Here is a 46,104-nt window from a genome sequence, read left to right as displayed (position 1 = left end):
GCGTTGTTGACCGCCGAGCCGATGCCGGAGGACTCGACCGGGACCGCGCCGAGGACGGCGGCCGTGAGCGGGGCCACCATGATCGAGAGGCCGAGACCGAACAGGATCACGGGGCCGAGGATGTCCCGCCAGTAGTCGAGCGGGGGCGTCTCGAGCGCCATCCAGGCATAGGCAAGCGCGCCAATCGCCGGGCCGAGGGCCATCGGCGCGCGCGGGCCGATGCGGGCGCCGACACGCGCGGCCGTGGGCGAGAGGAAAAGCAGGGAAAGCGTTGCGGGCAGGAGCCCGAGGCCCGCCTCGAACGCGTGCAGCCCCATGCGCTGCTGGAGGTACAGGCCCAAGACGAAGAAGCCCATTCCGAGCGCACCGTACGCCCACAGGGTCGAGACGTTGCCCGCAGCAAAATTGCGCTCCCGGAAGAGCGCGAGCGGGAGCATGGGAAACGCCGTCGTCCGCTGGCGCACAACGAACCCCGCGCCCGCCGCGACCCCGACAACGAGACATACGACGACGAGCGGGTCGTTCCAACCGCGCGCGCCCTGCTCGATGAGCCCCAGCACGAGCCCGCCTAGGCTCACGACGCCGAGCACCGCACCGAGCACGTCGAGCCGCCCCTCGAGAGTCGGGGGCGGAGCCCCTCGACGGAGCGCCCCGAGCGGGCGCCACATGAGCGCGGCCGGGATGACGTTGACGAGGAAGACGAGGCGCCACGTCGCGAGGTCGACGGCGGCCCCGCCTACGAACGGCGCGGCGACGGCGGCCGCGGACGTCCACGCCGTCCAGAGTCCGATCATCCGCGCGCGGATTGTGCCGCCGGCCGAGGCCATGATGAGCGCGAGCGCGCTCGGAGTGACCACCGCAGCGGCGGTCCCCTGGAGCACGCGTGCGACGACGAGGACCCACTCGTTCCAGGCGAGGCCGCACACCACGGACATGACGGTGAACGCGACGACGCCGATCTCGAGGACCCGTGCCCTGCCGTAGCGGTCCGCGACCGATCCCGCCGCGAGAATGAGTGCGCCGAGTGTCAGGAGATAGCCGTCCACGACCCACTGCTGGAACACGAGACCGCCGCCGAGCTCGCGCCCCATCGCCGGCAGCGCGAGGTTCACTGCGCTCGAGTCGAGGATCACGAGACAGCTCGACAGCACGGCCACGAACAGCACCCGTCGCTGCAGCGGAGTCATGTCAGCGGATTCGGCCTCGGGGAGCGTCACACGCCCATCCTGCCCGCTCGGGGCCGTGACGTCGAGCAGCCCGCGCCGCATCGGCCTCCGCTCTGGCGGTTAGCCCACGGTCTGCCGCATCGCGGCCGCGAGCGCCTTGCCCAGGACCTCGGCGCCCGCCCCGTTCGGATGAATCCCGTCCCGGGTCAGCCCCGGCACGTAGCGCGTGCCCTCACGCAGGCCCGCGGTCGCGTCCGTCCACGTCCACCCGTGGGCGAGGACGGCGGCGCGGAGCGCAGCATTGAACGCGACCGTGGCGTCCGGGGCGCCGTTGCGCGGCGGCACCGCGGACACGATCACTCGCGGCGCGCCCACGGTTTCGGCGATCCGCTCGAGGTTCGCGACGGTTTGCTCGAAGGGGACCCCGACCGCGAGATCGTTGGTGCCCGCGAGGATCACGAGAACGTCCGCGGTGACAGGCTTGACGTTCGCCGCCATGTTCGCAGTCTTCGCACCGCCCAGAGCCCAGCCGCCCGCGAACACGAGCGTCGGGGACTTCGCATAGGTGACCCATGAGAGGCCCCCGGTCCACCCTGTCGAGAAGTCAGGGCTGTCCCCCTGCGTGATGGAATCTCCCACCGCGGCGAACCTGATCACGCCGCTGTGCCCCGCCGGGGCATCCTGGTGTGCGGCCGCGGGACCCGCGAGGACCGCGAGCCATCCGAAGATCGCCATCACCAGGAGCGCAACCGCGCCCGAAATCTGCCACCGCAGCCGCCCAGTGCGCACCGCGGCATCACCCCCATAAGTTCACGTAATCCGATAGCACAGTACCGGCTGAGCGGCAGAGGCGCCCGGGCCGAAAGTCCCGTCCGCCAGGGAGGCTTTCGCCCCGGAGCTGGCCAACAGCCTGAATGTCGGGGCAGGGTGAGATGATCCAGCGGTCCGCAAGGACAACGAAACCCGGCTACGAGGAGGAGATTCCCATGTCCGATCAGCGCGAGCCAGAGTCCCAGACGGCGCCCGGGGTGCCGCTCGAGGGATCCAACCGGCCACCGGCCCCCGGCCTCATCTCCCACGGCCCCGCCGACCCTTCCCAGCAGATCGAGGTGACGGTCGTCCTCCGCCGGCGCGCCGCGCTTCCCGCACAGCCCGGCTCCGAGCCGATCACCCGAGAGGACCTCGCCGCGAACTACGGCGCCTCGGAAGCTGATGTGCTCCTCGCCACCGAGACCTTCAAGCGCCTGGGGGCGCAGGTGGTCGAGGCTGACCCAGCGTCGCGTCGTCTCCGCCTTGCCGGAACCGTCGGCCAACTCGGCGGCATCTTCGGCGCGAGCCTTGAGGAGGCAACGAGTACGGGGCCCGACGGTGCTCCCGTCCGGCACAGGCACCGCACGGGAGACCTGCGCATCCCGGCCGACTTGGCGGGAATCGTCACGGCAGTCCTCGGTCTCGACGACCGCCCGCAAGCCCGCGCGCAGTTCCGCGCGATCCCGCTCGCGGCCGCCACCACGAGCTACAGCCCGCCGGACCTCGGGAAGATCTACAGCTTCCCGGCCGGCACCGACGGGACCGGGCAAACCGTGGCTATCCTCGAACTCGGAGGCGGATTCGCCCAGGCGGACCTAGACACCTATTTCGCCGGGCTCGGCCTGAGCACGCCGACGGTCACGGCCGTCGGCATCGACGGCGCCTCCAACCAGCCGGGGCAAGATCCCCAAGGTGCCGACGGCGAAGTGCTCCTCGACATCGAGGTCGTCGGGGCGTTGGCTCCCAAGGCGTCCATCGCGGTCTACTTCGCGCCCAACACCGACGCCGGTTTCCTCGACGCGCTCGTGGGCGCATCGCATGCCTCGCCCACGCCCTCTGCCATCAGCATCAGCTGGGGTCAGAGCGAGGACGCCTGGACCGCCCAGGCCCGGACCGCGCTCGACCAGGCCCTCGCCGATGCCGCAGCCCTCGGGGTCACAGTAACCGCGGCCGCGGGCGATCGAGGCAGCACCGACGGCGCCGCCGACGGCAAGAACCACGCGGACTTCCCGGCCTCGAGCCCGCACGCCCTCGCGTGCGGAGGGACGCGTCTCGAGGCCGATCCGGCCACGGGGTCGATCGCCTCGGAGACCGTTTGGAACGATGGGCCCAACTCCGCCACGGGAGGCGGGTACAGCGACATCTTCCCAGTGCCGGCGTGGCAGAGCGCGCTGCCGCCACATGCCGCACACCCCAGGCCGAAGCCCCCGCATGCCCCGAGCGGGCGCGGCGTCCCGGACGTCAGCGCGGTCGCGGATCCGCAGACCGGGTACAGGGTGCGGGTCGACGGCGCCGACATGGTCATCGGCGGAACGAGTGCGGTCGCACCGCTCTGGGCGGCCCTCATCGCGCGACTCGCGCAGGCGACCCATCGGAGGTTCGGGCTCGCCCAGCCCCTGCTCTACTCCCTGAAGGGCGGATTCCGGGACATCACCACCGGCAACAACGGCGCCTACCACGCCGGGCCCGGCTGGGATCCCTGCACGGGCCTTGGCAGCCCCGAAGGCGCCGCCCTGTTGGGAGCCATCACCTCCGGCCACTGAGCTCCCGAGGTATCTGCTGGGCCACAACGCGTTCAATCACCGCCCAACTTCGAGGCCAGACGCGTTCTGGCAGATAAGACGGACCGAGGGCCTCTTCTCGGCCACAAGCCGTCTCGCCATCACCATCGACCCGGCCAACGGCTACCAGCCCAAAAAAGAACACCCCCGGTCCGAAGACCGGGGGTGTTACCGATGCCGCGACTCATCCGTAAAGGATGTCCCGAGACACCACAATGGTGGAGATGGGGGGAATTGAACCCCCGTCCGATGCGGCTTTGTCAGGGCTTCTCCGGGCGCAGTATGCGTCGGGATTTCTCGGCCCCAGCCATCATGCACACAAGTGGCTGACCCAGGCCCAGTCATCTAAAGTCCCAGCAGCCCCAATGACGAGGACTGCCAGCAGTGGCTATCTAAATGACGCCAGATTCCGGGACGACAGCATTCCCGGGCTGACGGACTTGTCCGCTACTTAGGCAGCGAGAGCGAAGTCAGTGCGCTTAGAGTTGGCACTTATTGGTTTGCAGAGAGCGTTGACGAGATGACTCTGCATCCTCGGCCCGCTTCACCTGTCGCGACCAACATCGTCGAAACCGATCATCCCCTATTCGGTTGTCAAACCGACCGGCATGCCTCGCGGCTTGCCGGAACAACTAGTATAGCGCGTTCGTGGGCCCCGGCATTCCCGTCGCGGCGCCACGGAGACGCCTCGCGACACCGGTCTCAATGCGGCAGCAGCCCCGATTTGCCCTTGGCTTCGAGCACCGCGAGGGCGGCGGCGTCTACCGTCCGCGCGAAGCCGGGATCGCCCTTGGCCCTGTCGACAATCCCCTGCCAGACACGGGGCACAAGGGTCTGGTTTGTGCAGAGCACCATGGTGCCGCCCGCAGCGAGGAAGTCGGCCCCGCGGTGTTCGAGGGCGAAACCCGAGAGCTGCGCGGCGTCGCACACGTCGTCGGAGATGACGATGCCGCGGAACCCGAGGTCACCGCGCAGCATGCCCTGAATGACGGTGGACGAGAACACGGCGTAGTGATTCGGATCGATCGCGGGGTACAGCGCGTTCGAGATCATCGTCCACGACGCGCCCGCACGCACCGCGTCGGCGAAGGGCGCGAGATACGGGTCGCCGCGGTTCGTCGTGGAATCCGTGACGTCGGTCCCGAAATCGGTGTTGGCCGTGACCCGGCCGAGGCCCGGGAAGTGCTTGGGCGTGGTCGCCACGCCCGCGTCCGCCAAGCCGCGCATCACGGCGAGCCCGTGATCCGACACGGACGACGGCGCGAACCCGAACTCGCGCTCATACTTCCCGATCGGCGTGTTCTGGGGCGCAAAGCTCGCAGATGGCACGGTGTCGAGGACCGGGGCGAGATCCAGGTTGACCCCGACCGACGCGAGCTCGCGCCCCCACTGGGCGGCCGCGCCGCGCAGCGCGGCGGGGTCCATGGCACCCTGCGCGAGCGCCGGAGGGATCGCCGAGAAGCCCGGACCAGTGAGGATCTGGATCTGGCCCCCCTCCTGGTCGGTCGAGATGTACTGCCCCACTCCGGCCATCGCGTCCTGCGTCGCGTGCGCCCGCACCGCCTTGACGGCGCTGCCCACGGCGCCCGCACCCGCCGTCGTCCGCCCCTTGAGGAAGACGTTGCCGATGTGAAGCCGCGTCATCGCGTCGGTGGCGGCCTGGTCCGGGCCGGCGACCGGCGAGCTGACCATCATGATCTGGCCGACGCGCTGCTCGAGGCTCATGGCACCGAGGATCTGCTGCGCGCGGCCCTGAGGATCGCTCAACGGAGCAGCGGACGACGGCGCCGACGCACCCTCGGCGGTCGGGCTCACCGCCGCGGGGTCGGCACCGGAGCCGGGGGCCGCCGTCGTCTGCGCGGGTGGCGCGGCTGGTGACGTCGCGGCGCCATCCGACACGGAACTCCCGCTCACCAGTCCGGGCGCAAAGATGAGCACCACGGCGGCGACGAGCAGAACACCCGCCGCCAAGGCGAATCTCAACTTCAGGTTTCCCTGTGGCACGATCCTCTCCCACATGCATTCCGGCCCTGGCGCCGGCGCAAGGCTCGCGCCCTCGGGTCAGCGTCGGTTGCGCGCCCTCATCTCGCGAAGGGCCTCGCGGTTGTCCTGCTTCTCGCGCAGCGCCTGGCGCTTGTCGTAGTCCCTCTTGCCTCGTGCAAGCGCGATCTCGACCTTGGCGCGGCCCTCGTTGAAGTAGACCTGCAAGGGGACCACGGTGAGGCCCTGCTCGTTCACCTTGTTCTCGATCCGCGTGAGCTCCTCGCGATGAAGCAGGAGCTTACGGCGGCGACGGGCCGAATGGTTCGTCCAGCTGCCCTGGGTGTATTCGGGGATATTGACCGCCTCGAGCCACAGCTCGCCGTTGGTGAACGTGCAGAAGCCGTCGGCCAAGGAGATGTGCCCCTCGCGGAGGGACTTCACCTCGGTGCCCATGAGAGCAATCCCAGCCTCCCACGTGTCGAGGATGTGGTAGTCGTGCCGGGCCTTGCGGTTGGTGGCTACCGCCTTCCGGCCGCTTTCCTTAGGCACGGCTCGTGCACTCCTCACTCGGGATGAATCGGGATGGGCGAGGCAGCAAAGTCCCCGGCGAACCCCAAAATTCTACCCTAACGGCTCTAGAGAAGAGTCATGGGGTCAACGGCCTTGCCGTTGAGCCACGTCTCGAAGTGCGCGTGGCACCCGGTCGAGTTACCCGTGCTGCCCGAATACGCGATGAGCTGCCCCTGAGCCACGCTCTGCCCGGCGGAGACGACCACGCTCGAGTTGTGGTAGTACACCGTGGTCAGCGAGTTCCCCTGAATCACGCCGTGCGAGATCATGACGGTCCACCCGCCACCACCCGTGGTCCACCCGCCGACTGTGACCGTGCCCGCGGCGGCGGCGTAGACGGGCGTGCCACACGGCGCGCCGAAGTCGACGCCCGTGTGCATGTAGCCACCGGTCCCGAAGAAGTCGATGGTCCCGGGCGGCGTCGCCCGCCAGCCGAAGCCGGACGTGATCGGGATGTCGTACGAGAACGGGTGCCGGAGGCCGAACGCGGACGGCGAACCGACCTGCGTCGACTGGTTCCGAGCGGCCTGCTCGGCGAGCCACTGCTCACGAAGGCGCCGGTCGCGGTCCGCGATCTGAGCCGCGATGGCGTCCTGCTGAGCCTTGACGTCGGCGATCTGCTTCTCGATCGCGGGCCGCTGGGCCTCGAGCTGCTGATTGAGCCGGTCGGTGTCCGCGACGAGCTTGTCCACGGCGGCCTTCTTCGCCGCGGCGTCGTCTCGGGCGGCCTGCTCGCGCTTGAGGGCCGCGTCCGCCTGGGCCTTGAGGTCCCGAATCTGCGCCTCGATGGCCGCGAGCCGCGCCTGGGCGTTGACGTTGGCAGCGTTCTGCTGGGACAGCCGCTCAAGCTCCGCGTTCTGGCTCCTGAGGGCCTGATCGGCGAGGTCAATGTTGTCCGTGAGACTTCCGCCGTTCGCGGAACCGAAGATGAGGCTGAGGTTGGACGGGACGCCGCCGGACTTGTAGGCCTGGGTCGCGATCTGCCCGATGAGCTTCTTGGTCTCCTCGACCTTGCCCTTGTCGTCCTCAATCTGCTGGGTGATCTTCGCCTTGTCCTGCTGTGCGGCGTCCACGCGCACGGCGAGCGCCTCCGCCTCCTTCGTGGCGGTGGCGACGCGCCCCTGAGCGTCGAGCAAAGCCTGCTGTGCCCCGGGGATCTGTGCCTTGGCGTTCGCGAGATCCGCGGCGGTCTGGGAAATCCGCCCGTCGAGGAACTCCAGCGAGCCCTGGACCTGTTGCGCCTGCTGATCGAGCTGCGACTTCTGGTTGTCCAGATCGTCCGCGCCCGCGGGACCCGACGCCGCGACGCTCAGGGCAAGGGCCAAGGCAACCGCCGCGGCCGGGCCACGGAGGCGCGCCCCGGTGGTCCTGCGGCGAAAGGACGAGCGTTTCACGGGAGCCATGTCAGACCTTCAGATAGCGGCGGAGCGTCAGCATGGACGAGACGCCCGCGAGGACGACGCCCAGCCCGATGAGCAGCGGGGAGAGCATGAGCGCCTGCGCCGGCGAGATGAACGCGGTGTCGGGATACTGCTTCGCCAGGACGTCGCCCAGGAAGAACTTCGCCACGGCCCAAAGAGTCGCCGAGGCGAGGACGGCTCCGACGACGGCGGCGATCACCCCCTCGAGCACGAACGGCAGTTGGATCACGAGTTTCGACGCGCCCACGAGGCGCATGATCCCGGTCTCGCGGCGGCGGCTGAAGGCCGAAAGCCTGATGGTGGTGCCTATCAGGAGAATGGCGCACACGATCATGACTGCAGCGATGACGATCGCCACGAACGACGCACCGTTCATGACCGAGAACAGGCGTTCAAGCAGCTGGCGCTGATCGATCACGGTCTCGACCCCTGGCCGCGACGAGAAGGTCTCACTGATGATCTGGTACTTCTCGGGATCCTTGAGGTTGATCCGGAAGGAGGACGGCAGCTGGTCAGGCGTCACGGAGTCCACGATCGGCGAGTTCGCGAACTGCTCCTTGAAGTGCTGATACGCCTCGGCCTGGGACTCGAAGTGGTAGTCGTTGACGTACTGGGCGACGGCCGGCGAATCGAGCAGCGCCTGGATCGACTTCTGCTGATCCGGCGTCACGGTGCCGCCCGCGCAGCCAGCCGCCGTCGAGCCGGGGCCGCACAGGAAGATCGCGACCTGGACCCGGTCGTACCAGTAGCCCTTCATCTGGCTGATCTGGAGCTGGAGCATGCCCGCGGCGCCCACAAACGTGAGGGACACGAACGTCACGAGGATGACCGAGACGACCATCGCGAGGTTGCGGCGCAGGCCACTCGCGATCTCTCCGAGGATGAAGGCGAGGCGCATCAGATCTCCTCCTCGCCCATGCTTGGCGATGACGCAACCCGCTGCCTGAGCCTCCCTGGCTCCGGCTCTGATTCTCGACCGGCATCTTGGCCCGGCCCCCCGCCGGGCTCCGCGCGCCGAGACGGCCGCACCGCGGGGATCATCGACGTGTAGAGAGCCTTGGCCTCGTCGCGGACGATCCGGCCGGCGCCGAGTTCGATCACGCGCTTGCGCATCGAGTTGACGATGTCGTCGTCGTGGGTGGCCATGACTACGGTGGTCCCGTTCTGGTTGATCTTGTCAAGGACCAGCATGATGCCCTGCGACGTGGTCGGGTCGAGGTTTCCGGTCGGCTCGTCGGCGAGCAGGATTCCGGGGCGATTGACGACCGCGCGGGCGATCGCGACGCGCTGCTGCTCGCCGCCCGAGAGCTCGTGGGGCATGCGGCGACCCATGCCCTCGAGCCCGACGGTCTTGAGGACCTCGGGAACGGTCTCTCGGATCACGCTGCGGTTCTTCCCGATGACCTGCATAGCAAACGCCACGTTAGCGAACACCGTCTTCTGCGGGAGGAGGCGGAAGTCCTGAAAGACCACGCCGATGCCTCGGCGCAGACGGGGAACGCGCCAGCTGGACAGCTTGGCGACGTTCTGGCCCGCGACGAAGACCGTCCCGGTGGTCGCGCGGTCTTCACGGAGCACGAGCCGTAGGAACGTGGACTTGCCGGAGCCCGACGGGCCGACGAGGAACGTGAATTCTCCGCGCTCCACTTCAATGGAGACGGAATCTAGCGCCGGACGGGCCTTTTTGTCATAGACCATCGTGACGTTGTCGAAGCGAATCATGGCACTTCCGGCCCGGCACGACGCGAGGCGTCAGGCACCCGGCGCACGGGCGGGGCTCGGGGACGGAAGGCGCCGGCTGTTTGACTATAGGCATGGGCCTCGGATTCAACCGGGTTCCACGTGCGGCGTGTCGCTTATAAGCCCCGCAAGGCCCGGCTTAGGCCTCGCCGGACTGGCGCTGCGACGCGCGCCAGCGAATCCCTGCGTCGATGAAGTCGTCGATGTCTCCGTCGAGCACCGCGGACGGGTTGCCCACCTCGTGCTCGGTGCGCAGGTCCTTCACCATCTGGTACGGGTTGAGCACATAGGAGCGCATTTGGTCGCCCCACGAGGCCTTCACATCGCCCGCGAGAGCCTTCTTCTCGGCGTCCTCCTGCTCCTTCTTGAGGAGGAGGAGCCTCGACTGGAGGACTCGCATCGCGGCCGCGCGGTTCTGGATCTGCGACTTCTCGTTCTGCATCGACACGACGATGCCGCTCGGAAGGTGCGTCAGGCGGACCGCCGAGTCGGTCGTGTTGACAGACTGGCCGCCCGGTCCCGAAGACCGGAACACGTCGACCCGGATCTCGTTGTCCGGGATCTCGACGGAGTCCGTCTGCTCGATGAGCGGGATGACTTCGACGGCCGCAAACGACGTCTGGCGGCGCCCCTGGTTGTCAAACGGGCTGATGCGCACGAGGCGGTGTGTTCCAGCCTCCACCGAGAGCGTCCCGTAGGCGAACGGGGCGTTCACCTCGAACGTCGCGGACTTGATTCCTGCCTCTTCCGCGTACGACGTGTCCATGACCTTGGTCGAATAGCCCCGGCGCTCGGCCCAGCGGAGGTACATGCGTAGGAGCATCTCGGCGAAATCGGCGGCGTCGACGCCGCCTGCGCCCGAGCGGATCGTCACCACGGCCTCGCGCTCGTCGTAGTCGCCGTTGAGGAGCGTCACCACTTCGAGTTCCTCGAGGGACTTGCGGATCAACGCAAATTCCTTCGATGCCTCGGCGAGCGAGTCGGGATCGCCCTCCTCTTCGGCGAGTTCGACGAGCACCTCGAGATCGTCGATCCGGGTGCCGAGCTTCTCGACGCGCTCGAGGTCCGCCTGACGGTGCGAGAGACGCGAGGTCACCTGCTGCGCCTTGCTGGGATCGTCCCAAAGGTCCGGAGCTCCCGCGGCCTCGCTGAGCTCGGCGATCTCGGCGCGAAGCGCTTCGACGTCGGTTACTTGCTCGATGGAGGTGTGCGTGGCGCGGAGCGCGCGGATTTCTGCGGGAAAGTCGATCTCAGCCATAACCATCCAAGGTTACGCCATCGGCTAGCGCGCAAGCCTCGCGCGCCCCGTGGAGGTCGCCTCGATCGGCACGCCCTCGGGCAGGAAGATCCCGACAAGCGGCGGGCGTGCGACGGCGGTGAGCGTGACCCTCGCGCTCCGGGCGTCGGGAGACCCAGTCGACGCGGCGACGCGAAGTCCGTCGAGCCGGGCCGATGCGCCGTCGCTCGCCAAGTAGGTGTGTACCGCGGCTCTCACGCGCTCGTCTCCGAGGGTGGCGGCCGGCGGACCCTGGCCCGCTGCGACATCTGCGAGGGCAAAGCTGTCCGCAGCGGCCTGAGCCGCGCCGTCCGCGACCGAGAGGAGGCGCTTGTGCTCGAGATAGACGGCGGACACTCCGGTGACGACACCACCCACCAGCAGACAAAGCACCACGTAGCCAACGGCCAGGACGGCAATCTGGCCAGAATCACCGGCCATCGAGCCTCGTGCACGGCGCCTCATCGAAACCGCCCGACGATCTGGGTGGCGCTCGCGCTCAAGCGCCCGGCCGTGAGCGGGCCAGGCCCAAGGTCCGGCGAGAGCGGGAGCGGAACGTGGACCGCAACAGTGACCGTGACCGCCCCGCCTGGCTCGAGGCACTGCGGCCGATCGCACGAGACGTCCAGGGTCCACGCGGTGTCCGCCACCTTGAAGTCGGCCATGGCGACCCTCACTGCCGCCTCAGCGCTCGCACGGGCCGCCGTAGAGTCAGGGGCGCGCACGAAGACCTTGGCAGCGTGATCGGCCGCGCCGGCGGCCGCATACGAAGCACCTTGCAGCATTCCCGCCGTGACCACGAAGTAGACGACCGGGACGAGCAGGAGGGCCCCGAGCATGACGAACTCGACGACAGCGCTCCCCCGATCTCCCGCCGGCCCAGACGAGGTGGGCCGAGCTGGCACGAGGCCCGACGGTGCGGAACGCGCCCACCCCGCACGCTCAGGAAAGCGGCGCATGGCCGGTCACCGTCACGAGTCCAGGCGGTCCGGCCAGGCCAACGAGCGGGAGGGGCGAGGCAACCCGGACTTCGAGGACTCGCGTCCCCGATAGGGTCGCCTCCCCGGCCGAGATGTCCGAAGCGAATTCCTCGCCGACCGTCATCGTCACGAGCTCGGCCGCGCGCCGCTCAGCGTCCTCCGCTCCGCGATCCCCGAGCGCGCCGTATCTGGCCGCCGACGCTGCCGCGTCCGTCAGGGTGTTCCGCACGTGAAGGACGAGCGTGAGCTGCACGATGGCGAGCGCGAAGACCGTGAGGAGGCCGCCGACCATGACGAACTCCGTCGGCGCCGAGCCTCCCTCGCGAAGCCGTGGCTCCAATTGCCTCGGCATCGAGCTACTTGCTGACTTTGCTGATCGCTTGCTGGAAGAGTCCCTCGAGGGCGGGACCCGCGACGGCCAACAGTCCCATGACCAGGACGGCGCTCATGAGTGTGATCATCACCCATCCCGGGACGTCCCCGCGTTCTGACTGTTCACCGCGCGCATGGTGGCCCAGCGCGAGAACGTAGACGGCGATCCGGGACGGAAGGTCCCGTGTGGCTAGGCCGGTTGCTGTGGCTAGGCCGGTTGCTGTGGCTAGGCCGACGATGATGTTCATGATCCCCCAATTTCTTTTCTGCGTTTTCCTTGGTGCCTACCGTTGGTGCTTTTGTTGGATTCGTTTCTCTGGCGCGCTGATCACAGCCCCAGGGTCAAGGCGGCCACGCCGGGAAAGACAGCGAAGATCACGGTGAAGGGCAAGACCCCGAACACCAGTGGCACCATCATTCCGATCTCCTTGCGTCCCGCGGCCTCCATCAGCTCGCGCTTGGCGACGTCGCGGACGTCTTGGGCTTGAGCACGGAGAACGTCCGCGAGGGGTGTACCTCGCTCGAGTGCCACCACGAGGCCGTCAACGAAACGAGTGATCGGCGCGAGTCCCACGCGATCGGCCATCCGCTGGAGGCCCCCGACGAACGGCGTCCCTGCCCGCGAATCAGCGAGCACGAGCCTGAATTCGTCCGACAGCGCCCCTCGTGAAAGCTGGGCGGTACGTTCGAGGGCGCCGGCGGCCGTCTCCCCGGCGCCGACCGCGAGGGCCATCATGTCCGCGACCGACGGAAATTCGGACAAGATCCGACGTTGACGCCGGCGCACAGCGCTCGAGAGGACGTATGCGCGGCCGGCACTGCCACACGTTGTTGCCGCGAGGACTAGGAGCACGGCGAGCAACGCCGAGATCCGCCCCGAGACCGCCAGGGAGACGCCCGCGGCCGTCGCCCCCGCGAAGGCCACGCCGGCCCAGACCACTTGTTCGGCGCGGAAGTCCGCGACACTCTGAGGCGAGCCGGCGGCGGCGAGCCGCTTCGACAGGGCGACGTTGCCGACGCTTAGCCGTGAAAGCCGCGCGACCGCTTCCCCCATCACGGGACGCACAATCCGCTCGAGCGGCCCGAAAGGCGTGACCGCCGCCGGCTCACGGCGCAGGAGCCGGGAGGACCCATCAATCGAGCGCAGCTGAGCGGCCACTCGATCGGCGAACGTGGCACGGCGCATGATCGGGAGGCGGACAAAGACGGTCCAGAGACCAGCGCCGAGAAGCCCACCGCACAGCACAGCCAGTACGGTCGTCCCGGTCATCGAAGGACCCGCTGCTCGGCGGGAAGGGAGCCGATGCGCAACATCACGCGATAGCACGCGACGGAGACAACGAGCCCGCTCACAAGGACAAGGAGTCCTGCCGGTTGGGCGTACGCGGCCATGGCCTCTGGCCTCGTGGCGAGCAGCAGGAGAACCACCCACGGCGCCGCGACAGCGAGACGGGCCGCGTTGACCGTCCACGATTGTCGCGCCTCAAGCTCGCTCCGGGTGCGCGCGTTATCGCGGAGGAACTCGGCGAGCGTTGCGAGCAGTCGACCGAGGTCTGACCCGCCGACCTCCCGCGTGAGCCGGAGAGCCTCGATGATCCGATCAGCGACCGGATCGGCGAGCCGGTCCTTGAGCCGATCGAGCGACGACCCGAAGGTCCCGCCCGAGCGATAGTCGGCCGCAAAGTCGAGGAAGACCCCGCGAAGCGGCTCGGGGCCCTTGATGCCCAGTTGCATGAGAGCCTCCGGCAGAGGCAGACCAGCCCGAATCGCCGACCGCAAGTGATCGACCGCGTCGGGCCACAGTTCCCGCACGACGCTCGCTCGCCGCCGTGCCTGCCAGCTCACGAGCGCCACGGGAAGCCAAGACGCGAAGAGGCCGAAGCACGCCGCGACGGGCCACGCGGCGGTGAGGACGAACAGCGCCAAGGCCACGGCGAGCCCCAGTCCCGCGCATGACGCGAGGAGGCCGCCGGGGCTCACGCGCTGAATGCCCGCCTGCCGGATGAGCTGCTCGATCTTTCCCGCGCGGCGATCACGCGGGCGCCGCGGTGGAGACTCCCAACATGACCACCAGACGAGGAAGGCACCGAGCCCGCCGACGAGTCCGAGAGCGGCCGCCATTACGCCGCCTCGAGCAGGCTCGGGAGGTCGATCCCGGCGCGGGCGAACTTTTCCGGCTTGGGCAGGCTGATCGAGCGCGGACGCAACACGCCATCGTCGTCAGCGAAGACCGTCGAGGTCTCGATCACCCCGTTCTCGACTCGCGACCCGAGGGCGAGGATCTCGGCAACGTGCCGGTGACCGTCGGCCCGCCGCGCACAATGCACGACGAGATCGATGCAACTCGCAACCGTGGGGATCACGAAACCACTCGAGATGTTCTGCCCGGCGAGAAGCGGGAGCGTGCAGAGCTTGGTCACGGCATCCTGGGCGGAATTGGCGTGGATGGTGCACATCCCCGGCAGCCCGAGGATGAACCACACGCCATGCAGATCTTCGCCCGTCGTCGGTGGTGCTGCATAGGCACCCCCGTGAACGAAGAGAACTTGACCCTGATGCCGCTTCGCGTGCAGGCAATCGAAGACTACGCCGAGCGCCTTGCCGCTGCGGCCCCACCAATCGGCAAGAAACAGGCACAGCTTATCGCTGGCATCTTCGCTCAACACCTGACCGAACTGGAGGCGGCGTGAATCGGGCCGCCGTATACGTGCGGATCTCGGACGATAAGGCGGGCGGAGGGCTCGGGGTCAAACGCCAGGAAGATGACTGCCGCAGGCTCGCAGAGAGCCTCGGCTTCGAGCATGTTGTCGTCTACACGGACAACGACGTCAGCGCCTACAGTGGGCGCCGACGGCCGCAGTACGAGGCGATGCTGGAGCAAGTCGTCGCGGGCCTGTTCTCAGCCGTCATCGCGTGGCACGGTGACCGCCTCCATCGGTCACCCGTGGAGCTGGAGAAGTACATAGACACCGTCGAGAAGCACGGAGTCGAGACCCTGCTGGTCACGGGTGGCCGAGTGGATCTGAGTACGCCTACCGGCCGCATGATCGCCCGCACAGTAGGCAACATGGCTAGGTACGAATCCGAGCACAAAGCCGAACGCATCACCAGGGCGCACAGGCAAGCCGCTGAACAGGGCAGGTGGCGAGGCGGAGCTCGTCCCTTCGGCTACGAAGGCGACGCCAAGACCCCGCACCCATTGGAAGCGCAGCTCGTCCGGGAGGCATACCGCGCCATCATCAACGGCACCTCGCTCGGCGAAGTCTGCCGAACTTGGAACGCAGCAGGCGTAAGGACCACTACAGGCCGGAACTGGTGCATCCAGTCGCTCAAGCAACTCGTGCTCCGCGAACGAAACTACGGTGCGTCACTCTACAAGGGCAACGTAGTCGGTACCGGGGCGTGGGAGCCCATCATCGACGAAGCAACGTTCAAGAAGGCACGAATAGTACTCACCGACCCGGCGCGTCGGCGCAGCCACAGTACACGAGCCCGTTGGCTCATTGCGGGCCTAGGCAAATGCGGAATCTGCGAAGCAGAGGGCAAGTCGTCGACAGTCCGATCCGCAACGACTCGAAGTCGAGGCAGAGCATGGACGATCTACAAGTGCAAGACGGGAGGGCACCTCGCCCGAAAAGCAGTCGACACGGATCTCCTGGTCGAGAGAACCCTCTTCGCGTACCTTTCTCGCCCAGACAACCGACAAGCAATCGCGGACAGAACTCCAGCGCGGGCCGGCAACCCTGACTCAGCACAGCGGGAAGAGGACCTGATGCGAAGGCTCCAAGACGCAAAAGACCTGTGGCTCGAGGGGATCCTATCCGTCGAGGAGCTGCGCTCCGTCAAGGTCGAGGTTGAACAGCATCTCGCCTCGTTGACCAGTGCTAGGGCCTCTCATGATGCACGTCCCGTCGTGTCGATGCTGCAAGACGCGGCCGACCTGAGAGCAGTCTGGGATGCGCTGTCGATCGACGTACGCAAGACCGTCATCGACGCCCTCATGACGGTGACCATCATGCCGGTACCTAGGGGCAGGCAGCGGCGTTTCCAGGAGGATCTCATCCGTATCGATTGGAAGTCGGGGTCCTGAGCTCTTTGGCCTTCGCTCGCCCGACAGCCCATTCTGGCGTTCGGTTTCAGGTCCGAATGGACCTTGTGGGCCATGCCTTCGCAGGAGACCATGCCCAGGATGCTGCTAAGCCGGCGAGCCAACGACCTCAAATCTCCGAGGTAAGGGACCCACAACGGACAACCCGACTCCTGCTGGCGCACGTCTGGCCGCGATGCGGATCCTCACGATCGCCCATCTGGGGGCGGCCGACCCTGTCCGCATTCGGCAGCGGTTCAGCGTCGTGGTGATGCGGACCGTGCTCGAGCTGAACGGCGTCCCGTGTATCCCCTTCGAGGAGGAGGTCACCGGCCGTGAGCAGCTGATCTTCTCCCGGTCGTTCTCCGAACCGGTCACCACCCGCGACGGCATGCGCCAAGCCCTGTCCGTATACGCCCAGCAGGGCGCCGCCCGACTGGTCAAGCACGGCACCGCAGCCAAGGTCCTGACCGCGTTCGCCGGCACGGGCTGGTACGCGCCCGGGGCCGGGTCGTTCCCGAGCATCCTCGTGCCACTGCCGGCACCCACCACCGACCCGGTCGTCCTGGCGAAGGCCGCCCACAGGCTCCTCCCCCACATCGAGGAAGGATTCCGGTACGCGCGCGCCGGGATCATGCTCACCGACCTCCGCCCGGCCACGGGCCAGCAGGCGTTCGAGCCGTTCCGGTTCCGGCACGAGGAGCAGGGCATCGCCGAGCTCGTCGACCGGGTCAACAAGAAGGCAGGGCCGGGGTCCGTGGGGATCGGGTACGGGGGACTCCGGCCGGGCCCCGCCTGGCAGATGAAGCGCGAGATGCTCTCACGCCGGGCGACCACCCATTGGGACGAGCTCGCGCTCGTGAAGGCCAGCTGAGCACGGATCAGGACTCGGTGGAGGCCTCTTCCACGGGAACTAGCCCTCGGCGCTTCACCTCACCGGCGATGAACAGAGACCGGAAGCCGGTGATCTCCCCGCCCCCGACACGGTTGAGCGCATAGTCCGGCGGGAAGTTCCTCTCCAGCCTCTCCTCGAGCTCGAAGCCGTTGACCGTGCCGGCAGCGAAGATACGGGTGGTATCCAGCGCCCTGAATGAGTCGATGGAGAGCACCGACTGGTGCTTGCCTCCCCAGATGAGCCGGTCGAACTCCTTGGTGCCAGCCCAGTGCTGCTTGATGCGCTTGCGAATGTCCCAGGCCGACCCGATGTACACCTGCCTGTACTCGTCGAGGACCATCACGTAGGCCCCCGCGACACCGTCGAGCATCCTCAGGTCCTCGACAAGCCGGAGCTGCTTGGTCTTGACGAGCATCTGCTCGAGGGCGGCCTCGAATGCCTCTGGGTCGATCTGGGCGAAGAACGCCATGTTCAGGTCGAAGTTCTCCAACGCGGCCTCACGCTGGAGCGCGCACCACTCGTCAGTGTGTACACGGTGCTCATCATCCTCGTACATCCAGTCCCAGGCAGCCCAAGCAGCCTCTCCCACGTCCTCTCGGCGGGAATAGGTCGAGGACCGCTTGTTGATGAGCGCGTAGGTGTCGCGGCTGAGCCGGTAGCCGTACCTCCCGTAGTTGATGCGTTCGCCGAAGTGCTCGACGCCGGCCATGTCCCCTCCTGCGCTGCGATTCCCGTCGCGATCCTACATGCACAACGGGGCGCCCCGGCCTGCGGCGCACGCTGAGCCGGAGGCTAGTTCCAGTCGGGCAGGGCGAGACGCCACGGGTGGCCCTCGGGGAGGCCGACGCGCTCGTCGCGGGCAAGCTCGCGGAGGCGCCGCGGGAGCAGGACTGGAACCTGGTCCGTGGGCGTGCCGAGGAACTCCCACCGGTTCTCGTAGCGTTCGAAGACCTCGACCGGTACGTGTGCGCGGGACGCGTCGGCGTTCCGCTTCCCGGGTCGCGCTGTCGGGTCGGTGAGCCAGTCCTGGTGGTGGATCCAGGCGCCGGCGGCGACGTGGTCGCGCGGGACGATGAAGGTTCGCGGGGCGACGGTCGGGTCTGCCTGCAGGACGACGAGGGCGAACCATTCGTGGCGCGAGAGTGCCGGCAGCTGGGCTTTCGACCCGAGGGGCCAGTTGGGGCGCCTGCTGGGGCTGGCGGTCTTGACCTGCACTTCGATGGCCTGCCGGCCCACGCTCCCCGTCTGGACGGCGAGGATGTCTGTGCGTTCGAGCCCGTCGCGGGTCAGGGCAGCGGCCCAGCCGGTCTGGGCGAGCACAGAGCACACCCAGTGTTCGCCTGCGCTCTTCGGCCCCTTGGTGTCAGTCACGCTCGGAGGCTATCAGCGCGGCCGATCAGTCCAAGCCCAAGGGGCGAGCCCGAGCGGGTACGTGCGGACCATCGTTGGACTGTGAATGTCGAGGAACCGAGAGCAGGCCAGGTATGGCCAGCACGGCGTGCGGGACTTAATCTCTCCCTGAACGCCATGTCGGCGCGGCTGGGGCAGGACGAAAGAAGGTCCGCCATGGACGCACGCCCCCACCACATCGACCCGATCCGGCACCCGGAAGAGACTCGGAAGCACATCATCGTCCTCGACGACTATGTTCTTGGTCTTCCGAGCACGAGAGAGCAGATCGACGAGATCTTCGACTACCACCTGCCGAAGTTCATCGAAGAGCACCGCGGCGAGTATGCCGACGGGACGGTCCCAGTCGTGTTCTGGGCTCACGGCGGACTTGTCTCGGTGGCCAGCGGCTGGGAAGCGGCCCTCGAGGCAATCCCATGGTGGAGAGCCAATGGGGTGTACCCGATCTACTTCGTATGGGACACCGGCCCCGCGGCAACGTTGATCGACCTACTCGGACACCGTGTCGAAGACTTGCGCGGCGAAATCGAGCGCGGAAAGTTCGACGAGCACGTCGACTATGGCAAAGACCCCACACGGTTTGTCCGCGATCGCATCTGGGACATCATTGCCCACGAAGCGCAGGGCGGCCCGATATGGCTGCAGATGAAGATCGCCGCCAAAAACGCCAACACCCTGGGCAAGGGCGGCGGAACCTTGGCTTCCAAGGCCCTCTACTCGCACTCTGACAAGCTAAACGGGAACGTCTCGTTGCACGCGGTTGGGCACAGCGCCGGCGCAATCTTCCACGCATACTTCCTGAAGGCCCTCGACGAACAACGCGGAGCGAACCCCGGCGCCGAACAGCTGAGGGTGAAGAGTCTCCAGCTCTTAGCCCCCGCTATCTCGATCCCGGCCTTCCTTGAGTTGATGGATCCACCGGACGGGGCGGACGGCATTCGATACGCCATGTATTCGATGGACGAGAAGGCCGAGACTGCCGATCACGTCCTCCCCGAATACCAAGGATCCCTGCTATATCTGATCCGCAACGCCCTCGAGTCCAAGGACGGACAGGAGCTGCTAGGACTCCAGGAGTGCTTCGGCAAGGCCATGGGGCCAGACAACGGCACGGCGAACGAATACCCTCTCAGGGCGTTCTTCCCGGACGATTCAAGCCGGATCTGGTCGTCCACTCCGACTAAGCCCGGAGCTCTCTGCGGTGCCCTCAGCCATGGTGCCTTTCCGCGAGACACCGCGACCATGCAGAGCGTGGCGGGGCGGATTCTCGGCAGGACCCCGACCCCGTATCCGGCCAGATAGTCCAAGGGGCCCCTCTTCGGCGTCGCGGAATGGCCAGCGAACGGCCATACAGACGGCCTGCTTCAACAGCCGGGGCCGAGACCAGCCGAGTGGCCGGTCAGAACTGGCCGATGAGCTCGTCGACGGTGTCCGGGACGGTCTCGACCTCGACGGGTGCGGATGCGGTGCGCTCCTTTGCGGCGGGCTTCGGCTTGGTCGCCTTGATCGGCTTGGCGGGCTTGGCCGGGGCGGTGCGCTGGACGAGGACCACGGACAGGTGGGTGATGAGCAGCAGGACGACCGGGGGCATGGACGCGACGAGGGCCGAGACGAGCGGCGGGACGACGCCGCGGCCGTTCTGGACGGAGAGGATCGCGTGGACGGCGTTCGCCGCTGTCGAGACGGTGGCGCCGAGGATCAGGAGCGCCCACGGGTAGGAGAGGACCCGCGTTCCCTGGCCTGCGAGGGCGGCGATCGCCGACCGGGACGGCCTCACCGGCAAGGACCGGCAGGTGGTGGTGCCGGCCGCGATGCTGCACGACCTCGGCAAGGCCACCCACGCGCAGACGGAGGCGGACGGGCGGATTACCAGCCACAGGCATGCCGAGGCCGGTGTCGAGCCCACGCGCGATTTCCTGACCCGGATCGGTGCGCCCGGGCACGTCCACGACAAGGTGCTGCCGATTATCCGGGAGCACATCTGCCATGCCTCGACCGGGCCGAAGCCGACCGGCAAGGCGGTCCGGCACCTTGTGCGGCGCCTCGCCGGGGAGAACGGCACGGGCCCGAGCATCGAGGACTGGGCTCGCGTGGTCGACGCGGACGTGACCGGCCGCGGGGCGGGCAACAAGGTCCCGTTCGGCGAGCAGTGGGTGGCGCTGGCCCGGAGGTCGGGGAGGTGGAGAAGCCGCGCCCTGCGCTGCTGCGCGGGCAGCACCTGATCGCCGCGGGCCTGACGGCTGGGCCGCGGTTCGCGGAGCTGATCCGCGAGTCGCTGTCCGCCCAGGACGACGGCGAGTTCGACGACGAGGCCGGTGCCGCTGGGTGGCTGGAGCGACGGCTCGGGCGGGGTTGAAGCGCCGGGCACCGATCCAGTGCCCCCGCTACCGCCTCGGGCGGCGCCTGAAGTGGCCCTCGACGAGGCGGCCCCTCCTGGTGTGGGGCTGGACCCAGACTTCCTCCCAGGCTCGGGCGGGCGCACTTGGCTGGGCGATGTCGATCACTGTGGCGGCAGAAGCCGCGAGCTCGGCCGACCTTTCGCGGTTAGGCCCTTGGAAAGCCCGCGCCATGAAGTCGAGTGCGTCCGGCTCGACGCCGCAGGCGACAGCATCCTCGCGCCAGTGCGACACGGCGTCCTCGACGGCCCGGATTCGGGCGACGGCGTGCTCACGTGTGAGCCTGAATGCGTCGCAGTGCTCGAGGAGTAGGCGGACGTCCCGGTCAGCGGGGTCGTCGTCAGGGGTCAGTGGCGTGTCCGACGCTCCGCTGCGCGATGGGTTTACGTCGAATGAGGGGGCGAGCTGCCATCCTCCGGTTCCCCGGTGGAGCAGGCCGTGGTTGCGCATGTGGTCGTCGATGTTGTTGACCATGGCCATGAGGGCGGCCCGGGAAAAGAGTTCGGCCGCGTCCTCGTTTGGCTTGCTGGAGATTGACGCGACCCGTTCAGCGAGGGTCGCGTAGTCGGGATGCTCATGCTCGGCGACCCTGAACGCAGTCCGAAAGCTCATGAACGGGATGCGCTTGCCCCCTTCGCGGTCGAACCGACGGGTGAGGAAGATCGATCTGGCTGGACCGAGTGAGATCGTGCTGGCCGGCTGAACGGTGATCCCGGCCCTCTCCTGCAGCCTGATGGCGGTGAGTTCCCAGGCTGAGGCGTCTCCCGTGTCTGATGTTCTGGGGAACTTGGCCAGGTGCATCGTGCCCTCGTCGTCCTCGATCCACGCCTTTGGCTGGGCGCCACCTGGAGACGAGCCGACGCCGATCAGTTGGCGGACGTCGTCGTCGACCTGGCCGGTGTCCACGAACCGGTCGGCGGCCGCGACGAGCCGGGCCAGGTCGCCCACACCTGCGCGGGCGTGCCGTGGGGCAAGGAACTCTCCGTCGCGGCGGAACCGGAGAGCGCCTTGGCGTGTCTCGTCACTCACGGCGAGCAGCAGGTCGATCTCTGACGGGGTCTTGAACCTTGCGCCGCGTTCTTTGGCGGCACGACGCATCTCGGCGTCGAGGAGGGTCCTGCCCCACCGGTCGGGTGCAGCATCGTCGAACGCAAGGAAGGTGCTCCGGTGGGGTGCCGGAGTGAGGGGCCCACGGACCAGGGGAAGATCTGGTGAGATGGCAAAGGCCTTGGTATCGGAGAGCCACGCTGTGTCGTAGGTGAACGTCAGGGACGGGGTTTGGAAGCCTTGGCGGAGTTCGATGTCGCACGTCCCGGCGAGCTGGGCATCCACCCACACTTCGATGGGTGTCATGGGGTGCTCCTCTTCGCCCGCTGGCGCCCGAGGGCGTGGGCGCGCATGCGTCCGAGGTCGGTGTTGAGCGGGTCGGTGGCCTCCTCGAGGCGTTCGTCGAGGTTCAGGATCCGCGCCAGCGCCAGGAAGCTGCCGAGCTTGACGCCGGGGTCGCCGCGCTCGATACGCCTGAGGGTGGGCACTGAGATGTCGGCCCGCTCGGCAGCCAGCTCCTGGCTGAGCCCGAGCATGATGCGCCACTGGCGCATGTGCTCACCGATCTGCTCTGCCCCTGACACTCTTGCTCCCATCAACTGAACTCACATGTTGCTTTACCTAGCATATCAAAACACCTAAGTGCAGTTAGGTTGACGGAAGTGTCGGTCGATCGCACGGGCCGCTGTGGCGGTGTTGAGGCCGTGTCCGATGACGAACGCGATCGCGTCCTGCTCGGTGGCCGGTGTACCGCGCTCCTTGGCGAGCCCGTTCCGGAACCGCTGGGCGTCCGGGACGAGCAGGCTCGACCAGACGATGTCGGCGTCGCGCAGGACCGCCACCGCCGGGTCGTCTGCCGGGCCGTGGTGCGGGAAGCACGTGGCTTCGACGAGCTCAGCGATGCGGTCGGCGTCGTGGAAGGCGCAGTGCGCGCGGACGGCGGCGACGGCGCGGGCGATGTTCACCGGGTCGTCGGTGGCCCCGGCGTGGTCGTAGTCGTGGAAGAGGGCTGCCAGCAGGACCAGGTCGGTGTCCTCGGTCGCGAGGTGCTCTCCGTCGGCGAGCTCGAGGACAGCGTGGGCGACGACGAGAAGGTGAGGGGTGCCGTGGTAGGGCATGGCCGCTGAAGGGTTCACGTCGAGCACGGCGAGGAGGCGGCCTGCGTGGGCCGGGAAGCGCTCCTCGAGCTCGGCCGCGATCCGGGCTCTGCGGTCGTGGTCGACGGGCCTCATGGCGACGTTTCGGGTTCGGCGTCGGGGTCTGGGGATCTCTATGCGGGCGACCGACGACGGGCGGCCCGCGCCGATAGGATGCGAACAGGACCGAGTGGAGGAGCAGCGGGTGGCGGAGATGCCAGGGACGACGCAGGGGTCTGATGGCGAGGCGGGGGCACCCTTCCAGCAGGCGCTCAACCAGTGGGCGGAGGCCGCGGTCCCGGTGCTCGAGGACGTCGCGCGGACCTACCCGGCCCACATCACATACTCGGAGCTGCGGGACCGGGTCTTCGAGGCGACCGGCGTCCGGACCGGATCGCATGTCCGGAACTGGATCGGCAAGGTGCTCTACCGGGTCATCCGCCTTGGCAATGAGCGCGGCCTGCCGCCCCTGACCTCCCTTGTCGTGCGAGTCTCGGACGGCATGGTCGGCGAGGGCTTCGATGCCGTGCTGCGCGCCGCCGGACGGGACGTCCCCGCCACGGACCTCGAGCGGGAGCGCGCCGCGGCAGCAGCCCGCCTCGAGTGCTACCGGGCGTACGGGGCCGACGTCCCTGCCGACGCCGAGCAGCTGCTGACGCCCCGGTACGAGGCCAGAGTGAACCCGCCGAAGACGGCCGCACCGCGCGCCCGCCCGGTCTGCCCAATCCACGGGCTTGAGCTGTCGGCCTCCGGGGTGTGCGCCTTCTGCGACTAGCCCTGATGCACGCCGGGCCCCTCCCTAAGAGCTTTGGGTAACAATCCGTCCACGGGTTCCATCCGGTGCGGATTGAGCCGACGATCTGCTCGACGCGATCTGATAGTGGGCCGGTCGGGACCCGCAGCGCTGGCAGGCTGCGCCTGTCACCGGGCTGGGAGTAGCTCGCGTTCGAGAGGCGTCGAGAAGGTCTGCACATAGTCGATGGCGGCGTGCAGCGCGTCTTTAAGCGGGGTGATGTCTCGGGCGACCTGGGCGAGGAGCATGCCGCCCTGGAACGCGGAGAGAACCAGATTCGCCAGCCGTGTCGGATCCGCGTCGGCGCTGAGGCGCCCGAGTCGCTGCATGGCTTGGAGTCCATCGCGGAAGATGTCCCTCCATTGGTCGAATGCACTTGCGAGTTCATCGTGGACGTCGAGGTCTGTCTTGATGATCTCGCTTGCGAGGGAGCCTAGACTGCAGCCTTCCTGGTAGGCGCGCTCATAGGCCACGTAGTGATCCGCCCAATCTCGAAAGGCTTCGAGATCGTCAAAGCGGGCGAACCGCTCGCTGCGATGGAACCCAAGGACGCGATCGGCCTGCCAGGCGATCACGGCTAGGACGAGGCTCTCCTTGGTCGGGAAGTAGTGGTTGAGCTGCGATCCGCTGACGCCGGCGGCGCGGCGAAGCTGCTCGTTGTTCGTCGCGTGGACCCCATTGGTGTAGATGAGGTCGGCGGCGTGCTCCAGGATTCGGGCCCGGGTTGCCTGTCCCTTGTCGGTGAGCCTGTGGGGCTCCCGAGTTCCTGTCGTGGCTGTCATGCTTCCCAGCTTACTCCCCTATTGGGCTTGACAGCCCACTTTTGAGGATGGTGAACTGGAACAAATGGGCTAGCAAGCCCAAAAACCTAGGATGGCGCCCGAGGCGCCCAGAGCAGCTGGTGGCTCGACAACAACCACCGATGCAACCAACCGCAGGAGGCTGAACCGCAATGTCACGGCTGGACCTTTTGACACCGACCCGGGCCAAGCGGGGAGGCCCATTCCGCTTGGCGTTCGTCTCCGCGGTGATCTCCCTGCTGGCATCGTTTGCAACGGTGGGCTCGACAATCCCGCTGTTCAATATCTATCGGGCACAGGAAGGGTTCACCAACGCCGACATCTTCCTGACGGTTGTGGCGTACTCAGTCGGCACGCTCGGAACGCTGCTGGTCCTGGGACGGCTGTCCAACCACATGGGCCGACGGCCCATCTCCGTCGCCAGCCTCGTGCTTCTGGTGCTCGGATGCCTGGTCCTGTTGAGCGTGCACGACATCGGCACCCTGATTGCCGGACGGGGGCTCATGGGTCTCGGCGCCGGTTTGGCCAGTAGTGCCCTGACCTCCTACGTTGTCGACGCGGCGCCCGCCAGGCCCGCCTGGATGGCCTCTGTTGCTTCCAGCCAGACTGTCATGCTCGGCCTCGCCGTCGGCGCCGTCGCCTCCGGCGCCCTAGTCCAGTTCGGGCCATGGCCTCGCGACCTCATCTACGTCGTCGACATCGCCCTGCTCCTTCTGTCCGCCGTGCTCATCGCCGCTAGCCCCGAGACCGTTGCGCTGACCCCGGGCGGTTGGCGATCGCTGCGACCGAACGTCCGCATCCCGGTGGGAGCTGGGCACCTGCTCGCTGTTGCGGCCGCGGTATTCCTCTCCACCTGGGCGACCGGGAACTTCTACCAGACCTTCGTGCCAGCGCTGGTCGAGGACCAGCTCCACGCCAGGAGCCCGCTCGTCCTTGGGCTCGTCTTCGCCGCCTACATGGCCCCCAGCGCTCTGGGCGCTCCGCTCGGCGGCCGCTTCTCATCGGCGGAAGCCCAGCGCATCGGCATGGTCGCCTTCCTGACGGGATGGATCGGCCTGATCGCGGCGATCATCACGGGGGCACTGCCACTGTTCATCACGGCGACCATCATCGCTGGCGCCGGTCAAGGCATCGCGATCAGCGCCGCTACGCGCGGCCTCCTGCACGGCAGCACCTTGGCCGACCGGGCACCGATCTTCGGTGTCATCTACATCCTCTCCTACAGCGGCGCGACCATCCCAAGCCTCATCTCCGCCCAGCTCACCGACGTCTTCTCACTGCCACAGATCACACTCGGATACCTCGGACTCGCCGTCGCCGCCACCGCGTTCACCACTGTCTCCGCACGCAACCCGCGCACCGGCACGATTAATGACATCCAGCAGAACGACGTGGGCACAGGAGGGGAGAAACCCAGCCGATGACGACCTGAACCACCGACGAGCTCGACCAGGTCGCGACGCACGACGGAACCGCCGCAGCCGCAAACCAGATCAAAACACCAATAGACACACGACAGAGGAGACAACCCCATGAAAGCCATAGTGGTGACCGATCAGGCTGAAGGACTGGCCGCAATGACGCTGACCGAGACGCCCGAGCCGACGGCCGCGATCAACGACGTCATCGTCCAGGTTTATGCCTCGGGATTCGTCCCGACCGAGATGGACTGGCCATCGACCTGGACCGACCGCGCAGGCCATGACAGGACACCGTCGATCCCGGGCCACGAGCTGGCCGGAGTGGTCACCTCCCTCGGCTACGGCACCACCGGACTGTCAGTCGGACAGCGGGTGTTCGGCCTCGCGGACTGGCATCGCGACGGCACGCTGGCGGAGTATGTGGCGATCGAAGCACGCAACCTCGCGCCGCTGCCGGGCGACGTCGACTTCACGGTGGCCGCGTCGCTGCCGATCTCGGGGCTGACTGCGTGGCAGGGACTGTTCCAGCACGGCCGCCTCCAGGCAGGCCAGACCGTCCTGGCGCACGGCGCAGCCGGCGCGGTCGGGACGATGGTGACCCAGCTCGCCCGCGAGGCCGGCGCCTATATCATCGGCACGGGCCGCGCCGCCGACCGCGAGAAGGCGCTCGAGTTCGGCGCCCACGAGTTCGTCGACCTCGAGAACGACGAGCTTGAAGCTGTCGGCAGCGTCGATCTGGTCTTCGATGTCATCGGCGGGGACATCCAGAAGCGCTCCGCGGCACTGATCAAGTCCGGAGGAACGCTGGTGTCCGTCGTCGGACCGGTGGAGACCCGTCCGGCCGATGGTCTAGCGGTGGACTTCGTCGTCGAGGCCGATCGCGGCGAGCTTGTCGAGATCGTACAGAGGGTGCGCGACGGACGACTGCGGACCAATATCGACAACATCGCGCCGCTTGAGGACGCAGTCGCCGCCCTGAACCCGACCGAGCGCCGCAAGGGGAAGACGATCATCAGCATTCGCTCGTAACCGTCGAACATCCCGGACCGGTGACCGTCGTGTATGCGTCGACGGGCTCTGCCGGTGCAGACTGGACTGCCGGGCTGTTCGACCCGATCTGATCGTGGCAGACGCGCACGTGCGCGATCAGCCGCAGCATCACGCGCTGCAGCGTTTCGAGCTCGTGTTCTTCCCCGTTGCACGTCATCGGATAGACGGCTGGCCGACCCTGATCGCCCTGCGGAGTAGGTCACAGCAGGTGGTCCGGCCGCCCCAGTGAGGCTGACGCCATCCCGTTCGCGGCCCTGGCCGGTTGACCGGCGCCCGGTCCGCTGATCCGGGACGCCGGTCTGACCGAGATCGCCCCCGGCTCATACACGGCGCTCGTCATCGACGCCCGCTAACGCTCGCCACGTTGGGAGGCGCGGCCGACGATCGACCATGCCGCGGGTACGCACCGGCAGGAGGCACCCCACGGATGAAATCGCAGAGTCACGGGGTCCCAGTCCGCCCGGTGGCGCCTTGACGGGGCCGACCCGCCGACGCGGTTTCGCGAATGGGGCGCCAGAGCCAGAGCGCAGCCGTCGAGGCCCCGAGGGAAACGCCAACCGCGCCGCCGATGATGAGATGCTCGATCCGCCAGTCGGGCATCGTCCTGCCGGCCTCGTAGGCTGCCCACATGGCAACTGCCCAGGCGGTACCGGTGACTGCCATCCAGGCAGACCCAATGCGAAGCGGCCAGTCGGCCGCCAGCCACTGAGCTGCTCCGAGTGCGAATCCGCCCATCGTGGCAACCACGGGCAACCCGTAGGCATCTGGCAGGACGTCCGCTACCGCGTGTCCGAGGAACAGCGCCAGGACCGTCAGGGCCAGCCATCGACCGCCACTGCGGCCCGCCCGTCTCAGGAGGAAGGCCTGCAGGCCGCCGACAACAAGGCCTGTGGCTCCGCCATGGATCGCTGCCCCAACCACCCCCTGGGGGACGAACTCGTCCCCGTTGCCCGGCGGCAGCGAGCCTGGGAAGTGGAAGGCGAAGCTGGCCAGGGCGATGCTGGCGGCCGTCGTCGCGAACCAGAGGACGGAGAGCCCAGTGATCTTCAGGGTTCCTCGTCCAGCTCCGACATGGACATGGGCGAGTTCACCCCAAAGCCTGCCCTCGGCCGACTCAGCCTTGGTGCTCAAAGCTCGACGACCGGAACCCTGCGGCAGGTCGCCACGCGAGACCAGGAAACGCAGACGCATGACCTTCCACTCCTTACTGCGTGATACGGATCGGACAGCTCAGGAGCCGGTCTAGAAATGCGCCCGGTAGGGGAACCGGATGATGAGCCGTGGCAGCTGCCCATCGGTCGCTGCCCCATCTGGGCCTGCGGATACCGCTAGCGGGGCCGGGGTCGGTGCCGGAAGCGGTACGGTGTTGGCTTGCTCGCTCGCCACTGTCATCGCCCCAATGAATGCAATGAGGGCCGCCATGGCAACAAGCAATGCGAATCCGCGCCAGGGCAGATGATGCCTCCGATATGAGCCCTGGTACATAGGCTCGCGCTTGCCGTGCGGCTGCGCGATGGCGACGTTCCGATGTCCCATCGCGGCCTCCCTTCCGCAAAATGTGTGGACTTGAGGTTTCGGGGCCAGGCTTCCGCAGCGCGCAACGACGTGCCCATTGCTTCTCGGAGCGAACGCAGGCAAGGGCCAACGCCGGTTCGGCGGAATATCGATCGGGCCGAAGCAGCCTCGGCGCCGAAGGGGAAGACGACCGCGCGGGCCGCTGCGGCGGCCGCCCGTCCAGGTCGGGACGACCGCCCGCGGCTCGCAACGTCCGCGTCACAAGAGGCCAGGGCTCGGCATCACGGAAAGGTGCCGCTCGCCAGTGCCTGCGCCGCGGACGCGGCCACCATCCCGAGGGCGGATGCGACGGCCAGTATGAGGCGCTTCCAACGGTTCATTGAACTCACTCCTATCGTTTCTGGCGGTCTGTGGGGGCCCGCCGCTACTCGGGCCCCCACTCCCTGCGGCCCGATTGTTCGTGCCGTGGCAAAGAGTCTGCTCCGCGGGTTGACCCGGGGAATCTATCCCCGGGTGGAACACGGGATTCCATCCCAAGATCGATGGACTGCACCTTGGGTTGCACGCCGGTTAGGTCGGATACTGGCCCTCGACTGCCGATGTTCAGGAGGCTGCGCTGGAAACAGAACCTGCACCCATCCGGGTCGTCCTCGTCGACGACGAGGTACTGATCCGAGCTGGCCTCTCCCTGCTCCTCGCGGCCGAGCCCGGGATCGAGGTCGTGGGCGAGGCCGCTGACGGGAGATCTGGCGTGGAGGCCGTCATCTTGGTCCGGCCTGACGTCGTGGTCATGGATCTGCGGATGCCGGGCACGGACGGGACGGAAGCGACAAGGATCCTCAATTCCGACGATTTCGCCGCGGAGCACGGAGGCCCGCCGGCCGTCCTGGTGCTGACGACGTTCAGCGATGACGACCAGGTCGGGCAGGCAGTGAAGGCTGGAGCCGCTGGCTTCCTGCTCAAGAACTCGGCACCGCAGATCCTCGCTGCCGCCATTCGGGCCCTTGCGCGAGGCGACGGCTGGCTTGACCCCGCTGTCACCCGGGGCCTACTGAAACAGTTCACCCGAGACCACCGGGACCCGCCTGTGCCGATGGAGCGCGGCCCCGCGGCTGCGGACCTGGGCCGGCTGTCGCTGAGGGAGCAGGAGGTGCTCGCCGCCATGGCTGCAGGGATGAAGAACAGCCAGATCGCCGAGCAACTCTTCCTCAGCGAAGCCACCGTGAAATCGCATGTGCACCGCATCCTCACAAAGCTCGGCCTGACCGACCGCTCTCAGGCTGTCGCTCTAGCGTTCCGCGGCGGGCTCGTCCAGCCCCCTCGAGGCTGAGGGCAATCATCCGATGGGTGGGCCTTGCTCAATCTGCGGGTGGATGCGGGGCCGGGCTCTCAGTCGGACACTCTAGGGACAGGTTTCGTCTCCGCCTTCGAGGGGGTCACAGATGACTGGGCTATCGCTCCGACAAACAGCCGGACCGGCTCGTCACCCAAAGCGGCGATTCAGTGTCAGGTGGCCGAGCCGCTCGGACCTCGTCGTACCCGCCCTTGTCGGCGCGCTCGAGCTCATCGGGCTGGTCCTGGATTTGGGCACTGTCCCCCTGGGACCAGATCCTGCCCCGATCCTCATCTACTTCGTCGTAGGCTATGTGATCCTGCCGTGGCGCCATGCAGCGCCGCTCACAGTTCTGGGACTGTCCATCATCCATCAGGCTCTCGCCATTCCGATTCTCTCGCCAGGGGGCATCATGGCGACGGACTCGACCCATGTCCCGTTCGCCGGGCTGCTGGTCGCCGTCGCGGCCGTCGCGACCGACAGGACCATGGCTGTGTCCATCCCCTCGGCGCTCCTGGCGTTCACGCCATCAGCAATCACGGTCGGAAGCCGCGTCCTTACGGGATGGCCCGCGGTGTACCTGCTCACCCTGCTCGTGGAGATCGCCGCGGCGTGGACCATCGGCTCCGGCATCGCGCGCAACCGCAGGCGGGTGCATCGCCTACAACTCGTGCAGGAGAGGACGGTAGCCGCGGTGCAAGAAGAGCGCGCGCGCATCGCCGCCGAACTCCACGACATCGTCTCCCACTCTGTCACGGTGATGACTCTGCACGCTGCCGGGGGGCGCAAGATCATGGAGGCGGACCCGACGCGCACAAGGCAGGCGCTCGAACTCATCGAACGAGTCGGCTCGCAGACGATGGACGAGCTGCGGCGCCTGCTCGACGTCCTCAGGTCCGCCGACCTCGTTGCGGCCAACGCCGTGCCCCTGCACGAACTCGGGGAACTTGATAGCCTGCTCTCCCCCGTCCGGGCCATAGGAATCACGGTCGATGTCACCACAGTCGGTGACCCCGGCCCCCTCGACTCCAGCATCGGTCACACTGCATACCGAGTGCTTCAAGAGGCACTCACGAACGTCACCAAACACGCAGGGACCCACGCCCGCGTCGATATACGGCTGACCTGGTCTCTCCAGAAGCTCATCGTTGAGGTTCGAGATGACGGCGGGTCGGAGCAACGGACTGGAGGCCGACCGGGCTATGGACTCCTCGGACTTCAGGAAAGGGTCGGTCTTGTCGGTGGAGACCTGACCTACGGGCGTAACGGTCGCGGATTCACGGTGCGAGCCGAGCTCCCCATAGCCGACGCCGGGCATCGCACGCCACTGGACAGCCCCACCGAGCAGCACCCCGAAAGTTGAGCGGACGGCCCCAGCAATGCCCGGCCAGCAGCTGCGTTCGCCGTACCGAGCAGCGCGACATCAGCATGTGCGCCCTTCACCTGCCCAAACGCCACGTGAGCAGTCTGAAGGACGCTTAGAAGAATCCAGCGTCGAAGGCGACGGCGTCGGTCGAGACACGGACCATCTGGCCGACGACCGTGCCGTACAGGGGTGTCGAGCGCCTCAGCCACTGTCGTCCGTCCGGAAGGACAGCTCGTGCCGTGCTCGTCGAGGACCCGGAAGAACTGGCCGTTGAGGACCTTTGGCTCGCCGGCCACAATCTCGGAAAGGTACGGCTGGCTGACGCCGAGGCGGTGGCCTCGAACGGGGTCCCTGAGCTCATGTCGGGTCGCCGGATGCTCCCTGATCGTCACCACCACCAGCCTTCCGCATCGTCGAGCTCGTCGCTCAGACGAGGCCGGTCAAGCCGGGTTCCGCGCTCCGCGACCCTGCGAGCTCGCGCAACAAGCGCCTCCATCGCGGCATCTGCCCGGTCCTTGGGGAGGGTCAGGCCCTCGACAAGAGGTCCCGACCCAAGATCGACGCGGATGTCTGACGGCGCACTCCGCCAGGTCGTGTAGGCCTTGACCCGGTCTCTCCGACGCCGCCAGGTTCCGCTTTCGCCCTCTTCGATAGCCTTGTCCGCCTTCGCTAGGAGCGCTTCGACCGCCCGGTCTGCCTGCTCGGCGGTCAGTGACAAGTCGGGCCCGACCAATGAACCGCCCCCGATGTTGATGCGCAGGTCTGAATCAGTTCGGCGCAACCACCGGGCGCCGGGCTTCGCTTTCCGCCGCCCCCGGTCCCAGAGTCTGAACCCCATCCCGCCCCTCCCCTGCGCGATCTCCCATTCTCTGCCAAGCGTACGGCCGTAGCCTTGGCATTGGACGCGTCGGAAGGAAGCCGTTGGAAAGCACTTCGCTCATCATCTCGACCCTTCGATACCTGATTAGCTCGCCGCTGCTTGCGTACGCGGCTGGATTGGACAACACTGAGCAGCTCGACAAGTGGGAGCGCAGCGAGGCGACCCCACACCAAGGCGCCGTCGACAAACTCAAGGCGAGCTATGAGCTCACGATGCTGCTGACCACCATCGACACACCCACAACTGCCCGAGGGTGGCTTCAGAGCCAGAATCCAATGCTTGGGAATGTCTCGCCAGCGCGGGCGCTCCGTGATTGGCCGCTCAGTGAGTCTCTGGAAGGCATCCGCAGGGCAGTGGACGACTTCGCCGAGAATGCCGCGGCGGCCGAACCTGAACGCGTTGTGCACGCGTTCAAGGCCGGCGGGGACCTCGACGGCGCGCTCCCTTGGCTCCGCTACCTAGTGGAACTGGATCGAGGCCGCGCGCTGGCCGAAATCAGGGAAGTGTCAGAGTCGGCACCTGAGCGGCTCGCGTCCACTCTCGCCACGTGGCGGGCTACCGCGACCGCCCGGGCAGGTGGCACCGTCGGGAAGGATGGGCGCCTGACATGGCTAGCCCGGCTCGAGGCGCTCGATGCCCCATTGGGCACACTCGATGCAAAGCGCGAGATCGTCCTCGACGACGACGCCCTCGAAGCGATCCGGGACGCGCTCCGGGTGCTGCGTGAGCTCGACGACGCCCGGACAAACGAGCTCACCCCCGCGTTCTATGCTTCGGCATTCTCGAACATCCGGATGTCGCTGGAGGAAATCCTCTCTGCCATAGGGTTCCCTCCTCGGCGGCAGCAGCTTGGCGAGGAGACGTAGACCGTCCCGTCGGTGGTGTCGGGGCGGTGTCGTGTCGATGGGGCGCCGAGGGGCTCGGTGAATCCTCCACCGACCCGTCACACTGATGCCATGGGCGAGGAGGAGGAAGACCGTATTTCTGCCGCGATGGCGCGTGCCCTGGAGCAGGAGGAGCGCGATGTCGAAGCCATCGAGCGCGAGTTCGGCCGCCTTACCGTCTTCGAGGCCGCAGCCCGAATGAGGCACTCAGACAACTTGGGGCTCGTCGCCTCGCTGCGACGGCGCGGCCGGTTGCTGGCGTACCGCCGCCGCGGCCAGGACACCTGGTGGTACCCGCCGTTCCAGTACGCCGAGAACGGCGGCGTGCTCTCGGTGATCCCGAAGCTGCTCGAGGTCGCCGCCGCGGGGCGGGTCGACCCAATGGACCTCACCTTCTGGCTCTGCTCCCCCACCGGCATGCTCGAAGACGACGCCCGGCCCGTTGACCTCCTCCGCTCGCATCCGGACGCAGTTCTCGAAGCGGCACAGTACGACCTCGGAGAGCACGTATGGTGATCGGCCGGATAGGCGCGCGAGGCGCCACCGTCGCCAGCGTCGAACTAGCACCTGCTATAGTCCTCAGCGTCGGGACTCATGGGTGCCCGCCGGAGGAAGTCCCCGACTGGACTATCCAACCGCGAAGGTCGCAGCGCACCAGCCCACCCAACTTAACCGATGTCGTTCACACCTGAACGCCCCGAAGCACTCTGAGTCGGCAGCCTGTGCTTGAGGAGCGTCATGCCGCAGTCAGCACGAACTCGCCCGGCCCGCATCCGTGCAAAGGCGACAGGCCAGCGCTATCAGCGGGTTCTTCAGGGGCCTGACGAGCAGGCAAAGCCCGGCCAGCGAGAGCTCGAAGGGGCCTTCTTCAGCCAACTCCGCACTCTCCGGTTTACACCCCGGGGAAGCGACCCGTCTGCGTACGGCATTGTCCGCGTCGAGCCGCGGGATGAGCGCCTGACGATCCACTTCGGGCCAGGGACAGACATCACCGACGTCAGAGACCGGATCCTTCCCGTGATCGAAGACTGCGCCAACCCGGACACCGAGATGCACGGTCTGCCCGGCCTCCGTGTGAGGCGGCACAAGGCAGGCACAAGCCTCTACCGTCCCGGGATCGCGGGCGAGATCGTCATCGCAGGGGTTCGCCCTCAGGAGCTTGAGCCCGTCAGCGCCGAACTGGCGAGTTGGGCGGGACGAAACGAGCCCGCTGCATGGACGCGCGAGGAGCGGCTCTACGCGAAGAGACACGCCCCGACGATGGCGGGCTTGGACATTGAAAGCGCCATATTAAGGAGGATCGGGCTCCTCACTGCTACGGGCGCGTACAGCATCGAGTCATGGCGATCACATCCTTCTCCGCGAATCGTCGTGGAGCTCGCCTTCGACCGCCTCGCACCGGAACAGGCTGAATCCCTGCGGGATGAGATGACATCCACGCATCTCGCTCCCCACCTCCAGCTGGACGACTACCGAGCGCCTCGAATCGAGAACGGGGGCGGGTCGATCCTGCTATCGCTCCCAGATGCGGGCCAGACCGCCGAGGTCCGGCTGATGATCCGGCCCCGGATCATCGCCCTACCGAAAGAGCGGCCAGAGTGACGAATGGCATGGGAGGCGAACTGGACGACCGCGTACCTCTCACCCCCGGAACACTAATGAAATCGTGCTCTCTTACTGAATACATGGAGTGCCCAACGTGCAGGACCTGACCGACTGGGATACCGGACTGTGGCAGGTGACGACGGCTGCAGGCTCCATACACCTATTCGAGCTCCGCGCAGATGGCACCAGCACTGTGACCAGACTGCCCCATCAGGCCGAACCAATGAGCGACAGGGATCTCATAGCCGACCTGAGGCGCGACGGAGAGTGCCTGCCGCTCGTCGGCATCTCGCGGCTGACTGTCGGTACTGATGGGGCCTTCTACCTGCGCGTGAGGACCCACGGCGTGGTGACTCTGCGGATGACCACCACAGTCGTTTCAATCGAGCGCGTCGAGGAATCCTGATGGCCCGATTCGCGGCCCTCGGGGACCTCCGCGGAAACATCCTGGCTGCACGGCTGGCAGCCAAGACCATCAAGGCAACCGGCATCGACACCTTGTTCCAAGTGGGCGATTGCGGGTTGCTTTTCCCGGATATTTCCCGCGAAAAGATGGTCCGGCGCCTGGATTACTTCATGGAACAAGCGTCCGCTCGCATGTGGTGGATCGACGGGAACCACGACAACCACCCCGCCCTCCGGGAGCTTCCCCTCCAGGCCGACGGCACTCGCCGGCTCACGGATCGGCTGACCTATCTGCCGAGGGGCGTCGTCGTTGACTTCGACGGGGTCCGCGTGGGGGCGCTAGGAGGTGCTTTCTCGGTGGACAGAGCCTGGCGGAAGGAAGGGAAGACGCTCTGGGCGGCAAAGGAGGAGCCGGCCGAAGCCGAGGCGAATCTGCTGATCGAGAACGTGGCCGGCAAGCGGCTCGATGTCCTTCTCGTGCACGAAGCGCCCGCTGGTGTGACTGGGTTGAAGGGTATGGACCTCCCCCCAGAGATCGAAGCACAAGCGAACGTCACCCGCGAGCTGCTTCAACGGATTGTCGCTACCCTAAGGCCGCGGGTCGTCTTCTGTGGCCACTGGCATCTGCGGCACTCGGCCATCCTGGAGTGAAAGGACGGATCCGCCACCCGGGTCGAGGTGCTCGCCGCGGACCAGATGTGGAAGGACAGCATGGTCGAGCTGATCATCGACGGCGAGCGACTCGAGGTTAGGCCCCTGCCCATTCGGGCATGACGGGGCTGAAAGGGTGATGCCGGCTCCCCCAGCCGGGTCAATCGAGCGATCTTACGAAACCCGGGCCCTGCCTCGGGAGCCCCAGGGCCTCGAGCGATCCGGGATCTCCGCGCCAACTGAGGATCGGATCTGAGGCGCCCGCGCGATCCGATTAGTGCCAAGGGCGAGAAGATCACCGTCACCGGCACGGACTCCCACCTCCAGCCGATCCAGAACCTTCATGTGCACGACCACCACCTCGACGCTGATCCGTCATCGAGGCCGCGGTGATCTCCTGGCCCCGCTCGAGCTCGAACGCCCGGCGGCCGAGAAGGTCTTCGCAACCGTCGTGCCGTCACGGGCACCGTGAAGGACCACGAGCTGTACAACGACGTCAAGCAGACCGTCCTGTCGCGCCCAAAGATGGTGACATCCTCGGCGGCCGGGGCGTCCGCCGCCAAGCCTGAGCCCGCGGCCGAGCCGCGCAAGGCGCCGCGCGCCCTCGCAGCCTGACCGGGCCGGGCCTCTACGCATGGATCGTTTCGTGACCCCAGCACGGCTCCACCGCTTCAGCTCAGCCTCAGGCATCACCATCGACCTGCACTGGCGCCAGCCCCACACCACCGTCTGGGACAGGCTCCGGTCGCTCGCGCGCCGCGTCCTGATCGGCGGACCAGACCCCTACTCCCCTGCCGCGGCGGTCGCCCAGGACGAGTTCGACCGGGCCGTCGGGCTCTTCGCCGACGGCATCCCAGGTGCCGCGGCGCGGGCCTTCGACCGGCTCGGCTACGACTGCCGGGTGGGTGTCGCCGCCTGATGGCGTACGTCCACAAGGCCGACCGGGACCGCCGATCATCTGAGACATGCCAGCTTCCGGACGAGGGGCTCGAGGAGCGCCTCGTCGACTAAGGGGTGGCTCGTGAATTCGTGAAATATCCGACGCTAAGTCGCCTGCGCCGGAGTCTCCTGGTCTCCGACGATTAGGTTGACTTCGCCGGCGTGAGCGCCCTCGCGATGATCTCGTAGCGGCGGAACTCACCAACCATGGCGCCAGCGTCGTTAGGCCTATGCTTGCTCCAAGCCTCTCTTCCGGGATCGGCTTTTAGCCCCGGCAGCGTCCAAAGCTAGAGCGCATTTGGAGACGCATTGTTGATAATCCTTGGTTATTCACATCGTTTCCATAGAGTCGACGGCACTCATGAGCACACCGGAAGAACTCTTCAACCTCAGGAACTGCCAGAAATTGCGCGCTTCAACCAATTAACGACTCTATAAAAGAAACCCGCGATTGCGCGCAATACTTTGCTCCACCATGACATAGCTGTCTCTCCTTATCCTACCTGGGCGTAAGCCGCTAACGTGACAGTAGAGAGCAAGTAATATGGCTCTTCCTCACTTCCTCACTCGTAGCGACTGGCTTCATCTCTTCCTGCAGTCGCTTGTAGTCCTACAGCGACCACGGCAGCAACATTAAGCCGCGAACCTCAAGGAAGGAAGGCATCCGGCCACAAGAACGGCCACGGACAAACACGGAGTTACCGACACGGTCATAAGAGACCCGCGGACAGGGTGCGGACAGTGTCCACACGGGTCAGAGGCCCAAAGGGCCCTGACCCGCGGAAACACTGTGCCCAAGGTGGGACTCGAACCGAGTTCCGGGCCCCGGAAACACTGGGAAGTCCCGAAAACATCGGAATCCGGTAAGGAAGAGGAACTGAACACAGCGCGGGTGAGTCCCGAACCCTTAGCGTTGGATATTTCACTTTTTCACGAGCCGCCCGGGCCAGGCAGCGAAAGGCCTGCTCGAGCACCGCCAGCGTGTCAAAGCCGGCGTTCCTGGCTGCAGCTGCGAGGTCGAATTCTCTTCATACCTGACGATGCCCGAAGAGCACGCACGTCACGTGGCCGAGGCGGTGGTCGCCTCGGCGATCGCCACGCTCCGCGCTTCAGGGGCCCGCCTGCCCGAACTGCTGGCAGGCTCTCCCTCCTGACCGGGTGATCGGCGGCTAGCCTTGTCCGGTGGCAGAAGACAGGCGGACGTTGGCGGAAGCAATCCGGCAGCGCAGGAGCGAGCTCGGGCTTACCCAGAAGGATGTGTGGCGGCGCGGCGGCCCAGCGAACTCGACGCTGACCGCCTTGGAAGGTGCCGTGGACGTCGCGGTCACGCCAAGCACCCTCCGGAAGGTCGACGACGGCCTCGGATGGGAGAAGGGGACTGCTGCCTCACTGCTCCACGGCGGGCGGCCGGCTGCGGCACGGTCGCGAGGTCCGCGGCTACCTGACCCAGTGGGTGAGCTGATCGAAGCGCTCCGCGATGTCCGCAGCGCCACCGATCGGGCCGTGCGATCGGCCGAGCGCCTGCGCGCCCACAGTCTCGAAGTGGCCGGCGATGACGAGGTGATTCGCGAGTTCCTCAGGCGCTTCCCAGACGCGGAGGCGCTGCAGGCCCGTCTGCGGGCATAGCCGCCCCGGCGAGGGCCTTCACCCACCGTGGCGTGTACCGGCCGGCGACCCAGTCGGCTGCGGCGCGCTCGGCTGCGGCCAGGGCAGCCTGCTCGAGCACGGCCTGCGGGTCGGGGCGCGCAGCATTCCACCGATCGGTCACATGCGCACGCGCCTTCCCCTGAAACGATGGCGCGCCCCTACCGGATGGGGGATTCAGAATATCCGGCGGGGCGCTGACCACAGCATGCCATGTGCATGTCCAATCCGCACGCTTCGGCGGATTGCACGCTGTCACGGGCCGTACCGCTTCTTTGCGGTCGACGTGCTGATCCCGGCTGCGGCCCCTATCTCTGCCCACGTCGCCCCGCTGTCGCGGGCCAAGTACGCGGCGAGGGCCACGTTTTCCGTGAAGGCCTCCGCGAGCTGGCGCATCAGGACCATGGTGTCCAGCTCTCGTTCGACGGTCGTCTGCTCGAGGTGGTTTCGGCCGGGGACGGCGTAGCGCGATCTCCACGCCACTTCGTTGATGCGTTCCTGCCGGGTCAGCGGCCCCTCGGCCGCCAGCGCCTCGATCAGCCCGTAGGTGTGCTCTGCGAGGTTGTTCTGCAGGGCCTCGGCGGCCTGAGGTGCGGTGGGCTGTGGGGTCTGTTGTGCGTCCATGGTCACTGTCCTCCAAGCCACTGGGTCGGGGTCTCGTCCCTTGACCAGGTCGTGTGCCAGGTGTGCCGGGTTGGGAAGAGGGGAGGGACCTTATGAAAGCCCCTCCCCTCGCGGCCGGGGACACCACTCCTTACGGCCTGCGGCACCGGTTACCAACCACGGAAAGGAGAACGTTGTCACCAGTCCGGCGCCGTCGTTTCCATCCTAGTTCTGTGGGATGACAGAACCGGGCAGAGCGCCCGTCAGAGGGGGCGGATCTGCTGGGCCTGGGGGCCCTTCTGGCCCTGTCCGACCTCGTACTGGACCTTCTGGCCCTCGTCGAGGCTGCGGAAGCCGCGCGAGTCGATCTGCGAGTAGTGGGCGAAGAGGTCGGCCGAGCCGTCGTCGGGGGCGATGAACCCGTAGCCCTTCTCAGAGTTGAACCACTTCACGGTGCCTGTTGCCATCGGTGCTGCCTTCCCCTGACGGCGTCGTGGCCGCGCTGTGCGGCCGGTTCTCACGCCGTCCCTCGGCCCCATCCTATGTGCGGGCCCGCCGCTATTCGGAGGGGCGCAAGTGCCTCACCAGAGGCGACCATTCGGCCGCTCCGACCAGGTCGAAGGCCCGTGGGGTGGCGGCGCCTCCGGCGGTGCGGGGGAATTGGGCCCACAGCGGGTTGGCCTCGCCAGGGTCGATCAGGCTCAGCAAACGCGAGGCCTCATCCCCGCTCCCGGGCTCCGCCTCCTCCGGTGGGGTTGGGAGGATCTCGGCAATCCGGGCCTCACCCCCGCCGTACACCGCTGCCCTGGCCACGCGTCCTCCCTCTTGCTCGACGGCCAGATACACCGCATCGGGATGGGCGGCAAGGATGAGCCGGGCCAGCAGCGATGCCCGGGTCGACGTCAGCCAGGGGCCCGTGCCCCGGACGGAGTACTCCCCTGTCTTGATCGCCTGCCGCAGTTCGTCGTCATCGAGGTGTGCCGCCTCCACGGTGAGTTCGGGGAAGCCATGCTCGCGGGTCCAGTCCCATGCGGTGCCGTCCACGCCGGCCCAGTCGACGCCGTTGCCGTCGCGCCGTTTCACGATGGGCCATCCCGTCTCGTGGAGCCGCTTCTCGGCCCAGAAGGCCCGGCTTGTGAATTCGTGAAATATCCGACGCCAAGGTCTCTTCATTGCTGGAAGATCTCGGAGACGAGGCGTGATACTGGTCGCGCGGCAGGGGGCCGCGAAGGAGTGGCCAAGATGCAGTCACCGCATGATTCGACGTCGAAGGGGCAGGCCAACGGGCACGAATGAGGAGGAGTCCGGAGTCGGGATCAGCGACAACATCGGGATCAGCGACGACATACGCGTGACCTTGTTCAAGTGGAGCTCGATCAGCAACGCCAAAACTGCGGTCCTGATGGCCCGGCGGTGTCAAGAACGAGAGCAGTCCCACCCTGCGTTGGTGCAAGGAAGTCCCGAAGCCGAAACAGCAATGGACGAGCACTGGGCTTTCGCCAGCTCCTCTATCGTCTCCTCATTCATGTTCATGGAGGCGAATATCAACGAAGTGTTCCTGTCGGCAAGCCTGGCCCTGAGCGATGAAGCTCGTCCCAACTTCATTGGACGTGGTTTCCCCTATGTGGATGGGCTACTGTCACACGATGACCGAGGCAAGCTCGAGGACACCTGGGATCTAGTAGAAGGCGCCGGGCTGCTCGACAAGTACCAGTTCGTTCTGGCACTGCTCGGCAAACGGCGGATGGACAAGAGCTGTGCGCCGTACCAGCCAGCTAGCGCGCTGGTCGGTGTCCGCAACAAGCTCATCCATTTCAAGGAGGGCGCTCACGAGGTTGGAAGCGAACTGAGGGCCTTCGAGAGGCAGCTGCGGAGCTATCTCGGCGGCACGAGCTTCCAACCGCATCCCTTCACGTCGGCTGGCAACCCGTTGTTCCCTGATCAACTGTTCGGCTACGCCGGCTGCCGTTGGGCATGGCGCACAGCCGACGCGTTCGCCCAGGAGTTCCACAAGCAACTGGGTGTCGAGGCGCCCTATCAACCTTTCCGGTCGGCCCTGACCCTCGCCTGAGAGAAAGTAGGCCTCCCCACATTCGCCAGAGGACAAGGAATTCTGAACCGCTCAAGACGGGCTCGCAAACCATCGTTGGTGAGACGTCGTGTTACCGGCCGACTTCTCCGCGCGATCTCGCGGGAGCTGGTGTAACGCTTGCCGTGTACGCGCCTGTGGCAACCGGTGCTCTGTTTCCTCTGTACTCGGTCATCGGAAACGGAGTTCGCACGTCCGACTACGAGCAGCGCTATCTCTGGGTGGTCTCAGAAAAAGGAAAATTTCGTAGGCCAAGGCCAGGCGCATGGGGGTCAGTGAAGTTTCCCCTCGTCAGGGCCAGATGCGCGGAGAGGTTGCCCAAGCCGGCGGGTGGTCATCCTCCGGGCGGCAGATGTCCCGGCCCCGGCGTCCGATCGGGAAGCGGATACGGTTGCCGAAAACGTCCTCGCAGAAGAGAGCCCCTTCGAGACGCGCCGTCTGGTCTGGGTCGTGCGGTGATGGATCGAGGAGCTCCCACGGAGGCTCTCCGTCTCCAGGATGGGCTGTCAGCTCATCCGCGGAGTCCCCGCCCGCGAGGCCGGGATGTCGGATCCAACACCACTGGCTGTCGTTCGCCGGCCGTGCGACGTAGGCGCAGTTCATCGCCTGTCCACGCCCCAGGTTCGTGAGCGTGAGCGTCTGGCTGTACCCCTGTGGGCTGCCAGGTGCTCCGGATGCGTTATTCGTAGCCGTGATGACGTTGCTCGTCAGATAAGGGCTCCAAGATGCCTCCCGGTCGAGCTGCGCCTCGGCGACGAGCGTCTCCGTCGCCTTAGCCTGGGTCTCGGCTGCGTTCGCCGCCCGCTGCGTCTCCTTGGCCATCTCTGCCGTCTCTGTAGCAAGCCCGTGTGTCCGGCGAGCCATGACTGCGGTGAAGACCGCCGCTGACACCTGAGCGATCGCGGCGATCGTGGCAACCGTATCCGACGTAGACCATTCCATCGGTCTCAGTGTCCTGTATCCAGCGATGCCTTCGTCAACAACAAAGCGATGTTAAGAGACATTTGCTGCGAGAGCCCTCGGGTCGACGTCGACGTGGTTTCCGGGAAGAATCGGGCGGATACGGACTGGAAGGCCTAAGCCAGGCTCTGCGCCTAGGCGCGCATGCCCGGAACGCGATGACCGAAGTGCTTAGCGTCGGATATTTCACGAATTCACAAGCCACCCCCAGAAGCCGACCGCCTCCACTGTCGCCCATGGCTGGCTGTACGCCCACTGCGGGGCGTAGCCGCCCGTCTGGTACCTGTAGCTTCTGGCCGCCTGGCTGTGGATGTGATCGCTCGGTGGCGGTGTTCTGTGGTCGCTAAATGGCGGTCCGTCTTCGGTCCGATAGCCGATCTGCATCCGGACATGGATGCACCGCTTTCCGCCTGCGACGCCGCTATTGGCACCCGATAGGGCACACTATGCACGTGGGGAGACATGACGCAGCAGCAGGCCTGGCGGCTCTCGGGTGGGTGTTTACAGGGTTGCTCTTGTTGATCACGCTGATCAATCGGGCTGCGGGCGATGGCCGGATCCCACCGAACAGTACTGTCGGAATCCGCATCCCTCCGCTGCAGAGGAGCGAGGCTGCGTGGACGGCTGGTCATGCGGCCGGGGTCAAGCCCGTGGTGATCGCCTTCTGCGTGGCCGCCGTCTGCGGCGTCGTCGGCCTGTTCGCCCCTACAGCGTATTGGGGGGCTATCGCGGCGTTCGTCGGAGGGCTCGTCTGGGTTATCGCCTCAGCCGTCCGAGCCGCGAATTCAGCCTAAGTCGAGCCGTCACCCTATACCGATCCGTACTAGTGCCTCGGCACCGACTCCTACCGTCTCAACCACACACGAGCCCACAGCTGCCCAGTGCTTCCGGCGTGGTGGCCTACCGGCCGTGGTTCAGGCTTCGCGGGTTGCATCGTCGCGCCACTGGCCGGAGACCAGGTAGGCGACCTTGTGTGTGATGGCGACGGCATGGTCTGCGAAGCGCTCGTGGTAGCGGCTGGCGAGGATGACGTCCACGGCCCGGGCGGGGCCCTCGTGCCATGTCTCGGCCGAGACGGCTTGGAACATGCGGGCGTGGACCTCGTTGACCTTGGCGTTCGCAGCGGCGATCTCGGAGGTGATCTCGAGGTCGTGGGTGGCGAGCAGGGCGCCGATCCTGCGGGCGATGTCGGTGTCAAGGCTGCCCAGTTCCAGGAAGGCCGGGCGCAGGCTCTCGGGGATCACCGGGTCCGGGTAGCGCAGGCGGGTCAGCTGTGCGAGGTGGCGGGCCAGATCGCCCATCCGCTCGAGGGAGGCGCTGATGCGCAGGGAGGCCACGACCATGCGCAGGTCTCCGGCGACGGGGGCCTGGCGGGCGAGGATGTCGATGCTGCGTTCGTCCAGGTCCTTCTCCAGGAAGTCGATCCGGGCGTCCCCGGCGATGACCTCCTGGGCCAGGTCGAGGTCCGTGGCGTCCAGGGCTGCCACGGCCTTGTCGATCGCCTCGGACACCAGGGTGCTGATCTGGATGAGCTCGTCGTTGATCTGGTGGAGTTCTGCTTGGAAGACGTTGCGCACCTGCTGCCCCTCGGATCCCGGTTTTTCGATGGTTCACCGCCATCCTGCCGCAGATCTCGGCGCGAGCGGGAACATCTTCGGCTTCCAGACGCGAAAAAGTCCAACACGAAAGATCAGATGGCGTGTTTCGACGCGCCAGCAGTCCACCGACCGGCAGCAGGCGGACCTCCTGGCCGCCGGAGTCCGCCGCGATGACCTCTACCTCGACCGCGGGGTGTCCGGGGCATAACGGCCCAGTTCGACCGGGCACTGGATGCGTTGATCGAGGGCGACACCCTCGTCATCACGGCGCTGGACCGGCTCGGGCCAGAACATGCTCGCCTTCGCCGACGAGCTCCGCGGCCGAGGAGCGGGCCTGCGCGTGCTGAACCTGGGCGGCGGCGACGTCGACACCGCGACACCCATGGGGTCGATGCTGTTCACGATCATGGCCGCTCGGGCGCAGATGGAGCACGAGATCAAACGCGAACGCTTCCTCGACTCCATCAGCAAGCGCAGGGAAGCGGGTAAGGACCTCGGCGGCCGGCCCCGCCGGATCACCGACAGCCAGATCAGGACGTTCTCCTCCTGGTCGAAAGCGGCGAGCCCGGTGCCCAGGTTGCCCGCGACCTCGGAATGTCCCGGGCAACGTTCTACAGACGATCGCGATCACTCACGAGCTAACGACAGCGAGCGATCAAATCCACAGCCTGGCAGATCTGCACGTAGTGCCGCGGCTTGAGTGGCCCCTCGAGGATCTCCTGTACGGGCCGGAACGTGTACTCCGGCCTCTCGGCCTCCTCGCCATAGTTCTCGTCGACCACCACGTAGTTGAGATCGATGAGCGCCGTCGCGATGGCGTCAACAGTGGTGGCGTCGTCGTACTCGAAGAACCCGTCGTGCATCTTCCCGTTGCGGATCCGCCGCGCCGCGCTGGCGAGAAGGTCGATCAGGTCCATGCTCACAATCCATCTGCTCATTCGATCCCCCACCCTTGTCCCCCGCGACCCGAGCGGCGCCCGCGGCCAGAGCCAATGTCGGATGTGTGGGCCCGCCGCTGGGGGTTGGACCCCGCTGTCCCCTCCGACGCCCAGACGGGCCCGCACGACCCAATCCTCGCCGCCGGGGGCGCGCGGCGATCAGGGCCAAAGCCCCTTGTCTCGGCCGAGCCCCGGACATGGCGATGGCGGGCACCCGTGTCGTGTGCCTGCCATCCTGTCCCTCCACCATGGAGGAGGCGTCGTTCGTTATCCTCAGCAGCCCGATCAAACGCCTCGCACTGGCGATACCCGGCGTACCGGCTCCCGAAACAGGCTCATGTACGCGGGTCGGCGGCCTTGGAGCGGCCGTACCGGGAGCGGCTGCGCGGAGCCTGGGCGATGGCCGCCCCTTCCGGCGGGGTGTCGGCGCCGAACTGCTTGAGGTGGCGGTGCAGTGTGGCCTGAGACGCTCCGCTAGGCCCGGGCGCGCAGCTCGCGCCGGAGGATCTTGCCGGAGGCCGATTTGGGAATCGCGTCGACGAACTCGACGGATCGCACGCGCTTGAACGGTGCAGCGTGTTCGGCGACGAACGCCATGACGTCCTCGTCGCCGAGCTCGGCCCCTGCCTGCCGGACGACGAACGCCTTCGGCACCTCCTCGCCGTCCTCGGCGTGGACCCCGATGACCGCGGCGTCGGCGATCTGGGGGTGGGTGAGGAGGAGCGCCTCGAGCTCGGCGGGGGCGATCTGGTAGCCCTTGTACTTGATGAGCTCCTTGAGCCGGTCGACGATCCTCACGACCCCCTCGGCGGTGACCGTGGCGAGGTCGCCGGTGCGCAGGAACCCGTCCGGATCGATCGTAGTGGCCGTGGCGTCCGGTCGGTTGAGGTAGCCGAGCATGACCTGCGGCCCGCGCACCAGGAGCTCGCCGGGCGCGCTCACACCCCGGGCAGGCAGCTCGATCTCCTCGCCTGTGGCGGGGTCCAGCAGCCGGCATTCGGTGTTCGGCACGGTGTAGCCCACCGCGTCGAGGGGCACGCGGGCTGCGGCGTCGGACGGGATGAGGTGGGACAGCGGGCTGAGTTCGGTCATGCCGTAACCCTGGAGCATCGTGCAGCCCAGCCGCTCGGCGACCGCACGCCCCAGCTCGCCGTCCAGGGGCGCCGCACCCGAGAGCACGACGCGGACGGACGAGAGGTCGTACTGGTCGACGAGCGGGTGCTTGGCGAGGCCGACCGCGATGGGCGGGGCGATGAAGAGGTACGTGCAGCGGTGGTCCTGGGTGATGCGCAGGAATTCGGCGAGGTCGAACTTGGGCATGGTCACGAGGCGGGCACGCTCGCCGAGGGCGAGGTTGAGCATGGCGGTCAGGCCGTAGATGTGGGAGAACGGCAGGACGGCCAGGAGCACGTCGTCGCGCGTCACGCCTAGGAGTGCGCGCCCTTGGGCCATGTTCGCGACGAGGTTGTGCTGGCTCAGGACGACTCCTTTGGGCGGGCCGCCCGTGCCGGAGGAATAGGAGATGACCGCGGCGGCGTGGGGATCAGCGTGCACGGCGGG

52 protein-coding genes, 1 other RNA gene and 2 pseudogenes are annotated in these 46,104 nt (G+C 67.1%); 23 read left to right on the top strand and 32 right to left on the bottom strand.

All coding sequences use genetic code 11. The annotated features are described in order from the left end of the window. Both ACLN58_RS02215 and ACLN58_RS02210 read right to left on the bottom strand, forming a co-directional pair. The coding region (locus ACLN58_RS02215; protein ID WP_415853643.1) for an MFS transporter at positions 1–1,268 on the bottom strand (1,268 nt) is incomplete at its 3' end. An 18-nt stretch (positions 1,269–1,286) separates the two neighbouring features. Next, the gene (locus tag ACLN58_RS02210) at positions 1,287–1,955 is read right to left on the bottom strand and encodes an SGNH/GDSL hydrolase family protein (RefSeq protein WP_415853642.1); all 669 of its coding nucleotides are present in this window, start codon (positions 1,953–1,955) and stop codon (positions 1,287–1,289) included. Between the two features lie 197 nt (positions 1,956–2,152). Here ACLN58_RS02210 and ACLN58_RS02205 point away from each other — a divergent pair, with 197 nt between their 5' ends. Continuing rightward, positions 2,153–3,739 carry a S53 family peptidase gene (locus ACLN58_RS02205; protein ID WP_415853641.1) on the top strand — a complete coding sequence of 529 codons (1,587 nt, stop codon included), beginning with the start codon at positions 2,153–2,155 and terminating at the stop codon, positions 3,737–3,739. A 234-nt stretch (positions 3,740–3,973) separates the two neighbouring features. Here ACLN58_RS02205 and ssrA read toward each other — a convergent pair. The 14 genes and pseudogenes from ssrA to ACLN58_RS02135 all read right to left on the bottom strand — a co-directional run. Next, positions 3,974–4,341: a transfer-messenger RNA gene (gene ssrA / locus ACLN58_RS02200) on the bottom strand. Between the two features lie 118 nt (positions 4,342–4,459). After that, the gene (locus tag ACLN58_RS02195) at positions 4,460–5,740 is read right to left on the bottom strand and encodes a glycoside hydrolase family 3 N-terminal domain-containing protein (protein ID WP_415853640.1); all 1,281 of its coding nucleotides are present in this window, start codon (positions 5,738–5,740) and stop codon (positions 4,460–4,462) included. Positions 5,741–5,818: 78 nt separating this feature from the next. Next, positions 5,819–6,289, bottom strand: a complete 471-nt coding sequence (gene smpB / locus ACLN58_RS02190; RefSeq protein WP_415853639.1) for an SsrA-binding protein SmpB — start codon at positions 6,287–6,289, stop codon at positions 5,819–5,821. Positions 6,290–6,375: 86 nt separating this feature from the next. Beyond that, positions 6,376–7,713: a peptidoglycan DD-metalloendopeptidase family protein gene (locus ACLN58_RS02185; protein WP_415853638.1), complete on the bottom strand. Its 1,338-nt coding sequence runs from the start codon at positions 7,711–7,713 to the stop codon at positions 6,376–6,378. Between the two features lies 1 nt (position 7,714). After that, positions 7,715–8,629, bottom strand: coding sequence for a permease-like cell division protein FtsX (gene ftsX, locus ACLN58_RS02180; RefSeq protein ID WP_415853637.1), 915 nt, complete (start codon positions 8,627–8,629; stop codon positions 7,715–7,717). Further along, complete coding sequence (gene ftsE / locus ACLN58_RS02175) at positions 8,629–9,453, bottom strand: cell division ATP-binding protein FtsE (RefSeq protein WP_415853636.1); 825 nt, start codon at positions 9,451–9,453, stop codon at positions 8,629–8,631. Before ftsE ends, ftsX begins: the two co-directional genes overlap by 1 nt. A 157-nt stretch (positions 9,454–9,610) precedes the next feature. Next, complete coding sequence (gene prfB, locus ACLN58_RS02170; RefSeq protein ID WP_415853635.1) at positions 9,611–10,729, bottom strand: peptide chain release factor 2; 1,119 nt, start codon at positions 10,727–10,729, stop codon at positions 9,611–9,613. Between the two features lie 24 nt (positions 10,730–10,753). Continuing rightward, positions 10,754–11,188, bottom strand: a complete 435-nt coding sequence (locus ACLN58_RS02165; RefSeq protein ID WP_415853634.1) for a pilus assembly protein TadG-related protein — start codon at positions 11,186–11,188, stop codon at positions 10,754–10,756. A gap of 20 nt (positions 11,189–11,208) precedes the next feature. Next, a complete protein-coding gene (locus tag ACLN58_RS02160; RefSeq protein WP_415853633.1) occupies positions 11,209–11,706 on the bottom strand; it encodes a hypothetical protein in 498 nt (165 codons plus the stop codon). After that, positions 11,690–12,079: a TadE/TadG family type IV pilus assembly protein gene (locus ACLN58_RS02155; protein WP_415853632.1), complete on the bottom strand. Its 390-nt coding sequence runs from the start codon at positions 12,077–12,079 to the stop codon at positions 11,690–11,692. Before ACLN58_RS02155 ends, ACLN58_RS02160 begins: the two co-directional genes overlap by 17 nt. A 4-nt stretch (positions 12,080–12,083) precedes the next feature. After that, on the bottom strand, positions 12,084–12,347 hold the full coding sequence (locus ACLN58_RS02150; protein ID WP_415853631.1) for a hypothetical protein: 264 nt from the start codon (positions 12,345–12,347) through the stop codon (positions 12,084–12,086). An 80-nt stretch (positions 12,348–12,427) separates the two neighbouring features. Continuing rightward, a complete protein-coding gene (locus ACLN58_RS02145; RefSeq protein WP_415853630.1) occupies positions 12,428–13,369 on the bottom strand; it encodes a type II secretion system F family protein in 942 nt (313 codons plus the stop codon). Next, a complete protein-coding gene (locus ACLN58_RS02140; protein WP_415853629.1) occupies positions 13,366–14,220 on the bottom strand; it encodes a type II secretion system F family protein in 855 nt (284 codons plus the stop codon). The genes ACLN58_RS02145 and ACLN58_RS02140 overlap by 4 nt, the downstream gene beginning before the upstream one ends. After that, a pseudogene (locus ACLN58_RS02135) lies at positions 14,220–14,567 on the bottom strand (CpaF family protein); the annotation flags it as partial. The gene ACLN58_RS02140 and the pseudogene ACLN58_RS02135, both read right to left, overlap by 1 nt. Before the next feature lie 218 nt (positions 14,568–14,785). On the opposite strand from ACLN58_RS02135, the gene ACLN58_RS02130 reads away from it, so the two are divergent. Continuing rightward, the gene (locus tag ACLN58_RS02130; protein ID WP_415853628.1) at positions 14,786–16,189 is read left to right on the top strand and encodes a recombinase family protein; all 1,404 of its coding nucleotides are present in this window, start codon (positions 14,786–14,788) and stop codon (positions 16,187–16,189) included. A 193-nt stretch (positions 16,190–16,382) separates the two neighbouring features. Beyond that, a complete protein-coding gene (locus ACLN58_RS02125; RefSeq protein WP_415853627.1) occupies positions 16,383–17,060 on the top strand; it encodes a DUF4113 domain-containing protein in 678 nt (225 codons plus the stop codon). Positions 17,061–17,067: 7 nt separating this feature from the next. On the opposite strand, the gene ACLN58_RS02120 is transcribed toward ACLN58_RS02125, so the two are convergent. Both ACLN58_RS02120 and ACLN58_RS02115 read right to left on the bottom strand, forming a co-directional pair. Then, positions 17,068–17,790, bottom strand: coding sequence for a hypothetical protein (locus ACLN58_RS02120; RefSeq protein WP_415853626.1), 723 nt, complete (start codon positions 17,788–17,790; stop codon positions 17,068–17,070). Between the two features lie 83 nt (positions 17,791–17,873). After that, positions 17,874–18,452, bottom strand: a complete 579-nt coding sequence (locus tag ACLN58_RS02115; RefSeq protein ID WP_415853625.1) for a hypothetical protein — start codon at positions 18,450–18,452, stop codon at positions 17,874–17,876. A 195-nt stretch (positions 18,453–18,647) separates the two neighbouring features. Between ACLN58_RS02115 and ACLN58_RS02110 the strand changes: the two genes are divergently transcribed. Further along, positions 18,648–19,793, top strand: a complete 1,146-nt coding sequence (locus ACLN58_RS02110; protein WP_415853624.1) for a hypothetical protein — start codon at positions 18,648–18,650, stop codon at positions 19,791–19,793. Positions 19,794–19,890: 97 nt separating this feature from the next. Here ACLN58_RS02110 and ACLN58_RS02105 read toward each other — a convergent pair whose 3' ends face one another. Further along, a complete protein-coding gene (locus ACLN58_RS02105; protein ID WP_415853623.1) occupies positions 19,891–20,268 on the bottom strand; it encodes a hypothetical protein in 378 nt (125 codons plus the stop codon). Between the two features lie 16 nt (positions 20,269–20,284). Here ACLN58_RS02105 and ACLN58_RS02100 point away from each other — a divergent pair, with 16 nt between their 5' ends. Together ACLN58_RS02100 and ACLN58_RS02095 are read left to right on the top strand one after the other, a co-directional pair. Further along, a complete protein-coding gene (locus tag ACLN58_RS02100; protein WP_415853622.1) occupies positions 20,285–20,713 on the top strand; it encodes an HD domain-containing protein in 429 nt (142 codons plus the stop codon). Next, the gene (locus ACLN58_RS02095) at positions 20,671–20,847 is read left to right on the top strand and encodes a hypothetical protein (protein WP_415853621.1); all 177 of its coding nucleotides are present in this window, start codon (positions 20,671–20,673) and stop codon (positions 20,845–20,847) included. Before ACLN58_RS02100 ends, ACLN58_RS02095 begins: the two co-directional genes overlap by 43 nt. 28 nt (positions 20,848–20,875) lie before the next feature. Here ACLN58_RS02095 and ACLN58_RS02090 read toward each other — a convergent pair whose 3' ends face one another. The 3 genes from ACLN58_RS02090 to ACLN58_RS02080 are packed head-to-tail and all read right to left on the bottom strand — an operon-like array spanning position 20,876 to position 23,166. Next, positions 20,876–22,240, bottom strand: a complete 1,365-nt coding sequence (locus ACLN58_RS02090; protein ID WP_415853620.1) for a type II toxin-antitoxin system HipA family toxin — start codon at positions 22,238–22,240, stop codon at positions 20,876–20,878. Beyond that, entirely contained in the window at positions 22,237–22,518 is a 282-nt protein-coding gene (locus ACLN58_RS02085; protein ID WP_415853619.1) for a helix-turn-helix domain-containing protein, read from the bottom strand. Before ACLN58_RS02085 ends, ACLN58_RS02090 begins: the two co-directional genes overlap by 4 nt. Positions 22,519–22,572: 54 nt before the next feature. Then, a complete protein-coding gene (locus ACLN58_RS02080; RefSeq protein ID WP_415853618.1) occupies positions 22,573–23,166 on the bottom strand; it encodes a hypothetical protein in 594 nt (197 codons plus the stop codon). A gap of 118 nt (positions 23,167–23,284) precedes the next feature. Here ACLN58_RS02080 and ACLN58_RS02075 point away from each other — a divergent pair, with 118 nt between their 5' ends. Further along, the gene (locus ACLN58_RS02075; protein ID WP_415853645.1) at positions 23,285–23,845 is read left to right on the top strand and encodes a hypothetical protein; all 561 of its coding nucleotides are present in this window, start codon (positions 23,285–23,287) and stop codon (positions 23,843–23,845) included. Between the two features lie 146 nt (positions 23,846–23,991). Here the strand turns inward: ACLN58_RS02075 and ACLN58_RS02070 are convergent, their stop codons facing one another. Next, positions 23,992–24,645, bottom strand: coding sequence for a TetR/AcrR family transcriptional regulator (locus ACLN58_RS02070; RefSeq protein ID WP_415853617.1), 654 nt, complete (start codon positions 24,643–24,645; stop codon positions 23,992–23,994). 227 nt (positions 24,646–24,872) lie between these two features. On the opposite strand from ACLN58_RS02070, the gene ACLN58_RS02065 reads away from it, so the two are divergent. Together ACLN58_RS02065 and ACLN58_RS02060 are read left to right on the top strand one after the other, a co-directional pair. Next, on the top strand, positions 24,873–26,087 hold the full coding sequence (locus ACLN58_RS02065; RefSeq protein WP_415853616.1) for an MFS transporter: 1,215 nt from the start codon (positions 24,873–24,875) through the stop codon (positions 26,085–26,087). A 120-nt stretch (positions 26,088–26,207) separates the two neighbouring features. Then, complete coding sequence (locus tag ACLN58_RS02060; RefSeq protein WP_415853615.1) at positions 26,208–27,113, top strand: NADP-dependent oxidoreductase; 906 nt, start codon at positions 26,208–26,210, stop codon at positions 27,111–27,113. A gap of 462 nt (positions 27,114–27,575) precedes the next feature. Here the strand turns inward: ACLN58_RS02060 and ACLN58_RS02055 are convergent, their stop codons facing one another. Beyond that, positions 27,576–28,325: a hypothetical protein gene (locus ACLN58_RS02055; RefSeq protein WP_415853614.1), complete on the bottom strand. Its 750-nt coding sequence runs from the start codon at positions 28,323–28,325 to the stop codon at positions 27,576–27,578. 940 nt (positions 28,326–29,265) lie between these two features. Between ACLN58_RS02055 and ACLN58_RS02050 the strand changes: the two genes are divergently transcribed. Both ACLN58_RS02050 and ACLN58_RS02045 read left to right on the top strand, forming a co-directional pair. Further along, positions 29,266–29,979 carry a response regulator gene (locus ACLN58_RS02050; protein ID WP_415853644.1) on the top strand — a complete coding sequence of 238 codons (714 nt, stop codon included), beginning with the start codon at positions 29,266–29,268 and terminating at the stop codon, positions 29,977–29,979. A 253-nt stretch (positions 29,980–30,232) separates the two neighbouring features. After that, positions 30,233–31,345, top strand: coding sequence for a sensor histidine kinase (locus ACLN58_RS02045; protein WP_415853613.1), 1,113 nt, complete (start codon positions 30,233–30,235; stop codon positions 31,343–31,345). Between the two features lie 391 nt (positions 31,346–31,736). Here ACLN58_RS02045 and ACLN58_RS02040 read toward each other — a convergent pair whose 3' ends face one another. Then, on the bottom strand, positions 31,737–32,066 hold the full coding sequence (locus tag ACLN58_RS02040; protein WP_415853612.1) for a hypothetical protein: 330 nt from the start codon (positions 32,064–32,066) through the stop codon (positions 31,737–31,739). Between the two features lie 203 nt (positions 32,067–32,269). Between ACLN58_RS02040 and ACLN58_RS02035 the strand changes: the two genes are divergently transcribed. From ACLN58_RS02035 to ACLN58_RS01995, 9 genes are all read left to right on the top strand, one after another. Then, the gene (locus ACLN58_RS02035; RefSeq protein WP_415853611.1) at positions 32,270–33,094 is read left to right on the top strand and encodes a hypothetical protein; all 825 of its coding nucleotides are present in this window, start codon (positions 32,270–32,272) and stop codon (positions 33,092–33,094) included. Positions 33,095–33,184: 90 nt separating this feature from the next. Further along, positions 33,185–33,628 carry a hypothetical protein gene (locus ACLN58_RS02030; protein WP_415853610.1) on the top strand — a complete coding sequence of 148 codons (444 nt, stop codon included), beginning with the start codon at positions 33,185–33,187 and terminating at the stop codon, positions 33,626–33,628. A 222-nt stretch (positions 33,629–33,850) separates the two neighbouring features. Further along, on the top strand, positions 33,851–34,714 hold the full coding sequence (locus ACLN58_RS02025) for a hypothetical protein (protein WP_415853609.1): 864 nt from the start codon (positions 33,851–33,853) through the stop codon (positions 34,712–34,714). 97 nt (positions 34,715–34,811) lie between these two features. Further along, a complete protein-coding gene (locus ACLN58_RS02020; RefSeq protein WP_415853608.1) occupies positions 34,812–35,123 on the top strand; it encodes a hypothetical protein in 312 nt (103 codons plus the stop codon). Then, a complete protein-coding gene (locus ACLN58_RS02015) occupies positions 35,123–35,773 on the top strand; it encodes a metallophosphoesterase family protein (RefSeq protein WP_415853607.1) in 651 nt (216 codons plus the stop codon). The genes ACLN58_RS02020 and ACLN58_RS02015 overlap by 1 nt, the downstream gene beginning before the upstream one ends. Positions 35,774–36,116: 343 nt before the next feature. Next, positions 36,117–36,245: a hypothetical protein gene (locus tag ACLN58_RS02010; protein WP_415853606.1), complete on the top strand. Its 129-nt coding sequence runs from the start codon at positions 36,117–36,119 to the stop codon at positions 36,243–36,245. Beyond that, positions 36,242–36,388, top strand: a complete 147-nt coding sequence (locus ACLN58_RS02005; protein WP_415853605.1) for a hypothetical protein — start codon at positions 36,242–36,244, stop codon at positions 36,386–36,388. Before ACLN58_RS02010 ends, ACLN58_RS02005 begins: the two co-directional genes overlap by 4 nt. Before the next feature lie 31 nt (positions 36,389–36,419). Continuing rightward, positions 36,420–36,692: a hypothetical protein gene (locus tag ACLN58_RS02000; RefSeq protein ID WP_415853604.1), complete on the top strand. Its 273-nt coding sequence runs from the start codon at positions 36,420–36,422 to the stop codon at positions 36,690–36,692. A gap of 1,202 nt (positions 36,693–37,894) precedes the next feature. After that, complete coding sequence (locus ACLN58_RS01995) at positions 37,895–38,338, top strand: helix-turn-helix domain-containing protein (RefSeq protein WP_415853603.1); 444 nt, start codon at positions 37,895–37,897, stop codon at positions 38,336–38,338. Between the two features lie 273 nt (positions 38,339–38,611). Here ACLN58_RS01995 and ACLN58_RS01990 read toward each other — a convergent pair whose 3' ends face one another. From ACLN58_RS01990 to ACLN58_RS01980, 3 genes are all read right to left on the bottom strand, one after another. Beyond that, on the bottom strand, positions 38,612–38,980 hold the full coding sequence (locus ACLN58_RS01990) for a hypothetical protein (protein ID WP_415853602.1): 369 nt from the start codon (positions 38,978–38,980) through the stop codon (positions 38,612–38,614). Positions 38,981–39,222: 242 nt separating this feature from the next. Next, the gene (locus tag ACLN58_RS01985; RefSeq protein ID WP_415853601.1) at positions 39,223–39,426 is read right to left on the bottom strand and encodes a cold-shock protein; all 204 of its coding nucleotides are present in this window, start codon (positions 39,424–39,426) and stop codon (positions 39,223–39,225) included. A gap of 91 nt (positions 39,427–39,517) precedes the next feature. Then, positions 39,518–40,042 (bottom strand): hypothetical protein, encoded by a 525-nt coding sequence (locus ACLN58_RS01980; RefSeq protein ID WP_415853600.1) that lies wholly within the window; start codon positions 40,040–40,042, stop codon positions 39,518–39,520. A 268-nt stretch (positions 40,043–40,310) separates the two neighbouring features. Between ACLN58_RS01980 and ACLN58_RS01975 the strand changes: the two genes are divergently transcribed. Beyond that, complete coding sequence (locus tag ACLN58_RS01975; protein ID WP_415853599.1) at positions 40,311–41,030, top strand: hypothetical protein; 720 nt, start codon at positions 40,311–40,313, stop codon at positions 41,028–41,030. 309 nt (positions 41,031–41,339) lie between these two features. Here ACLN58_RS01975 and ACLN58_RS01970 read toward each other — a convergent pair whose 3' ends face one another. Further along, positions 41,340–41,990 carry a hypothetical protein gene (locus ACLN58_RS01970; protein ID WP_415853598.1) on the bottom strand — a complete coding sequence of 217 codons (651 nt, stop codon included), beginning with the start codon at positions 41,988–41,990 and terminating at the stop codon, positions 41,340–41,342. 365 nt (positions 41,991–42,355) lie between these two features. Here ACLN58_RS01970 and ACLN58_RS01965 point away from each other — a divergent pair, with 365 nt between their 5' ends. After that, positions 42,356–42,802, top strand: coding sequence for an SdpI family protein (locus tag ACLN58_RS01965; protein ID WP_415853597.1), 447 nt, complete (start codon positions 42,356–42,358; stop codon positions 42,800–42,802). A gap of 120 nt (positions 42,803–42,922) precedes the next feature. Here ACLN58_RS01965 and phoU read toward each other — a convergent pair whose 3' ends face one another. Then, positions 42,923–43,585 (bottom strand): phosphate signaling complex protein PhoU, encoded by a 663-nt coding sequence (gene phoU / locus ACLN58_RS01960; protein WP_415853596.1) that lies wholly within the window; start codon positions 43,583–43,585, stop codon positions 42,923–42,925. Positions 43,586–43,697: 112 nt separating this feature from the next. Here phoU and ACLN58_RS01955 point away from each other — a divergent pair. Beyond that, positions 43,698–44,248: pseudogene (locus ACLN58_RS01955) on the top strand (recombinase family protein). On the opposite strand, the gene ACLN58_RS01950 reads toward ACLN58_RS01955, so the two are convergent. Beyond that, on the bottom strand, positions 44,245–44,544 hold the full coding sequence (locus ACLN58_RS01950; protein ID WP_415853595.1) for a hypothetical protein: 300 nt from the start codon (positions 44,542–44,544) through the stop codon (positions 44,245–44,247). The pseudogene ACLN58_RS01955 and the gene ACLN58_RS01950 sit on opposite strands and share 4 nt — an antisense overlap. A gap of 474 nt (positions 44,545–45,018) precedes the next feature. After that, positions 45,019–46,104: AMP-binding protein (locus ACLN58_RS01945; protein WP_415853594.1), on the bottom strand; the 1,086-nt coding region annotated here is incomplete at its 5' end.

The organism is Sinomonas sp. G460-2, assembly GCF_047759905.1.
GTDB lineage: Bacteria > Actinomycetota > Actinomycetes > Actinomycetales > Micrococcaceae > Sinomonas.
The sequence above is the reverse complement of the archived record's forward strand: the minus strand, read 5'-3'. Positions and strand labels throughout refer to the sequence as shown.

Coding starts and splice junctions, on each gene's coding strand:
- ACLN58_RS02205 (WP_415853641.1), top strand. CDS start 2,153: ATGTCCGATCAGCGCGAGCCAGAGTCCCAGACGGCGCCCGGGGTGCCG.
- ACLN58_RS02185 (WP_415853638.1), bottom strand. CDS start 7,713: ATGGCTCCCGTGAAACGCTCGTCCTTTCGCCGCAGGACCACCGGGGCG.
- ftsX (WP_415853637.1), bottom strand. CDS start 8,629: ATGCGCCTCGCCTTCATCCTCGGAGAGATCGCGAGTGGCCTGCGCCGC.
- ftsE (WP_415853636.1), bottom strand. CDS start 9,453: ATGATTCGCTTCGACAACGTCACGATGGTCTATGACAAAAAGGCCCGT.
- prfB (WP_415853635.1), bottom strand. CDS start 10,729: ATGGCTGAGATCGACTTTCCCGCAGAAATCCGCGCGCTCCGCGCCACG.
- ACLN58_RS02165 (WP_415853634.1), bottom strand. CDS start 11,188: ATGGCCGGTGATTCTGGCCAGATTGCCGTCCTGGCCGTTGGCTACGTG.
- ACLN58_RS02160 (WP_415853633.1), bottom strand. CDS start 11,706: ATGCGCCGCTTTCCTGAGCGTGCGGGGTGGGCGCGTTCCGCACCGTCG.
- ACLN58_RS02155 (WP_415853632.1), bottom strand. CDS start 12,079: ATGCCGAGGCAATTGGAGCCACGGCTTCGCGAGGGAGGCTCGGCGCCG.
- ACLN58_RS02150 (WP_415853631.1), bottom strand. CDS start 12,347: ATGAACATCATCGTCGGCCTAGCCACAGCAACCGGCCTAGCCACAGCA.
- ACLN58_RS02145 (WP_415853630.1), bottom strand. CDS start 13,369: ATGACCGGGACGACCGTACTGGCTGTGCTGTGCGGTGGGCTTCTCGGC.
- ACLN58_RS02140 (WP_415853629.1), bottom strand. CDS start 14,220: ATGGCGGCCGCTCTCGGACTCGTCGGCGGGCTCGGTGCCTTCCTCGTC.
- ACLN58_RS02125 (WP_415853627.1), top strand. CDS start 16,383: ATGCGGATCCTCACGATCGCCCATCTGGGGGCGGCCGACCCTGTCCGC.
- ACLN58_RS02120 (WP_415853626.1), bottom strand. CDS start 17,790: ATGGCCGGCGTCGAGCACTTCGGCGAACGCATCAACTACGGGAGGTAC.
- ACLN58_RS02110 (WP_415853624.1), top strand. CDS start 18,648: ATGGACGCACGCCCCCACCACATCGACCCGATCCGGCACCCGGAAGAG.
- ACLN58_RS02090 (WP_415853620.1), bottom strand. CDS start 22,240: ATGACACCCATCGAAGTGTGGGTGGATGCCCAGCTCGCCGGGACGTGC.
- ACLN58_RS02080 (WP_415853618.1), bottom strand. CDS start 23,166: ATGAGGCCCGTCGACCACGACCGCAGAGCCCGGATCGCGGCCGAGCTC.
- ACLN58_RS02075 (WP_415853645.1), top strand. CDS start 23,285: ATGCCAGGGACGACGCAGGGGTCTGATGGCGAGGCGGGGGCACCCTTC.
- ACLN58_RS02070 (WP_415853617.1), bottom strand. CDS start 24,645: ATGACAGCCACGACAGGAACTCGGGAGCCCCACAGGCTCACCGACAAG.
- ACLN58_RS02055 (WP_415853614.1), bottom strand. CDS start 28,325: ATGCGTCTGCGTTTCCTGGTCTCGCGTGGCGACCTGCCGCAGGGTTCC.
- ACLN58_RS02030 (WP_415853610.1), top strand. CDS start 33,185: ATGGGCGAGGAGGAGGAAGACCGTATTTCTGCCGCGATGGCGCGTGCC.
- ACLN58_RS02025 (WP_415853609.1), top strand. CDS start 33,851: ATGCCGCAGTCAGCACGAACTCGCCCGGCCCGCATCCGTGCAAAGGCG.
- ACLN58_RS02015 (WP_415853607.1), top strand. CDS start 35,123: ATGGCCCGATTCGCGGCCCTCGGGGACCTCCGCGGAAACATCCTGGCT.
- ACLN58_RS02010 (WP_415853606.1), top strand. CDS start 36,117: ATGTGCACGACCACCACCTCGACGCTGATCCGTCATCGAGGCCGCGGT.
- ACLN58_RS01990 (WP_415853602.1), bottom strand. CDS start 38,980: ATGGACGCACAACAGACCCCACAGCCCACCGCACCTCAGGCCGCCGAG.
- ACLN58_RS01985 (WP_415853601.1), bottom strand. CDS start 39,426: ATGGCAACAGGCACCGTGAAGTGGTTCAACTCTGAGAAGGGCTACGGG.
- ACLN58_RS01970 (WP_415853598.1), bottom strand. CDS start 41,990: ATGGAATGGTCTACGTCGGATACGGTTGCCACGATCGCCGCGATCGCT.
- ACLN58_RS01965 (WP_415853597.1), top strand. CDS start 42,356: ATGGCGGTCCGTCTTCGGTCCGATAGCCGATCTGCATCCGGACATGGA.
- ACLN58_RS01950 (WP_415853595.1), bottom strand. CDS start 44,544: ATGAGCAGATGGATTGTGAGCATGGACCTGATCGACCTTCTCGCCAGC.